The organism is Citricoccus zhacaiensis, assembly GCF_014645315.1.
Lineage (GTDB): Bacteria > Actinomycetota > Actinomycetes > Actinomycetales > Micrococcaceae > Citricoccus > Citricoccus zhacaiensis.
Map to the genome: position 1 here is coordinate 72,716 of NZ_BMLQ01000009.1, position 50,205 is coordinate 122,920.

Sequence of the window (50,205 nt, forward strand, 5' to 3'; positions counted from 1 at the left end):
GTGGCGGCGGTCGGTGACGGGGTGGTCAGCCGCCGATGAGGCCCTGGTCCTGGAGCCACTCCTCGGCCACGTCCCGGGGATTCTCGCCGTCGGTGTCAACCTTGCCGTTGAGTTCCATCATGGTCTCGTTGGTGAGCTTCTCCGAGATCGGGGCCATGATCTCAGCGATCGCCGGGTACTCGTCGAGGGTCTCCTGGCGCAGGGTCATGGCGCCCTGGTACTCGACGAAGAACTCCTGGTCGTCCTCCAACACCACCATGTCGTTCGACGCGATCCGGGCGTCGGTGGAGAAGACCTCACCGAACTCGCAGGTGTCTCCGACCTGGGTGTAGATCAGGTTCAGTTCGAGCTCCACGACCTCGGAAAACTCGAAGCCGTAGGCCTCCTCCAGTCCGGGCAGGCCGTCATCGCGGTTGATGAACTCGCTGGCCGCACAGACGCGGGCCTGGTCCGGGTTCGCATTGATGAACTCCGCCGCATCGGACTGCGTGACCAGGGAGTTCTCGTCGGCGAAGTCCTGCTTGACGGCGATGCGGTAGGTGTTCTCGAACGGGGCTGGGTCCAACCAGGCGATACCGTTCTCCGCGTCCGCCTCCGAGACGGCCGCGAACAGGTCCTCGGGCACGTCTTCGGTGGTGTTGCCGAGGATGTTGACCCAGCCGGTGCCGGTGTAGTCCCAGTAGAAGTCGATCTCGTCCGTCTCCAACGCCTCGCGGACGGTGGCGCTGCCCGAGATCCCGGTCTGGTCCTCGATGCTGGCCCCCGCGTCCTCCAGGGCGAGCGCGGTGATCTGGGACAGGACGACGGACTCGGTGAACTCCTTGGAGCCCGCGGTCAGCTCGGCCCCGTCCAGCGTGCCGGCGTTGGCGCTGTCCCCGCCGCCGTCGCCGCCGCCACAGCCGGTCAGCAGGAGCGCGGCCACCGCCGTCAGGCCGATGCCGCCGAGCGTGGTCTTGCGGCTCGTTGAGTTTCTCATGTCAGTTCCTCATTTCAGTGCGATCAGGGTGCGATCAGGATGCGGTCAGGGTGCGTTCGTTCAGGACCTAGTGGACCGGAGTCCCTTGGGCTGCAACAGGTTCTCTGCCAGCCCGGCGAGGTAATCGATGAGCAGGGCCAGCACCGAGGTCAACACGGCACCGACCACCTGCACCAGCACGCGGTTGGTGGACAGTCCGGCCATGATGACGTCGCCCAGTCCACCGCCGTTGATGTAGGTCGCCAGCGTTGCCGTGCCCACGTTGATCACCAGCGCGGTGCGGACGCCCGCCAGGATCACGGGTACGGCCAAGGGCAGCTCCAGGCGACGCAGGACCTGGAACCGGGACAGGCCCATGCCCCGCCCTGCCTCGAGCACGTTCTCGTCCACCTGTTCCAGTCCGACCATGGTGTTCAGCAGCACCGGGATGATCGCGTAGAGCACCAGGCCGACGATCGCGGCCTGGAACCCGAGGAACAGGAACATCACGGCCAGCAGCACGAGGACGGAGATCGTCGGCACCGCCTGGCCCAGGGTCAGGAGGGTGATGATGAACGGACGGACCCGGCGGGTGAACGGCCGCGTCAGCAGGATGCCCAGGGGGACGGCGATCAGGAGCGTGATCACGGTGGACACCGCGGTGAGGGCCACGTGCTCCCCCACGGCCGTGGACAGGGCGGCTGCGTTCAGGGAGCGTGCCTCGATCGAATCGAGCTCCCGGCCGTTCACGTAGAGGTACAGGGAGATCAGGACGACGGCCAGGATGAGGGGCATCGTCAGGTAGCCCACCCATCCGCGGCGGCCGGCGGCGGGCGGGGTCTGGGTGACGACGTCGGCGTCCCGGACCCCGACGGGAGTGACCGTGCTCATGGCGCCGTCCTCCCGTCCGCGAACTCGGTGCGGGCCTCGGCGACGGCGGAATGGCGCATGGATCGGATGGCCTCGTTGATCTGCTCGATGTCCACCACGCCCAGGTGCCGTCCGTCCTGGTCCACCACGACGGTGACGGCGTAGCGGGCGGCGATGAGCTCATTGAGCGCGTCACTCAGGGTGGCCCGTGACTCCACCACGGCCTGCGGGACGGTGCCGATCCGGTCCAGGGACTGCCCCGCGCCCCGGCGGAGGTCCTCAGCACCGACCCAGCGGGCCGGGCGTCCCTCCGTGTCCAGGACGAGGACCGCACTGTGGTCCGATTCGCGCAGCACCCGGTGTGCCTGTTCCAAGGAGTCGGCTGCGGACACCGTGGGCCAGGACGCGAGCTCGATGTCCCGGACCCGGGACAGGCTCAGCCGCTTCAGGGAGGCGCCCCCACCGATGAAGTCACGGACGAAGTCGTTGGCCGGGGCGGTGAGGATCTTCTCCGGGGTGTCGTACTGGGCGATCGAGGAGCCTTCCTGCAGGATCGCGATCCGGTCCCCCATCTTGATGGCCTCATCGATGTCATGGGTGACGAACACGATCGTCTTGCGCACCTCGGACTGGAGGCGGAGGAACTCGTTCTGGAGGCGTTCGCGGGTGATGGGGTCGATCGCCCCGAAGGGCTCGTCCATGAGCATGACCTGCGGGTCGCCGCCGAGGGCACGGGCGACCCCGACGCGCTGCTGCTGCCCGCCGGAGAGCTGCTTCGGGTAGCGGCCGCGGTACTCGTCCGGGTCCATGTTGACCATGCTCAGCAGCTCGTCCACGCGGGACCGGGTGCGGGCGGCATCCCAGCCCAGCAGCTTCGGCACGGTGGCCACGTTCTCGCCGATGGTGAGGTGCGGGAACAGGCCGGTCTGCTGGATGACGTAGCCGATCCTCCGGCGCAACTGGTCCGCATTCGTGGTGGTGACGTCCTCGCCGCCGAGGATGATCCGGCCGGAGGTCGGTTCGATGATCCGGTTGATCATCTTCATGGTGGTGGTCTTGCCGCAGCCCGAGGGTCCCACGAGGACCACGATCTCGCCGGCGTGGATGTCCAGGGTGAGTCCGTCCACGGCATTGCGCTGCGTCCCGGGGAAGCGCTTGGTCAGGTTCTCGAGGCGGATCATCACCTCTGGTTCCGGTGCGGTCTGCGGTGTCTGGGTCATCGGATACCTCGCGAAGTCGTGAGTCGCTGGACGGTGTAGAAGATCAGGTCGAACAGGACGGCCAGCACGATCACGCCGAGGGTGCCGGCCAGCACCATGTTCACGGCCACCGGGGTCCCCACCCGGGCCAGCCCGGTGAAGATCATCTCTCCGTAGCCCGGTCCGTTGACCACCGCGCCGATGGCAGCGATGCCCAGCAGCACGAGGGTGGTGACCCGGACACCGGTGATGACCACGGGCCAGGCCAGCGGCAATTCGATCCGCAGCAGGCGCTGCCGGCGGTTCAGTCCCATGCCCTGGGCGGATTCGATGACGGCCGGGTCCACTTCCCGCAGCCCGGTGATCGTGTTGCGCACCACCGGCAGCAGTCCGTACAGCACCAGGGCGAACAGCACGGGCGGCCAGCCGAGTCCGAGCGGCCCCAGCAGCAGGATGAACAGGGCAAAGGACGGGATGGTCAGGAACGTCCCGGTGATCGCGAGCACGAACTCCCGCGGACGCTCCGTCCGATAGGTGGCGATGCCCAGGGCCACGCCGATGACGGTGGCGATGAGGACCGCTGCACCGACGATCGCGGCGTGGGCCAAGCCCATCTCGAGCAGGTCGTCTGCCCGGTTCCCCAGGAACTCGAGGAATTCCACGGCCGCCCCCTTTCGAGACGAATGATGCCTGATGACGACTATAGTTCAGCGACTTTCCGGGGAACGTCGCAGCAGTCCTCAGTAGGTCAGGCGGACGGCGGCCTCGCGCAGGTAACGGTCCACGAGCGAGTAGGCGTCCCGGGTCAGGGCGCGCCACAGTTGCAGCGCCAGCGCCGGATCATCCTGTTCCAGCACCTCGATCGCCTCCGGGGTGAGGACCATGATCTCGACCTCGCCGACGGCCTTCTCGGTGGTCTCCTGCCGGTCCGCGGTCCCAAGGGCCAGCTCGCCGAACGTCATCCCGGCCCCCAGCGTGTTCAACCGCACCCGCTCACCCAGGGGATTGGTGGCGATGGTGTTGATCTGTCCGGAGACGATGAAGTGCACGCCGCCGAAGCGCTGCCCGACCCGGCGGATGACGTCCCCGTCCTCGTGGAACCGGTGCTCCATCAGGGCGGCCAGCCGTTCACGGTCCGCCTCCTCCAGGAGGTCCAGGGCCGGCGACTCGGTCACCGGGACCCGCTCCGTGACCGAGATCGGCGCGCCATAGCGTTCCAGCAGGGCGTCCTCGCAGTGTTCGACCGCCTCACCGAGGCCCTGGAAGACCGGCACCGGGGCCGCGTGACCGTCGGGGCCGGCGTCGGTGTGCACGATCAGGGCGGGGGCCTCCTCGCCGGTGACGAGGACCAGTTCCCGTCCGGCCGCGGCCAGCTGGCGTTGGAGGCCGGTGATCATCTGGCGGGCGAGCCGGCCGGCGTCGTACACCTGCCGCAGGTCCAGGACCACGAACACGACGGCGTCCTCCAGTTCGCTGACCGCGCGGACCAGCGATTCGGTGCCGGCGAAGAAAAGGTCGCCCGTCACCTCGATGATGCGGGCGCGGTCTCCGTAGCGCTCCAGCACCTCGGCCTCCTCCTCCGTGCGCCGCACGCGGGAGGGGAACCGGGAGATCTCCATGGTGTCCTTGACCGCGGACCGCCCGCTGCGGGCGGCGCGCACGAAGTGCATCTCCATGTCCTTCGACACCCGCCGGCAGGTTTCCAGCCCCCGGACGCTGTTGCCGTGCCCGTCCAGCGGGGGCGAGAAGACGGCCAGGCCGGCCTGTCCGGGCAACACGGCCAGCGTCCCGCCGCCCACCCCGGACTTGGCGGGCATGCCGACGCTGCTGACCCAGGCGCCGGCGTCGTCGTACATGCCGGAGGTCATCATGACGGACAGGACCCGCTCCACCACGTCGATCTCGAAGACCTGCTCACCGCTGACCGGCTGCGTGCCGCCGTTGGCCAAGGTGGCCGCCATCATGGCCAGGTCACGGCAGGTGACCTGGACCGAGCACTGGCGCAGGTAGTTCTCCAAAGCGCGGCTGGGATCGTTCTCGATGACCTCGACGGAGCTGAGCAGGTAGGCCAGCGCATGGTTGCGGTCACTGTGCCGGATCTCCACGTCGAAGACCGAACGGCTGCTGGACAGGTCCCGCCCGGCGAAGCGGGAATAGGTGTCCACGATCCGGCGCACGGCGGACTTGCCGCCGCCGCCACGGATCATCGACGCGACCGCCAACGCCCCGGCGTTCACCATGGCGTTCGGCGGCCGGCCCGTCACCGGGGCCAGGGAGATCTGGTTGAACGGATCCCCGGAGGGTTCCACGTCCACCTTCTCGTCCACGGCGTCGAAGCCGTAGTCCGCCAGGGCGAGTCCGTAGCTGAACGGCTTGGAGATCGACTGGATCGAGAACTCCTGGTCGGCGACCCCGACCGAGTAGACGCGACCGTCCACGGTGGCCAGGCAGATGCCGAAGTCCTCCGGGTTCGGCTCCCGCCCCAGGGGGTGCACCCGGTACGGCTCTCCCCCACGCAGGCGCTGGACGTCAGCGAGTAGCGACTCGAGGTACTCCTGGATGGGCGATTCCATGCCCCAACCGTAATAGCCCGGGTCAGGCGTCGATGACGACGACCGTCAGGACGGGCGCCCGACGGTAGGCGCGATCGAGGTGACGGGCCACGGTGTCGCCGATCAGCTGCTCGAGCTGGTCGAGGTCGTCGATCTCGGACACGGACGGCTTCGACAGCGCGATCGAGACCTTCTTGGCCGCACCGTCGAAGATCACCTTGTCCTGGATGAAGCCCTTGGTGACGAACTCGAGCGGCTCGGCGAGCTGGTTGGTGTCCGCGTCCACGAGGGCCACGACCGTCACGGCGCCGCCTTCCTGCAGCGACGTGCGCTCCTTCAGGGTCTCCTCGGTGACCTTGCCGACCGTGTGGCCGTCCACGTAGACCAGGCCGGCCTCGACCTGACCGGACACGGCCGCCTTGCCGTTGACCAGGTCCACGGTGGTGCCGTCCTTGACGACCAGCACTCGCTCCGGGGCGATGCCGGTCTTGACCGCGAGCTCCGCGTTGGCGTGCAGGTGCTTGGACTCACCGTGGACGGGCATCACGTGCGTGGGCTGCACGATGTTGTAGCAGTAGACGAGCTCGCCGGCGGAGGCGTGTCCGGAGACGTGCACCTTGGCGTTGCCCTTGTGCACCACCTGCACCCCGAGGTCCGTGAACTTGTTGATGATGCCGTAGATGGCGTTCTCGTTGCCGGGGATCAGCGAGCTGGCCATCAGCACCGTGTCATCCGCGCCGAGCTTGATCTGGTGCGTGCCGTTGGCCATCCGGGACAGGGCGGCCATCGGCTCGCCCTGGGAGCCGGTGCAGATCAGCGTGATCTTGTTGTCCGGCATGGACTGCAGCTTCTTGAAGTCCACCACCAGTCCGCGCGGGATGTTCAGGTAGTCCAGCTCGCGGGCGATCCCCATGTTCTTGACCATGGAGCGGCCCACGAACGCGACCTTGCGGCCATGGGCGTGCGCGGAGTCCAGGACCTGCTGGATCCGGTGCACGTGGCTGGCGAAGCTGGAGACGATGATCCGCTTCGGTGCGGTGGCGAACACCTGATCGATGGCCGGTGTCAGGTCGCGCTCGGAGATCGTGAATCCGGGCACCTCGGCGTTGGTGGAGTCGGTGAGGAACAGGTCCACGCCCTCCTCGCCCAGGCGCGCGAAGTGACGCAGGTCCGTGATCCGGCCGTCCAGCGGGAACTGGTCCATCTTGAAGTCGCCCGTGTGCAGGACCAGACCGGCGGGGGTGCGGATGGCCACGGCCAGTGCGTCTGGGATGGAGTGGTTGACGGCCACGAACTCGAGTTCGAAGGGGCCGGACTGGTGGATGTCCTCGGCCTCCACGTGCACCGTCACCGGGGTGATCTTGTGCTCGGTGAGCTTGGCGGTGATGAACGCCAGGGTCAGCTGGGAGCCGATCAGGGGGATGTTCGGGCGTTCCTTGAGCAGGTAGGGGACGCCGCCGATGTGGTCCTCGTGGCCGTGCGTCAGGACGATGCCGACAATGTCATCCCAGCGACCCTGCAGGGAGGTGAAGTCCGGCAGGATGACGTCGATGCCGGGCTGGTGCTCCTCGGGGAACAGCACACCGCAGTCGACGATCAACAGCTTGCCGTTGTACTCGAAGACGGTCATGTTGCGCCCGACCTCGCCGAGGCCTCCCAGCGGCGTGACCCGCAGCCCCCCGGAAGGAACGCCGGACGGGGACTTGGACTTGCGGGGCGAACGGGCCAAAGGATCACGCTTTCATCGGGATTGTTTCAAGACAGGGGGACCATGCCGACTGCACGGATCCGGCATGGACGCGGACCGCTACAGGGAGATCAACTCCCCATGCTACCCCTCACGGTGGAGCTCCGCCGCCCCGGTGCAGGGGGCCACTGCTGCGATTCAACGAAAAAGCCCTTGTTCCGAAGAACAAGGGCTTTTCATCTGGTGGAGGTAAGGGGATTCGAACCCCTGACCTTCTCCATGCCATGGAGACGCGCTACCAACTGCGCCATACCCCCAGATGCGTTGTTTCCGGCCTTCCCGTTTCCGTTCCGTCCGAAGCAACTCCATAAATATACACAGCACTTCGCACGCTCCGCAAATCGAACGGATCCCCTGTGGCCGTGGGCACAGAGACCGCCGTCCGCGCGCCGGCCTTCACCCGTAGATCGCGCGATCATCACGCATTGTAGGCCTCGATCCGCCACTTCCCGGCGCGCTGCGGGGAGCCCTCGAGCACGATCGCCGCACCGTTGCGCAGCCGCTCCAACCGGCCCATCCCGGCCGCGCCCATGCCGGTCAGGAGCGTGGCCGCGGCCCGGAGGCAGTTGCCGTGGGCTGTGACCAGCATGGTCTCCGGCGTGCCGAGGGTGGACTCCGCCTCGTCCACCATGCGGGTGATGGCGGTGACCACCCGGGTGCCCGACTGGCGCGGGGTCTCCCCGCCCAGAGGGCCGTGGTCAAGATGGGAGCTGCGCCACGTGGCCCAGTCGTCCGGCCACTGGGTCCGGATCTCGGTGAAGCTCAGACCCTCCCAGGTGCCGCCGCCGGTCTCCTTGAATTCCTCGTGCAGCACCAGGTCCAGACCACGGCCGTCCACCACGGATTCCGCGGTGGCGCGGGCCCGGACCAGGGGCGAGGACGCAGCCAGGTCGAAAGGGTGGCCGGCCAGCCGGACTGCGGCCTCCGCGGCCTGGGACCGGCCGACGTCGTCCAGGGGGATATCCGTGTGTCCCTGGTAGCGCTCCTCGGCGTTCCACGCCGTGCGGCCATGCCGCAACAAGACCAATCGCATCCCGTCTCTCCCGGCTCAGAATCGGTCAGTACTGTTCAGTCTTGTTCAACCCAGTGGAGAGAGATCAATCCTGATCGCGGCTAGGGGTCCAGTCCCGCGGGCCCTCGTCCGGGTCCACCGCGGAGCCGCCCTCATCGGCGGCCACGCCGTCGGCCAAGCCGAGGTCCACCAGTGGGGCGTCCTTCCAGAGGCGGTCCAGTGCGTAGAACACGCGCTCCTCCTCGTGCTGGACGTGGACCACGAAGTGCCCGTAGTCCAGCAGGACCCAGCGGCCACCGGCCTTGCCCTCGCGGCGGATGACGTCCAGCGTGAGCTGTTGGGTCAGCACGTCCTCGATCTCATCCACCACCGAGACGACCTGCCGTTCGGAGCCGGCGGAGGCGATCAGGAAGGCGTCCGTGAGGCCCATCTGCTGCGCCACGTCCACGGCCACGATGTCCGTGGCCTGCTTGTCTGCAGCGGCCTGTCCGGCCAGTTTGAGTGCGGTCAGGGTGGTCTCGGGAATGGTCATAGGCACCTCGGTGTGGGTCGGTCAGCGAACGGGTCGGATGAGTGAAAGGCGTCGAAGGCGGTGAAGGGGAATGACGACGGTGGAGAGGACTGATGCGGCGGTGGAGGGACGGGCGTCAGAAGACGATGGCGAAGATCAGGGCGACCACGAGAATCAGGACCACGAGCCCGGCCACGATCATCAGGGTCCGCTCACGTAAGGACCATTCGGAGGCCTGGATGGAGTCGAGTCCGTGCGCGGACTGTGCGTCCACGGGCTCGTGCCGGTCAGTGAGAGAAACTGCCGCCCGCTTCGGTACGGCAGGGCCGGCCGGCGGCTTCGCGACGGTCGGTGACCGCTTCACCGCGGTCGAAGCGCCCTGTGGAGCCGCCGAGGGGACCTGGCTGATGAGGCCGGTGTTGAGCTGACGGGCCTTCTCGGCCAGCAACTCCTGTTCGCGGAGCAGGGCGGGGTCGACCGTGGAGGGGTCCGCCCCGCTCGCGGCCTCGATCCGGGCTGCCAGCGCGGCACCCTCCGCGGCGAGTGACTCCCGGGTGAACGGCCGTCCAGCAGAGGTGCTCGGCGCAGCGGACGTGGCCGTGCCGCCGTCGGCGATCTCCGCGGACTCCGCCACAGCACCGGAGGGAGCCCCTGCCGGTGCCTCCGCCCGGCGGGCCCGGGTGGCCTCGCGGCGAGTGGTCAGGCTGACAGGCTCCGGATTGCCGTGTTCGGCGGCACCCTCGGAGTCCAGTGGGGCAGGACCATTCGCCGCGGCCGTGACGTCCGGCATGGCAGCTCCCGGAATGGCAGTGACCTGCTGGCGGCGCCATTCGCGCAGCTGGCGCCGCGAGAGCGGCTGCCCGTCCGGGCCCACGGGAACGCCGTCACGGTCCAGCGTCACCTCCTCGGGCAACCGGTCAACGGGGGAGGCAGCCACTGACGCGCTGGACTGCTTCCCCGGCCCCCTGGCCCCACGATCCGCTGAACCGGTGGCCCGGCGGGCCTTCAGCGCGGGCCGGTCCGCGGGAGCGGTGTCACCGCCGGTCGAGGGCGCCACCTCGTCCGGAGACTTGATGGCGTAGGTACCGCTCCCGGACTCGCCGGTGGCGTAGATGACCCGGGGCAGCTGGCCGGTGAGCGGGCCGACGTCGGCAGGGCTGATGGAGGTGGCCGGCAACTCCAGGATCGTCGCCTTGGAGAGATCGCCGGCCGGAGCGCCCGCCTCGCTGTCCGCACGGCGATGCTGGCGCAGTGATCGGCGCGTCGGCAGCGGGGGCTCGGTCCCCGGCGCACCGCGCTTGATCTCGGGCCTGCCCAGACGGGGGTTCACACCCTGCGGCTTCTGGTCCTGCTGACTACTCATACGGTGGTTCCCGGCGTCGATGCTGTTGAGGCAGCCGGGTCCCCGGACTGCCATGGTGTGTCCGGGAGCATTTCGGGCGGACGACTCCCCCCGGTGAATGGCTCCTGGCCCTCACCGCTGCCGCCGCCCAGCCCCCCTCCGGGAATGTGGGCGGACGGAAGGTACAGGTTGTGCTTGGCGATGTACTGGACCACGCCGTCCGGCACCAGGTACCAGACCGGCTTGCCGCCCTGGACCCGCTCTCGGCAGTCCGTGGAGGAGATCGCCATGGCGGGGATCTCCATGAGCTTGACGCCGGTCTCCGGTCCCAGCTCCACCAGATCGTGTCCCGGACGGGTCACGCCCACGAACTGGGCCATGTCCCAGAGCTTCTCGACGTCCTTCCAGGTCATGATCTGCTCGAGGGCGTCGGCACCGGTGATGAAGAACAGCTCGGCCTCGGGCCGGAGCGTCTTGAGGTCGCGCAGGGTGTCCGCCGTGTACGTGGGGCCCGGCCGGTCGATGTCCACGCGGGACACCGTGAAGCGCGGGTTCGAGGCCGTCGCCACCACGGTCATGAGGTACCGGTGCTCGGCGGGTGACACCCTTCCCGCGTCCTTCTGCCAGGGTTGGCCGGTGGGCACGAAGACGACCTCATCCAGGCCCAGCTCGGAGGCCACCTCGGAGGCGGCGACGAGGTGACCGTGGTGGATGGGGTCGAAGGTGCCGCCCATGATGCCCAGGCGGAAGCGACGGTGGGTCACAGTGAGATGCGGTTCAGCGGTGGATCAGTGGCCGGAACGCTGGCCGCCGTGGCCAGCCGTTCCGTGGACGTTGACGTCAGTGGCCGGCGCGGGGTGGCGCTGCGAGACGGAACGCAGGGACATCGTGGCCACCAGCATCAGCATCAGGATGGCGAAGGTTCCCACGCCGAAGACCCAGTCCGGGGCGATGAGCTCGTTGACCACGTGGGCCTCTTCAGCGGCAACGGTCACGGCCGCGGTGATGTTCTGCATCTGGTGGTTCTCCCTTAAGACTGCTAAGACGGCCGGCGCCCCGGCCTCGTGTCACGGTGATGTCTGCGGTCCATCCTAGTACGTTCCCCGCAGGGCTCCCGCCCCCGGTCAGGATCGGACCTGGCCCTGGCCGCGCAGCACCCACTTGGTGGTGGTGAGTTCCTCGAGGCCCATGGGGCCGCGTGCGTGCATCTTCTGCGTGGAGATCCCCACCTCGGCGCCGAGCCCCAGCTGGCCGCCGTCCGTGAAGCGGGTGGAGGCGTTGACGATGACCGCGGCGGAGTCGATCTCGGCGACGAACCGGTCCGCGTTGGCCAGGTCGTTGGTCACGATCGCCTCGGTGTGTCCGGTGGACCAGCGGCGGATGTGGTCCATGGCCTCGTCGAGCGAACCCACGGTCTTCACGGCCAGCTCGAGGGCCAGGTACTCGGTGCCCCAGTCCTCGTCCGTGGCCGGCGTGGCCGTGGCATCGGCACCGGTGGGCAACCACGCGCGGGCGCCCTCGTCCACGTGCAGGAGCACCCCGGCCCGATGCAGGGCGCGCAGCACCTCGCGGCCGGCCTCCTCAGCCCCCGCGTGGATCAGCAGGGTCTCGGCGGTGTTGCACACGGACACCCGCTGGGTCTTGGCGTTCAGCGCGATGCCCACGGCCATCTTCACCGGAGCCGACTCATCGATGTAGAGATGCACGTTGCCCTCGCCGGTCTCGATGACAGGCACCTTGGCGTTGCGGACCACGGACTGGATCAGCTCCCGCCCGCCGCGCGGCACCAGGACATCCACGGAGCCGCGCTCGGACATCAGGGCTGTGGCGCCGTCCCGGCCGAACTCGTCGATCCCCTGGACGATGTCGGCATCGAAGCCGTGGGCCAGCGCCTGCTCCCGGAGGATCTGGACGAGCACCGTGTTGGTCTCCCTGGCGGCGGAGCCACCACGCAGGATCACGGCGTTGCCGGACTTCAGGGCCAGTCCGGCGATGTCCACGGTGACGTTGGGGCGGGCCTCGTAGATGGCTCCCACCACGCCCAGGGGGACGCGCAGCTGGGTCATGTGCAGGCCGTTGGGCAGGTCCCGTCCGCGCACCACGTTGCCGACCGGGTCCGGCAACGCCACGAGCTCCTCCAGGGCGGCGGCGAGGGCCTCGATCCGCGGCCCGTCCAGGCTGAGCCGATCGAGCATGGCCTCCGATGTGCCCTTCTCGCGGCCGTTCTCCACGTCCCTGCGGTTGGCCGCCAGGATGGCGGAGACATTCTGACGCAGCGCGTCCGCCATGCCCTGCAGCGTGTCGTCCTTCCGGGCCCGACGCGCGGTGGCCAGTTCCGGACGCGCCCTGCGGGCCCGCTCGGCCACCGCGAGGATCGCCTCACGGACCTCCTGCGGCACCGTGGACCCGGCCGGTTCCCCGGTGGGTCCGGGTCCGGTCGCTGAGTCGGTGACGGGGGCGTTGTTCTGGGCAGTCGTGGACATGCCCCCAGCCTAGCGCCGGGGCCGTGCCCTCGACGGCAGTCGGACACAATCGTCGGTGTGCACCACGGGCCGCTGGTACTCCGGCCCGAACTCCTCGCGCAACTGCACGGTGTGCCGGCCGAGCATGGCCGGAAGCTCCGTCGAGGAGTAGTTGACGAAGCCACGGGCCACCACGGTGCCGAGGGCGTCCGCCAACTCGACCGGGTCACCGGCCTCGAAGGCCCCTTCCACCCCGGTGATCCCGGCCGGCAGCAGGGACCGGCGGTTCTTCACGACCGCGGCGACCGCGCCATCGTCGAGCACCACGCGGCCCTGCACCTCGGCGAGCAGGCCGAGCCAGATGCCGCGCGCTGACTGCCGCTTCCCGGAGGCCTGGAACCAGGTGCCCACGTCCTCACCGGCCAACGCGGCCTCGGCGTTCTGCGCCGAGGTGACGATCGCGTGGATCCCCGAACCGGTGGCGATCCCGGCGGCGTCCACCTTGGTGACCATGCCCCCGGTCCCGACGCCGGCCGGCCCGGTCCGCCCGATCAGCACCGTGTCCAGATCCGCCTTCGAGACCACGTGGGCGATGCGTTCCGAGCCCGGACGTGACGGCGGTGCGGTGTACAGCGCGTCGACGTCCGTCAGCAGCAACAGCGCATCCGCGCGCAGCAGATTGGCCACCAGTGCCGAGAGCCGGTCGTTGTCCCCGAACCGGATCTCCGCGGTGGTGACGGTGTCGTTCTCGTTCACGATCGGGACCACCGATAACGCCAGCAGCCGGTTCAGCGCCCGGTGCGCGTTGGTGTACTGGGTGCGGCGGATCAGGTCCTCCGCGGTCAGCAGCACCTGCGCCACCTCGGTGCCGTGCCGTGCGAACGAGGACGTGTACTCGGCGAGCAGCTTGCCCTGCCCGACGGCGGCCGCGGCCTGCTGCGTGGCCAGGTCACGCGGGCGCTTGCCCAGCCCCAGGGGGTGGATGCCGGCGGCGATGGTGCCCGAGGACACCAGGATGACCTCCGTGCCGCGGGCGCGGACGGCGGCGATCGTGTCCACGAGTGAATCGATGGCCTTCCGGTTCACGCCCGTGGGGGTGGTGAGGGACGACGAACCGATCTTGATGACCAGGCGACGGGCCCGGTGCAGGGTGTCCCGACCCGTCACCGGATTGGGGACCTGCTCAGCCATGGGAGTCCTCAGAGCCGGAACCCGTAGTCTGATCGCCATCATCGGCCGTGCCGGTCTCATCGTCGCGGATGCCCGCCAGGCGGTTGATCTCCTGGTCCACCGCCCACACACCGGTACGGCGTTCACCCTCGAGGTCGGCCTGGGTCGCAGCGCGGGCGGCCTTGCGCTCCTCGTACTCGCGGCGCTTGTCCTCACGGGTGGGGCGGTGACGATCCTCCATGCGGATGTCCGCACCGCGGGGGCCGCCCAGCAGTTCGGCGCCGGCCGCCATGGTCGGCTCCCAGTCGAAGACCACGCCGTTATCATCCGAGCCGATGACCACGGCATCCCCGGGCTTGGCGCCCTGCTTGAACAGCTCGTCCTCCACGCCGAGGCGGTTGAGGCGGTCGGCCAGGTAGCCCACGGCCTCGTCCACGGTGAAGTCGGTCTGGGCCACCCACCGTTCGGGCTTGACGCCACGGACCCGGAACAGGGGCTCGAGGTTGCGCTCCTCACGGCGGATCTCGAACTCTCCGCTGCGGCCCTTGCGCGAGCGGACGGAACGCGGGCGGATGACCTCGGGTTCGGCCACCTCCTCGGGCTCAGGCAGCCGTTCACGGGCCTGGCGGACCAGGTCGGCCATGGCGAACTTCAACGGGTCCAGTCCCTTGTGGGAGACGGCGGAGACCTCGAAGACCCGCAGTCCACGCGCCTCCAGCGTGGCGCGGACCATGTCCGCCATGTCCTGGCCGTCCGGAAGGTCAGTCTTGTTCAGGGCGATCAGCCGGGGGCGCTCGTTCAGCGGGATGACGCCCTGGCCGCCCTGGGCGAAGGTCGGCTCCACGGCGTAGGCGGCGAGTTCGGCCTCGATGGCTTCGAAATCGGAGAGCGGATCGCGGTCCGACTCCAGGGAGCCGCAGTCCAGCACATGCACCAGGGCCGCGCAGCGCTCCACGTGGCGCAGGAACTCCAGTCCCAAGCCCTTGCCCTCCGAGGCACCCGGGATCAGGCCCGGGACGTCGGCCACGGTGTACCGGGTGTCCCCGGCCTGGACCACGCCCAGGTTCGGCACCAGGGTGGTGAACGGGTAGTCGGCGATCTTGGGGCGGGCTGCGGAGATGGACGCGATGAGGGAGGACTTGCCGGCCGAGGGGAAGCCCACCAGGGCCACGTCCGCCACGGACTTCAGTTCAAGGACGATGTCCCGCTCGTCCCCGGGGATGCCGAGCAGGGCGAAGCCGGGGGCCTTGCGCTTGGCCGAGGCCAGCGCCGCGTTGCCGAGGCCGCCCATGCCACCCTCCGCGGCCACGAAGCTGGCGCCGTGGCCCACGAGGTCGGCGAGGATGTTGCCCTCGGCGTCCTTGACCACGGTGCCGTCCGGCACGCTCAGCGTCAGGGACTCGCCGGTGGCGCCATTGCGGAAGTCGCCCATCCCGGGACCGCCGTTGCCACCATGGCGGTGCGGTGCGTGGTGGTAGGAGAGCAACGTGGTCGTCTGGGAGTCCACGACCAGGGTGACGTCACCGCCGTCCCCGCCATTGCCGCCGTCGGGACCGCCCAGAGGCTTGAACTTCTCCCGCTTCACGGAGGCCACGCCGTGGCCTCCATGCCCGCCGGAAACGTGCAGGACCACCCGGTCCACGAAAGCCGCCATGGCCGCCTCTCCTGAAGAACGTCTCGGTACCACCCGTGTGGTGGTGACCAGTCTTGCGCAGATCGCTGCACTCCGTCGATGGAGCACAGGGCGCGTTAACCACTGCGGCGGAGGCGGGCCGCAGTGGCCCACCCCCGCCGGAGCGTTGAACTACTGGAGGATCACTCCCCCGGTGCCGTCAGCTGAATGATCACTCAGCAGCGGCAGTAACGATGTTCACGACCTTGCGGCCACGACGGTTGCCGAACTCGACGGCACCAGCGGACAGGGCGAACAGGGTGTCGTCCTTGCCGATGCCGACGTTGGAGCCCGGGTGGAACTTGGTGCCGCGCTGGCGGACCAGGATCTCGCCGGCGTTGACGGCCTGGCCGCCGAAACGCTTGACGCCCAGGAACTGTGCGTTCGAATCGCGGCCGTTCTTGGAGGAACTACCGGCCTTCTTATGTGCCATGGTGCAATCCTTCGGTGTTTATCTCGGGGACCTGGAAGTCCGGATCAGGCGATCGAGGTGACCTTGACGGTGGTCAGCTCGGAACGGTGACCCTGGCGCTTCTTGTAGCCGGTCTTGTTCTTGTACTTCTGGATGACAATCTTCTTGCCACGGGAATGGTCAACGACCTCGGCAGTAACCTTCACCTTGGCCAGGTCATCGGTACCGGTGGTCACCTTGTCCCCGTCCACCAGCATGACGGCGGACAGCTCCAGGGAGCTTCCGGCCTCAGCGGCAACGCGGTCAAGGGTAACGAGGTCTCCTACGGAGACCTTTTCCTGGCGTCCGCCAGCGCGGACAATCGCGTACACCACTTGGGACTCACTTCTCTCGACATTGACGAATCTGTTCGACTGCAACCCGGCCTGCCCAAACCAGCGGTGTCCGGCCGGCAAAGGCGGACGGTCCCGGACAGCGGGGGCAACGGCTCACGGCGTACCGGCGGGCTTTCCAACACCCAATTCACCGGGCAGACAGAAAACGACGGCGGCGCAGCACCGAGTATCTATCCTACCCGCCGGTGCCCCCTCGGGCCAAATGACACGCTCACTCGGGGCGGGCGATGTCTTCCGCCTTGACCCCGACGCCGAGCATCATCGGTGCGGCCGAGGGCGCAGCCTCCTTCTGCTGGGCCTCCGTCCCCGCGCCGCTCCCGGCCGGTGCAGCGGTGGCGCTGAAGCGATGACCAGCGCCGGAGTTCCCTCCGGCCGCCGAGACCTCCACCGTCCGGATGTCACCGGCCCCCTCGGAGGAGGCCGCCCGACGACGGCGCTGAGGCCGCGCTGCCGGTTCCGCCTGAGCGGCCTGACCTGCCTGTCCCGCCTCGGCGGTATCGCCGGAGGCGCGCTGGTCGCGGGGGGTCTTCTGGTCGAGGGCGCTCTCCAGTGACGCCAAGTCGGCCTCGGGGGCCGCCGTGGCCTTCGACCGCCGGGAGCGGCGCTTGGCCTGCGGCACCTCGACGGCCTCACCCGCGAGGGTCAGGGTCGAGGGGGCCGGATCCGGCTGATCCTGTCCGGACTGCTGACCGGGCGCCGGCTCAGAAGCCTTCTGATCGGGTGCCGGCCGGGAGGCCTTGGCGGGGGCGGAGGACCCGTCCTTCTCCTCATGCGCGCTGGCCGCGGCGGCCGCCATGTTGGCGAAGGCCGCCCGGGCCGCCTCGGCACGGGCCTTGCGCTCGGCCTCCTCCTCGGGGGTGAGCTGCTGCTCGACCGGCGGCTCCTGCTGCTCATGACGCTCACGCTCGGCCTGGCGTTCCCGGCTGCGGCGGCGGCGCTCACTGCGGGAGGACTTCCGGCCGCCGTCGCTGGAGTCATCCTGCCCGGACCCGCCAGACCCGCCGGAACCACCGGATCCACCCGATCCGCCGTGGCTGTGGGACGCGCTGTGGGCCCGCGGCTCGCCGTGCGCATTGTGGGCGCGGCGGTGCTCCACCGGCATGTCATGGACGATGATGCCGCGGCCGTTGCAGTGCTCACAGGTCTCCGAGAAGATCTCGACGAGTCCGGTGCCCATGCGCTTGCGGGTCATCTGGACCAGGCCGAGCGAGGTGACCTCGGCGACCTGGTGCTTGGTGCGGTCGCGGCCGAGGCATTCGACCATGCGGCGTAGCACGAGATCACGGTTGGACTCGAGCACCATGTCGATGAAGTCGATGACGATGATGCCGCCGATGTCCCTCAGGCGCAGCTGCCGGACGATCTCCTCGGCCGCCTCGAGGTTGTTCTTGGTGACGGTCTCCTCGAGGTTGCCGCCGGACCCGGTGAACTTGCCGGTGTTGACGTCCACCACGGTCATGGCCTCGGTGCGGTCGATGACGAGTGAGCCGCCGGAGGGCAGGAAGACCTTGCGGTCCAGCGCCTTCTGCAGCTGCTCGTCGATGCGATTGGACGCGAACAGGTCCTCGCCGCCGTGCTCCTCGGGCTTCCACTGCTCCAGCCGGGGCAGCAGGTCCGGCGCCACGTAGGTCACGTAGGCCTCGATGTTGTCCCAGACGTCCTCGCCCTGCACGATCATGCCGGAGAAGTCCTCGTTGAAGACGTCCCGGACCACCTTGATGGTCAGGTCCGGCTCCGAGTAGAGCAGTTCCGGGGCCAGGGTCTTCGTGGAGGTCGACTTCTCCTCGATGCCCTCCCACTGGGCGCGCAGGCGGTTGATGTCATGCATCAGCTCCTGCTCCGAGGTGCCCTCGGCCGCCGTGCGGACGATCACGCCGGCGTTCTCCGGGAGGTGGTCCTTCAGGATCTTCTTCAGGCGGGAGCGCTCGACGTCCGGCAGCTTGCGGGAGATGCCCGTCATGGAACCACCCGGCACATAGACGAGGTAACGGCCCGGCAGGGAGATCTGGCTGGTGAGCCGGGCGCCCTTGTGACCGACCGGGTCCTTGGTGACCTGGACGAGGACGGAGTCGCCGGACTTCAGGGCGTTCTCGATCTTGCGGGACTTGCCTTCGAGGTTGGCGGCATCCCAGTTGACCTCGCCGGCATAGAGCACCGCGTTGCGGCCGCGCCCGATGTCCACGAAGGCGGCCTCCATGGACGGCAGCACGTTCTGGACCTTGCCCACGTAGACGTTGCCGATCATCGAGTCCTGGGTGGTGTTGGACACGAAGTGCTCGGCCAGGACCCCGTCCTCCATGACGGCGATCTGGATGCGGTGCTCACGCTGGCGGACCAGCATCTTGCGGTCCACCGACTCGCGGCGGGCCAGGAACTCGGCCTCGGTGATCACATGGCGGCGCTGACGGCCACCGGAGCGTGAATCGCGGCGGCGCTGGCGCTTGGCCTCCAGACGGGTGGAGCCCTTGAGGGACGTGACGGCCTCCGGACCGGTGGAGGCGGCCTGGCGGGGCGCGCGAACGCGGGTCACGGTGTTCTCCGGGTCATCCCCGGCGCCACCCTCCAGCTCCATGTCCACGTCACCGCGGCGGCGCTTGCGGCGGCGGCGCGAACCGTTGCCGTCGCCCTCGGCGTCCGAGCCGTCCACGGGGGACTGGTTCTCACGCCCGTCTCCGCCGCGCGCACCGGAGCTGCGCTGGGACTGGTCGTCGCCGTCGTCGTCTTCCGAGGTGGTGCGGCCCTGGTCCGAGGCGCTGCCCGAGCGGCCCCGGCTGCGGCGGCGACGGCGGGAGCTGCGGGAACCGGACTGGCCACCCTCGTCGTCCCGCTCGTCCCGGTCATCGCGGGACATGCCGGAGTCGTCAGCCGTGGACTCGAGCTCGTCATAGCCGCCGCTGGCGTCCTCGTCCTGACGGCGGTTGCGGTTCTGACGCGGGCCGCGACCGTCGGTCTCACTGCGTTCGCTGCGGTCATCCCGGGACCTGCGCGGGGCCGGGGGGAGAGTGGACAGGTCCGGAGCCTGGAAGATCAGGGCCAACGGGTCATCCGGAATGGCGAAGGGATCATCGACGGCCGGCTTCTCCTCGGCCGGTTCCGTGGCCGCGGTGCCGCCGGCGGTGGCCGCAGCCGAGGGTCCAGCCGGGTCCTCGGCGGCCGGGGAATCCTCAGCTGAGGACGATTCCGGGGCGACGGTTGCCCCGGTGTCCTCCGTACTCGCTGAGGGCGGATCCAGCGTCCGATCCGCCGTGGTCTGCGCGTCCTGTTCGGACGTTGCTGCTGCGTCGTTGTCGTGGTGTTCGTTGGCTGCCATGGACAGCACCTCCTGCACCGCGGTCACGCCACACTCGTGCCCGTGGAGCGGCTCGGTCCGTTCCCGGTGGCGTTTCCCCCGATCCGTCAAGCGGTACTCGGGGTGCCGCCGTCGACGGACTCCAAAAAGTCTGAGGTGAACCGTAGGTTCGGTCTCCGCTGGATGCGGCGTCCTCTCCCGGAACCATCGGCGGCCATCCGGGTCTCACGCGTCTTGTCGCGTGCCAACGGCGGCTGTCGCAAGGCCGGGGACGCGTGGTCCGCGTCTCTGAAGGCCTGGCAGTTTCCTTACACTGCCTCAGTCCTCTACCGCCGGCCCGGTGGCCGTCCAATGGACCCTGCCCATGGTGTGGCCATCGGCGGGTCGAGGACCATTCTCTCACACGGGGAGCCTGATCGGCGGGATGAAGCCGATGGGACTCCGCGACCCGACGCCACCCGACGCCACGGCAATGCTCCGCACCAAGACTCGTTCACGGCAGCACCCCACGTTCTACGATGGAGCGGTGAACTCCCCCGCAGACGCCTCCCCCCGCACCGCGAGCGACGCCGGCAACGACGTCACCACCCCCGGCGGTGGGCTCGACGACCGCCTCAGCTGGTACGCGCGGCCCCTCGGTACGGCCTGGATGTTGCTGGTCACCGCCCTGCTGGGCCTGTACGGCACCCTCATGCTGGTCATGGAACGGGTGATGCTGTGGAACGATCCGAACCACATCACCAGTTGCGATCTCAATCCCTGGGTGTCCTGCGGCGAGGTCATGAAGACGTGGCAGTCCCAGCTGTTCAACTTCCCCAACCAGTTCATCGGCATGGTGGCGTTCCCGATCGTCATCACCATCGCCATGGGCCTGTTCGCCCGGGCGCGGTTCGCCCGCTGGTTCTGGATCGGCATGAACCTCGGAGTCCTGGCCGGCTTCGTCTTCATCGTCTGGCTGTGGAGTCAGGCCGTCTACGAGATCAACATCCTCTGCCTGTACTGCATGGTCGTCTGGGCCGGCATGATCCCCCTGTTCGTCCTGCTGACGTCCCGGAACATCCAGCACGGCGTGATCCCCGCCCCGGCCGGCCTACGGAAGTTCGCCGCCGAGTGGTCCTGGCCGATCATCGTCCTGCTCTACGTGGGCGTGCTGGCCTCCATCCTGCTGCGCTTCTCCAACGCCTTCTTCTGAGCCACCGCCCAGGCGGTCTGCTCCTCCAGCGAACCGCCCCAGCGAACTGGCTCAGCGAGCAGTGCGAGGCTCAGGCGAGCAGCGTGACCAGGTCGGTGCGCATGGCGGCCGGGTCCTGGTCCGGGCTCGGCTCGGTCACGTAGATCTCCCAGAACGGCAGCGCCGGCTGATGCCCGGCCTCGGCCACGGCCTGCATGAAGGCGCCCCAGGCGTCCCCCAGGCCGTCATACGCGCCGAGGTGGGACACGATCGCGATCCGCCCTCCCGGCAGCTCGGAGGACGCCAACGTGATTCCTGATCCAGCGGTGACCGGCTCCTCCAGAGGTCGGTCCACCGGCAGACCCACCTCCATGTCCACCGTGTCCGAGGGCATCCGGGTGTGCAGCGAGAAGGCGGGGCCGACCGGCTGGAGGCCCTGGGCGCCGAGTGCGGGAAAGAGCGCGGAGAAGGTGGAATCGAACACCTCCGCCATGGAGGCCATCGGCGAATCGGTGACGGATTGCACCACCGTGGTGACCGGCGGCACCTCGAGGACCGTGACCTCGGTGTAGGGGGCGGCCAGGTAGTACGGGCTGGAGGCGTTCTGCGTCATGATGACTCCTCGGGTCGGGGGGTGCCCCTCTGTTCTCTGTCAAGCGGTGCCAGGATTCCATGATCACCCTAGGACCCTGAGCTCCGCGGCCCCACTCCATACCTGCGGTCTGCCTCGGCAGTCCCGCCGTGGGAACGAAACGCTTCAGCGGGGCTCTGCCGGAGCGGTCGGACAGGTCAGGCGAACCAGATGCCGAGCTCGCGGGTGGCCGACTCGGTGGAGTCGGAGCCATGGACCAGGTTCTTCTGCACGGACTCGCCCCAGTCACGGCCGAGGTCACCACGGATGGTTCCGGGGGCCGCGGTGGTGGGCTCCGTGGCGCCGGCCAGCGAGCGGAAGCCCTCGATGACCCGGTTGCCCCGCAGGCGCACGGCCACGACGGGGCCGGAACCCATGAACTCGACGAGCGGCTCGAAGAAGGGCTTGCCCTCGTGCTCGGCGTAATGCTGCACGAGCATCTCGCGGCTCGGCTCAAGCATCCTCAGGTCCGCGATGGTGTAGCCCTTGGCCTCGACGCGGGCCAGGATCTGGCCGGTCAGGTTGCGGGCGACTCCGTCCGGCTTGATGAGGACGAGGGTCTCTTCAACAGTGGTGGTCACAGATGCTCCTTGGATCTCCAGGGGTCCGGTGGTCCCGGGATGGATGGTTTCTAGGCCGCCGACGCGGACTCCGGGTCCAACCCTACTGGGATGTGGGGCCGTGCTCTTCATGCCACTTCGCCTCGGCCTCGGCGCGTGAGGTGTTCTCACGGTCGATCTGCGCGCCCTTGACCACGGCGTACCACCAGGCCAGGCCGAAGCCCACGCCCACGATGGCCATGGTGTATTCGATGAAGGCGGACGCCACCAGGAGGATCTGGATGGTCCAGCCGATCCAGATACCGAGCGGCTTCCGGACCAGCGCGCACGTCAGGATTGCCACCACCGCCAGGCCCAGGGACAGGCCCAGCGCCCAGGGCGCCATCGGCTCCCCCCGGTTGACGCCGTAGACAGCCATGCCGAAGAAGGCCAGTACGAAGGCCTCCATGACCAGGACGGTGGAGGTGAAGGTCGCCCGGATGGAGCGGACCTTCTTGACCTGCCCCGGCTTCCACTCCCGCTGGGACTTGGTCTCCCGTGCCGGTCGCCAGGACTCGTGCCCGGTCGTCGTCTCGGCCGAGTTGTCCGAACTCATGCGTTGTTCCCTCCGTCTGCCCTGGATCCCCGGGAACCTTGCGCCCGTGGGGCCCCGCCATCGACATCGACATCATGATCGGATTCGTCGAAGATGTCGTCGAAGTCCTCCTCGTCCTCGTCGAGGCCGTCACCCAGCTCCAGGCCGAAGTCGTTGAACACGTCCACGGCGGTGGGCACGGCCACCGCCTCCGGGGTTCCGGACCCCGGCGCACCCGCCGAGGGTGCACCGAGGAGCTCACGGGCCTCGGCCACCAGGGTGATGGATCCGGTGATCAGCACGCCGCCCCCCAGGCCGGCCTCCCCGGCAGTGGTGGCCTCGGCACGTCCCACCGCCCATTCGATGGCGTCCGGAACGGACTCCGTGGCGAAGAGATCCTCCTCCGGCCAGCCGGCGTCCAGTGCCGTCTGGGCCAGCTCGCCGGCCGGGATGGCACGCGGGGAATCGGACTGGGTCAGGCAGAGGTCCTCCACCAGGTCGCCGAACTCCCGGTACAGCTCCGTGAGCATGGACAGGGCGTCCTTCTCCTGGAGGATACCGACCACCAGCACGAGCTTCTCGAGCCCGAACGCCTCCTGCAGTGCCCCGGCGGTGGCCTTGATGCCGGCCGGGTTGTGGGCCGCATCCACCACGATCGTCGGGGCGTTGCGCACCACCTCAAGCCGTCCGGGGGCGGTGACCTCGGCGATGCCCTGCTGCAGCAGGTCGAACTCCAGCGGCTTCTCGCCCCCGAAGAACGCCTCCAATGCGGCCACGGCCAGGGCCAGGTTCTCGGCCTGGTGTCCGCCGTGCAGCGGCAGCGTGAGTTCGGGGTAGCGGCCCGCGATGCCCTGGACGGACACCTGTTGTCCGCCCACGGCCACGGACCGGGACTCCACACCGAAGTCGACGCCGCCGAACCGGAATCCGGCGTCCACCGCACGGGCCACGTCGAGCAGCACCTGCGCGGCGTCCGGTTCCTGGGCGGCCGAGACGAGGAAGCCGCCCGGCTTGATGATCCCGGCCTTCTCCGCGGCGATCTCGGCCACGGTGTCCCCGAGCAGGTCGCTGTGGTCCAGGGAGATCGGGCTCACCACAGACACCGCCGCGTCGGCCACATTGGTGGCGTCCGTGATCCCGCCGAGGCCGACCTCGAGGACCACCACGTCCACCGGCTCATCCGCGAAGATGGCGAAGCCGAGCACGGTCACGGCCTCGAAGTAGGTCAGCCGGTTCTCCCCGGCCGCCTCCAACTCGGCGTCGACCACCTGGACCACCGGCAGGATCTCGTTCCAGATCCGCACGAAGGTGCTGCCATCCACCGGAGCCCCGTCGATGCTGATGCGCTCGGTCACCGAGCTCAGGTGCGGCGAGGTGTACCGGCCGGTGCGCAGGCCGTAGGCCCGCAGCACCGACTCGATCATCCGCGCCGTGGAGGTCTTGCCGTTCGTCCCCGTCAGGTGGATGACCGGCGCCGCCCGCTGCGGTTCGCCGAGCAATTCCATCGCCCGGAACATCGGTTCCATGCGCGGTTCCATCTTGTTCTCCGGGGCCCGCGCGAGCAGGTCACGGTAGACGGCCTCGACCGTCTCGGGCGCCGGGGATGTCTCAGACGGTCCGTCCGGCAACTGATGGTCCTCGTTCTGATTGCTCTTCTTGCTCTGGTTCTTGTTCTTGCTCTGGTTCTTGCGGTCCTTCATGCTCACGCGTCACTTCCGGTCGAGACGGAGGCGGCGGCCTTGGCCACGGCCACCTGCACGGTCTTGGTCGCATCGTCGGCGGGGTCCTGGCGCGGATCCGCGGCCCCGGAGTCCTCCAGCACCAGCTCCACCGTCAGGGTCTCCCCGGAGACGAGGTCACGGTGCACATCCACGGCCTGCACGACGGCGGCCGGTCCCGTGATCACGGTCCGCACCCGGTCCGAGACCTCCAGTCCGGCGTCCTTGCGGGCGGCCTGGACGGCCCGGATCACGTCGCGCGCCGTGCCCTCGGCGGCCATGTCCGCCGGAACCGAGGTGTCCAGCACCAGGAAGCCGCCGGGCACCACGGTGACCGCGCGCGATGCAGCCGCGGCGCCGGCGTCGGCCGCTCCGACGGTGGTCTCGAGGGAGTACTCTCCCTCGATGAGCGCGATGCCGCCCGAGACGACGGTCCCGTCCTCGGCCACGGACCAGTCACCGGACTTGGCACCCTTGATGGCGACCTGGACCTGCTTGCCCAGGCGCGGGCCGGCAGCACGGGCGTTGACGGCCAGGGACTGGCTGATGCCGAAATCGGTGGCGGACACCTCGGCGGCGTCCTGCAGGTCCACGGACTTCAGGTTCAGCTCGTCCATGATGATGTCCGTGTAGGCGCCGGCCAGGCCGCCGGCATCCGGCACCACCACGGTCAGGGACTGCAACGGCAGCCGCACGCGGCGCTTGGCTCCCTTGCGCAACGAGGAGCCGGCCGAGGCGATGCGGCGGACGGTCTCCATGCGTTCGACCAGGGCCTGCGCCTCCGCCTCCGAGGCGAAGCCGGCGAAGAACGGCGCGGCATCCGGGTAGTCGGTCAGGTGCACCGACCGGCCGCCGGTCAGTCCGCGCCAGATCTCCTCGGCCACCAGCGGCATCAACGGCGCCGCGGCCCGGCAGAAGGCCTCCAGGGACGTGTACAGCACGTCCAGCGCCTGGGTGTCCTCGTCGAAGAAGCGCTGGCGGGAGCGGCGGACGTACCAGTTGGTCATGGTGTCCATGTAGACGCGCAGGGCGTCGGTGGCGTCGGAGACCTCGTAGGAGTCGAGGCCGGCCTTGACCTCGCGGAGCATGCGCCCGGTGGCGGCCAGGATGTACTGGTCCAGCGGGTCCGTGGACTCATAGCGGAACGCGGCACGGTAGCCGTCCGGGCGCTCGGTGCCGTCCGCGGCCCGGCCGCGTGCCGAGTTCGCGTAGAGGCTGAAGAAGTGCCACACGTTCCAGGCCGGCAACAGGACCTGGCGGGTCGCCTCCCGGATGCCCTCCTCGGTGACCACCAGGTTCCCGCCGCGCAGGATGGGCGAGGCCATCAGGAACCAGCGCATGGCGTCGGAGCCGTCCCGGTCCAGGACCTCGGAGACGTCCGGGTAGTTCTTCAGGGATTTGGACATCTTCTGCCCGTCCGAGCCCAGGACGATCCCGTGGCTGATGACGTTGGAGAACGCCGGGCGGTCGAACAGGGCGGTGGCCAGCACGTGCATGGTGTAGAACCAGCCGCGGGTCTGACCGATGTACTCCACGATGAAGTCGGCCGGATTGTGGGTCTCGAACCACTCCTTCGAGTCGAAGGGGTAGTGCACCTGGGCGTACGGCATGGAGCCCGAGTCGAACCAGACGTCCAGCACGTCCTCCACGCGGCGCATCACGGCCCCGGCGGCGGCGGCCTCCGGGTCGGGGTGCGGCCGGGTCAGCTCGTCGATCCAGGGACGGTGCAGGTCCACCTCGCCCTGATCGTTGCGCGGCAACCGCCCGAAGGCCGCCTCGATCTCGGCCAGCGAGCCGTAGACCTCCTGGAGCGGATACTCCGGATGGTCCGACTCCCACACCGGGATGGGCGAGCCCCAGTAGCGGTTGCGGGAGATGGACCAGTCCCGGGCGTTCTCGAGCCACTTGCCGAACTGCCCGTGCTTGACGTTGGACGGGATCCAGTTGATGTCCTCGTTCAGCTCGACCATGCGGTCCTTGAACGCGGTGACGGAGACGTACCAGCTGGTGATGGCGCGGTAGATCAGCGGCGTCCGGCAGCGCCAGCAGTGCGGGTAGGAGTGCTCGTAGGAAGCCTCCCTGAACAGCTTCCCGGCCGCCTTCAGCGCCCGGATGATGGTCCGGTTGGCCTCGAAGGCCTGCACGCCGGCGATGTCCTGGAGCACGCCGCCGCCCCGGTTCACGTCCCCGAACAGGGGCAGGAAGCGCGCGCCCTCGTCCACGGAGAGGATCACCGGGATGCCGTGGGCCTCACAGATCCGCTGGTCGTCCTCACCGTAGGCGGGGGCCTGGTGGACCACTCCGGTGCCGTCCTCGGTGGTGACGTAGTCGTCCACGAGGATCTGCCACGCGTGCTCGGTGCCATAGGTCTCCACATCCGTGAAGTACGTGAACAGCGGCTCGTAGGCCAGACCGCCCAGCCGGGAGCCCAGGTAGGTGCGCTGGACCGCCTCGGTGGCGGCGCCGGCGTCGGGATAGCCCAGCTCCTTGGCGTGCGCCCCCAGCAGTTCCTGCGCCAGGAGATACGAGGATCCGGCGATGTCCTCCGCCGCCTCCGGTCCGGCGGGGACCACAGCGTAGGTGATCTCCGGCCCGACGACGAGTGCCTGGTTGGTCGGCAGGGTCCAGGGGGTGGTGGTCCAGGCGAGCACGCGCACCCCGGTGAGCTGAGCCGCCAGCTCGGCGTCAGCGCCGCCGTCGGGCGTGGTCGCCGGGTCCGCGGCCAGGCCGGTGATCGGGAAGGCCACGGTGACCGAGGGATCCTGGCGGGACTTGTAGACGTCCTCGTCCATGCGCAGTTCGTGGTTGGACAGCGGGGTCTCGTCCTGCCAGCAGTAGGGCAGGACCCTGAAGCCGCGGTAGGTGAGGTCCTTGGAGTGCAGGTCCTTGAACGCCCAGAGCACGGACTCCATGAACTCGGGGTTCAGGGTCTTGTAGTCGTGCTCGAAGTCGACCCAGCGGGCCTGCCGGTTGACGTAGTCCTTCCACTGGTCCGTGTACTTGAGCACGGAGGCGCGGCAGGCGTCGTTGAACTTGTCGATCCCCATGGCTTCGATCTGGGCCTTGTCCGTCATGCCCAGCTGCTTCATGGCCTCGAGTTCGGCGGGCAGCCCGTGGGTGTCCCAGCCGAAGCGGCGCTCCACCCGGCGGCCCTGCTGCGTCTGGTAGCGGGCCACGAGGTCCTTGACGTAGCCGGTCAGCAGGTGGCCGTAGTGGGGCAGGCCGTTCGCGAAGGGCGGGCCGTCATAGAAGACGAACTCGTTGCCGGAGCCGTCCTCGTGGGTGGCCGGCCGTGCGTCGATGGAGGCCTGGAAGGTGCCGTCCTCGTCCCAGTACTTCAGGACGCGCTCCTCGATCTCCGGGAAACGCGGGGAGGAGGGTGTGCCGGACTGGGCGTTCGGATCCGAGCTGGCGAGGGGGTACACGGGCGTTGCCATCCTTGCAGGGGTCGACTGTGGTGCTGTCTGGTCTTCCTGCAAGGACGCCTGGCGTTGTCCTCGAGCTCCGGCGCGGAGATCAAGGACGACGGCGGCGCGGTACCACCCTGCTTGCCGTCCCGCTCCCCGGTGGTCCCGTGAGGCGAGATCGGCCGCTCATGACTGCTGTGACGGGCTTACCCGTCCGGGTCTACTGGGGCTGGCGCGTGCCGTGCCTGTTCTTCCGGAAGCTCGCCGGTGATGGCCGGGTCAGTGCTGTTGGTGCTGCTGGCGTTGATTCTACGCTCTTTTCTCGCTCATCTCGCCTGCGGCGCCTTTCCCGTCCTGCCCGCTCTTTCTCGGAGAATCGTCGAAGTAGTCGATCAGCGCGGTCCCCATCCCGGCGAGGACGGCGTAGGTGGCCCGCGGCCGCTTCGCACCCAGCCGGGCGATCAGATTCTCGGACCACTCGTCCGTGACCGAGGTCAGCCACATGGAACCGGCCATGAGCCCGCCGAAGAGGGCCCCCGTGACCACGGGGGCGCCGAGGCGCCGAGCCCGGGACACCTCCGCGCGGGGTTCGCCCTGCACCGCGGCCTCACGCTCGAACTGGTCCCGTTTCAGGATCAGACCACCGGTCACCACCGCGGCAGCGATGCCGCCGGACCACAGGGCCAGGGGCTTGCGCGGGATCTTCCACAGGGGGAAGGCGGAGACGATCCCGGTGGCGGCACCCAGGCCGAGAGCCTTCCGGAGTCGTGGGATGTCCACACCGTGGTGGCCAGTGTCCGTGGTGCTCACCGCGCCGCTGTCCCTGCTGGCGTCCAGGCCCGCGGCGGTCGGCTGGTCTCGGTGCTGTCCTGCCATGCTGGAGTTCCTCACTTGGTCCTACGTCGTTCTGATGATCTTGAAGTTGGCCGCCTGCGCCACGGGCCGCAGCACGATCTGGTCCAGGTTGACGTGGTGGGGCACCGAGACGGCATAGGTGCAGACATCCGCGACGTCCTCGGCGGTGAGGGGCTTCTCCACCCCCGCGTAGACACGGTCCGCCGCCTCCTGGTCTCCGCCGAGGCGGTTCAGCGTGAACTCCTCCGTGTGCACCAATCCTGGCAGCACCTCGACCACCCGGATGTTGTGGTCCACCTCCTCGAGGCGCAGCGCGCCGACGAGTCCGTGCTGGGCCATCTTCGCTGCGTTGTACCCGCCGCCGCCCTCATAGCTGGCGAGCGCCGCCGTCGAGGTCAGGACCAGCACGGTGCCGTGACCGGTGGCGCGGAGCAGGGGCAGGAACGCCTGGGTGGTGTTCAGGGTGCCCTGCACGTTGACGCGGTACATCCAGTCCCAGTCCCCCGCCCGGCCATCCGCCACCCGGTCGGTACCCTGCGCGCCGCCGGCGATGCACAGCACGGTGTCCACTCCCCCGCCGTCCTCGACGACCTGGCGTGCCCTGGCCATCTGCTCGGCGTCCGTGACGTCGGCGGGCACCGGGATGATGGTGCCGGTGCCCGCGGGCACCGCCTCGGCGAGGGACTCGAGCCTCTCGGCGCGGCGGGCCACGGCGTAGACGGTCCAGCCCTCAGCCGCGAGTTGAGCGGCGGTGGCCCGGCCGATGCCGGAGGAGGCCCCGGTCACGACGGCGGCGCGGTTCGGTCGGGTGTTCTTCTCACCTGTCATGGCACCACTCTATTCACGCTCAGAGTTCGGCGAGTTGTTTGCCGGGATTGAGAATGCCACCGGGGTCCACCGCGTCCTTGATCGACCGGTGCAGCCGCCGGCTCCCCTCGTCCAGTTCCCGGGGCAGCCAGGCACGCTTCAGCGATCCCACCCCGTGCTCGCCGGTGATGGTGCCGCCCAGCTGCAGGCCGATGTCCATGATCTCCTCGAACGCCTCATGGGCCTGACGGGTGGAATCCGGGTCCTGCGCGTCGAAGAACACGGACGGGTGGACGTTGCCATCACCGGCATGGGCGACCACGGCGATCATCAGGCCGGTCCGTTCACGGATGGTCTCCAGACGGTCGTAGAACTCGGGCAAGGCCATCCGTGGCAGGCAGACATCGTCCAGCAGCTGTCCGCCGCCGTGGGTCTGCGCATGGCGTTCGAAGGCCGGCTGGGCCATCCGCCGAGTGGCCACCAGGGCGTCGCTGTCCTCTGGATCCGTGCTGAACGCGACGTCCAGGGCGCCGTGGTGTTCGGCCGTCGCGGCGAAGGCAGCCACCTCCTGCTCGGCGGCCTCCCGGTGCCCGTCCCCGTTGGACTGCATCAGCAGCAGGGCTCCGGCCTCCGCATCGAGTCCGAAGTCACCGAACTCGTTGAGGAGCGTGATGGCATGGCGGTCCAGGGACTCCAGCATCGAGGGGCGGGCGCCCGTGGCCATGAAAGCGGCCACGGCGGAGGCGGCCGCGCGTTCCGTGGGGAAGGCCGCCACGGCCGTCAACGGGGGCGGCAGCAGCGGCACCAGCCGCAACGTGACCTCCACGACGACGCCCAGGGTCCCCTCCGAGCCGACGAACAGGCCGACGAGGTCCAGTCCGGCCACTCCCTTGGCCGTCCGGTGCCCCAGCCGCGTCAGCGTGCCATCAGCCAGCACCACCTTGAGTTCCCGGACGTAGTCCCGTGTCACCCCGTACTTCACGCAGCACAGACCGCCGGCGTTCGTGGCCACGTTCCCGCCGATGGAGCAGATCGCCACCGAGCCGGGATCCGGCGGGTACGCCAGACCGTGGGGCACGAGGGCCTCCTTGAGGGTCTGGTTGATGACCCCGGGTTCCACGGTCACCGTCTGCTCGCCGGTGTTGATCTCCAGGATCGAGTCCATCCGCTCGACGGAGAGCAGGATGCACCCGTCCACGGCGTTCGCACCACTGGAGATGCCGGTACGGGTGCCCTGGGGCACCACCGGGATACCGAGCCGGGACGCGAACCGCAGCGTCGCCTGGACGTCCTGGACGGAACGGGCCCGCACCAGGGCCAGTGCATCGCCCACCGCGCCGAAGGGTGCCTGGTCCGCGGCATGGCCCGCCACGACGCCCGGGTCGATGCTGACGGCGCCCGGGGTGAGCTCAGGTCCCAACTCGTTGACCAGGCGCCGCGCCAGCTCCACCCGGTCAGTGCGCTCGGCCCCGGCCGGTGCGGAGCTGGTCATGCTGTGACCGAGGTTGGTGCTGTTGCCGGTGCCGGTGCTGGTGCTGGTGCCGGTGCTGGAGGGGTTCATGATGATGGGTCCTTCTCGTGGGACTGACGGCGTTGATGGCGTGGCTGGTCTGTGCCGCTGCTCTTGTCCTGAAGGAACCGGCACAGCACCACCGCATGGTTGATCTCGGGGTCCTTGGCCGCATACAGGAGCACAAGGTCCTTCGCGCCGTCCTTGCGGGAGTCCGCCCAGCGTTCCAGGAGCGCGTCGACGGCCGGTGCGCCGCCGTCGTCGGGCTCTCCATGGTCTCCAGGGCGTCCCGTGGCCTCCAGCTCGGCCTCGTAGCGCCGGGTGAAGTCCGCGAAGCGGTCAGGATCGTGGTGGAAGTCCTTGCGGGCTTGGTTGGAGGGGGCCACGGACTTGCACCATTCGTCCAGTTCGAGGTCTGCCTTGGCGATCCCCCGCGGCCAGATCCGGTCGACCAGGACCCGGTAGCCGCCGTCCGGGGCCTCGTAGACGCGGCGGATGCGGATCTGCGGCGGGGTGCTGCCGTGCTGACTGCCGGAATTGGTGCCGGCCCTGCTGCGTGAGGTGGACATGGCCCCACGGTAGGCGGGGATCCCTCGACCCGCCATCACGCCGTCCCGCGTGACCGGTTCGGAGAGCCGGAAGGCCCGTGGGACAATCGGGACCATGGCTGAACAGATCCCGGGCACAGACACGCCCGCTTCCACCACCGCGTCCACCAGTCCTGCCGTGACCGTTCCGGACCGCCCCGCCCTGGAGGGGCTGGAGGACAAGCTCTCCGACCGGTGGAGGGCCGAGGGCACCTATGCCTTCGAGGCCGACACCACGCGGGAGCAGGTCTACTCGATCGACACCCCGCCGCCGACCGCCTCCGGATCGCTGCACGTGGGGCACATGTTCTCCTACACGCAGACCGACGTGCTGGCCCGCTACCAGCGCATGAACGGCAAGAACGTCTTCTACCCCATGGGCTGGGATGACAACGGCCTGCCCACGGAACGCCGCGTGCAGAACTACTACGGCGTCCGCTGTGATCCGACCAAGCCCTACATCCCGGGGTACCAGCCGCCGGAGAAGCCCGCGAAGAACCAGCGGGACTGGGACGTGGTCTCCCGCCGCAACTTCATCGAGCTGTGCGAGGAACTGGCCGTCGAGGACGAGAAGGTCTTCGAGAATCTGTTCACGCGGCTCGGCCTGTCCGTGGACTGGTCCCTGACCTACCGGACGATCGACGACACCTCCCGCGCCGTGTCCCAGCGCGGCTTCCTGCGCAACCTGGCCTCCGGGGACGCCTACATGGCCGAGGCCCCCACGCTGTGGGACGTCACCTTCCGCACCGCCGTGGCCCAGGCCGAACTTGAGGACCGCGAGGTGCCCGGCGCCTATCACCGCATCCCGTTCTTCACCGCGGCCGGTGAGAAGGTCTTCATCGAGACCACCCGTCCCGAGCTGCTGCCGGCCTGCTCGGCCCTCGTGGCCCACCCCGACGACGAGCGGTACCAGCCGCTGTTCGGCCAGACCGTGACCTCTCCGCTGTTCGGGGTCCAGGTCGAGGTCAGAGCCCACGGGCTCGCCAAGCCGGACAAGGGCTCCGGCATCGCCATGGTCTGCACCTTCGGCGACCTCACCGACGTCACGTGGTGGCGCGAACTGAACCTGCCGACCCGCACCGTGGTGGGCCGCGACGGCCGCTTCCACGCCGAGACCCCCGAATGGATCACCAACGAGTCGGGCCGCGCCGAGTACGAGAAGCTGGCCGGCAAGACCGTGTTCTCCGCCAAGGAGACCGTGGTGACCGCGTTGACCGAGGCCGAGCTGGTGGACGGCGAGCCGAAGAAGATCACCCACCCGGTGAACTTCTATGAGAAGGGCGACAAGCCGCTCGAGGTGATCTCCTCCCGCCAGTGGTACATCCGCAACGGCGGACGGGACGCCGAACGCCGCGAGAAGCTTCTCGCCCGGGGCCGCCAGTTGTCCTGGCATCCCGAGTTCATGCGCTCCCGCTATGAGAACTGGGTGGAGGGTCTCAATGGCGACTGGCTGGTGTCCCGCCAACGGTTCTTCGGTGTGCCGATCCCGGTCTGGTACCCGCTCGACGCCTCCGGCGAACCGGACTACGAGCATCCGATCGTGCCCGCCGAGGACCAGCTGCCGGTGGATCCGGTGGCCGAGGCCGCTCCCGGCTACGACGAGACCCAGCGGGACGTGCCCGGTGGCTTCACCGGTGACCCGGACGTGCTGGACACCTGGGCCACCTCCTCGCTGACCCCGCAGATCGTCGGGCGCTGGAGCCGGGACGAGGAATTCTTCGGCAAGGTCTTCCCATTCGACCTGCGGCCCCAGGGCCACGACATCATCCGCACGTGGCTGTTCTCCACCGTGGTCCGGGCCGAGGCCCTGAACGACTCGGTGCCGTGGAACCACACCGCCCTGTCCGGTTGGATCCTGGATCCGGACCGGAAGAAGATGTCCAAGTCCAAGGGCAACGTGGTGGTCCCCACCGATGTGCTGGACGAGTACGGTTCCGACGCGGTCCGGTACTGGGCGGCCTCCGCCAAGCTCGGCGCGGACACCGCCTATGAGGTGGCGCAGATGAAGATCGGCCGACGGTTGGCGATCAAGCTCCTCAACGCCTCGAAGTTCGCCCTGAACCTCGGTGCCTCGGTGGACAACGTGGTGCGCTCTGCCGACGATGCCGCGGTCATCACCAACCCGCTGGACAAGGCCCTGATGGTCCGCCTGTACGACACCGTCCAGCAGTCCTCGCGGGCCTTCGAGACGTACGACTACGCCCGGGCGCTGAACCTGACGGAATCCTTCTTCTGGCAGTTCACGGACGACTACGTGGAGCTCATCAAGGACCGCGCCTACGGCGGCCACGGCGAGGCCGAGCAGGCCTCCGTGCTGGCGACCCTGGCGACCACGCTCGACGCCCTGCTGCGCTTGCTGGCACCTTTCCAGCCCTTTGCCACGGACGAGGTCTGGGGCTGGTGGCGGACCGGCTCCGTACACCGTGCCCCGTGGCCGGGCCGGGCCGAGGAGATCGCCGGCATCGAGGCCGCCTCCGCCGGCGCCACCGCCGACGTGCTGGCCGCGGTCGCCCTCGCCCTCGGTGGCATCCGGAGGGCCAAGTCCGAGGCGAAGGTGAAGCAGCGCACCGAGGTGCTCGCCGCCGTCGTCACCGCCCCGGAGAACCGCCTCGGTTCTCTGCGCGGCGGGCTCGCCGATCTCAAGGCCGCGGGCAACGTCCGCGAACTCACGCTGCTGGCCGGGAATCCGGACGGGGAAGCCGACATCGAGGTCTCCCAGGTGGAACTGGCTGCACCCGAGGAGGTCCCGGCCTCCTAGCGGCCGGTCACGGACAGCAGAGCCGCCGTGGGGACTCGTCCACCCACATGCTGGGCCTGAGCGCCGACGCCAGCGGTCGACCGGCGGTACGCTGGGCGGCATGACACCACCGATCGTGATGGCCACGGCGCTGGCGGGCATGGGCGTCCTGCACTTCGCGCGGCCTCGCGCCTTCGACGGACTCATCCCTCGCGCCCTACCCGGCTCAGCCCGTCCCTGGACCTACGGTTCGGGCGTGGCGGAACTGGCCGTCGCCGGACTCCTCGCCGTGCCGGCGACCCGACGCGCGGGCGGCCGGGGCGCGCAGGTGCTCTTCCTCGCCGTGTGGCCCGGGAACTTCTACCACGCGTGGCGTGCCCGGAAGGCGACACCCGGGATCCGGGCTGTCACGCTGGCACGGCTGCCCTTGCAGATCCCGATGATCCGGGCCGCGGGACGCATCGCCAGCGGGCGCTGAACCCGCCCGCTGCGCACCCCAGCCAGCCTCCGGTCAGTTGAACCGGACGAGGGTCAGTCGAACTCGGGGCTGGTGGTGCGGGACCGCTTGATCTCGTAGAAGTAGGGGAACCCGGCGAGGGTCACGGAGGCATCGAAGAGCCTGCCGGCCTCCTCGCCGCGCGGGATGCGGGTCATCACCGGCCCGAAGAAGGCGGTGCCGTTGAAGGAGACCACCGGCGTGCCGACGTCGTCCCCGACCTTCTCGATGCCTTCCGCGTGGGAGGCCCGCAGCGTCTCGTCCAGCACATCCGTGCGGGCCGCCGCGAGGATTTCCTCGGTCTCCAGACCCAGCTCCTCCAGGGCCCCGCGAACGGCGACCTCGAAGTCCTTCTGGCCCTCGTTGTGGATGCGGGTGCCCACGGCCGTGTAGAAGGCGCCGATGGCCTCGTTGCCGTGACGCTCCTGGACTTGGGTCGCGGCTCGAGCGGGTAGCCATGCCCGGTCAAGCATGGAGCGGTAGCCCTCGTCCAGGTCCTGGTGCTCATTGAGGACGGACAGGGACATGATGCGCCAGTTCACCGTGATGGGGCGGACCTTCTCGACCTCGAGCATCCAGCGGGAGGTGATCCAGGCGAACGGGCAGACGGAGTCGAACCAGAAGTCGACGGTCTGGGTTTCGGTGGCGATCGACTCGTTCGTGGACTCAACGGTCTGGGTCATGATGGATGCCTCCTGAGCTTCCGCCAGGTGGGGCCGGCGGCACGGTGGTATAGGGGGTGTGCGGACTGCCCCGGACATGACGGGGCCTATGGGTGACAACCGGTCATCCGCCGGGGATATTCCGTCAGGCCGACTTGGTGCGCCGCTTGCGCTGCACCTCTCTGGAGATCAACGTGGGTTCCGTCCCGTCCCGGACCACGTCCCCGGTGATGACCACGGTGGCGATGTCATCCCGGGAAGGCAGGTCGAACATGACCGGCTTGAGGACCTCCTCCAGGATGGAGCGCAGCCCACGGGCGCCAGTCCCCCGCTCCTCGGCCTGCTCGACCACCGCATCCAGGGCCTCATCCTCGAACTGCAGCTCGACGCCGTCCATGAGGAACATCTTCTGGTACTGCTTCACCAGGGCGTTCCGGGGCTTGGTCAGGATGTTGACGAGCTGTTCGTGGTCCAGGTTGTCCACCGTGGTGATGACGGGCAGCCGGCCGATGAACTCGGGGATCAGGCCGAACTTCAGCAGGTCCTCGGGACGGACGTCCGAGTAGGACACGTCCCGCTTGCCGATGGTGTTGATCGGCGCGCCGAATCCGATGCCCTTGGAACCCGCACGCGAGGAGATGATCTCGTCCAGTCCGGCGAAGGCACCGGCCACGATGAAGAGCACGTTCGACGTGTCGATCTGGAGGAATTCCTGGTGCGGGTGCTTGCGACCACCCTGCGGCGGGACAGCGGCGGTGGTTCCCTCCAGGATCTTCAGCAGGGCCTGCTGGACCCCCTCGCCCGAGACATCCCGGGTGATGGAGGGATTCTCGGACTTACGGGAGATCTTGTCGATCTCGTCGATGTAGATGATGCCCTGCTCGGCCTTCTTGACGTCGTAGTCAGCGGCCTGGATGAGCTTGAGCAGGATGTTCTCGACGTCCTCGCCCACATAGCCCGCCTCTGTCAACGAGGTGGCATCCGCCACGGCGAACGGCACGTTGAGCTTCTTGGCCAGGGTCTGGGCGAGGTAGGTCTTGCCGGATCCGGTGGGGCCCACGAGGAGGATGTTGGACTTGCCGACCTCCACGTCCGCCAGTTCGTCGGTTTCCTCGGCCGAGCGGTCGGCGAACGAGTCACTCTTGGCCTGCGTGGACTGCTGCCCGGAGCGGATGCGCTTGTAGTGGTTGTACACGGCGACGGCGAGGGACCGCTTGGCATCGGGTTGGCCGATCACGTACTCCTCGAGGAAGTCATAGATCTCCCGGGGCTTGGGCAGTTCGACCTCGGCGGTCTCCGCGACCTCGGAGAGCTCCTCCTCGATGATCTCGTTGCACAACTCGATGCACTCATCGCAGATGTAGACGCCGGGTCCGGCGATCAGTTTCCGGACCTGCTTCTGGCTCTTTCCACAGAATGAGCACTTGAGCAGGTCGGCGCTTTCACCGATGCGAGCCATGCGGGAATCTCCTCGATTGGGTCGGGCCTCCAGACGTAGCTGCCCGGGGTACTGCCATTACAGCTTAGGGGGTGGACACGTTAGGACGGTGGATTGCAACGGCGGCCCACACCAGACGTGACAGAACACGTCCAGGTGCGGGCCGCCGTCGGGCGATACCTGGTCCCCGGCGATCCCTGCCACCGCTCACACGGTCGCAGGTCCGCCCGCCGGACCGGATCAGTTGGAGAGCTGCGGACGGGTGATCTTCCGGGATTCGAGGACCTCGTCCACCAGGCCGTAGTCCTTGGCGCCCTGGGCCGAGAGGAACTTGTCCCGGTCGATGTCCTGGCGGATCTGCTCGGCCGACTTGTTGGTGTGCATGGCGAGCGTCTCCTCCATCCAGGTGCGGATGCGCAGCAGTTCCTCGGCGTGGATCTGCAGGTCCGTGGCGGTGCCACGGTCTCCACCCATGGACGGCTGGTGGATCAGCACGCGGGCGTTCGGCAGGGCCAGGCGCTTGCCCGGTGCTCCGGCCGCCAGCAGCACGGCCGCGGCCGAGGCCGCCTGTCCGAGGCACACGGTCTGGATCTCGGGACGGACGAACTGCATGGTGTCGTAGATCGCGGTCATCGCGGTGAACGATCCACCCGGGGAGTTGATGTACAGGGTGATGTCCCGCTCCGAGTCCATCGACTCCAGCACGAGCAGCTGGGCCATGATGTCATCAGCGGAGACGTCGTCCACCTGCGATCCGAGGAACACGATGCGGTCCTCGAACAGCTTGGCGTAGGGATCGTTGCGCTTGAAGCCGTAGGGCGTGCGCTCCTCGAACTGGGGCAGGACGTAACGGTTGCTCGGCGCCGACTGACCGGCACCGGAGGGCATTCCGGTCGGTGTTCCCGTGGTGAAGTGGTTCATGTCTGATTTCTCCTGGGCGAAGGGTCTGTGGGGTGGGGAGGACTGTCCTGGGGCGGCCGGAGCCGGATCAGGAGTTGTCCACGCCACCGCCGCCGGACACGGTTCCGGCACGTTCGGCGATGTGGTCGAAGAACCCGTACTCCAGGCCCTCCGCTGCGGTGAACCACTTGTCCCGCTCGTTGTCCTTGAGGATGGTCTCCACGGTCTGGCCGGTCTGCTCCGCGGTGAGCTCGGCCATGACCTGCTTCATGTGCAGGATCAGCTGCGCCTGGATGCGGATGTCCGACTCGGTGCCGCCGATGCCACCGGAGGGCTGGTGCATCAGGATGCGTGCATGCGGAGTGGCATAGCGCTTGCCCGGGGTGCCCGAGGACAGCAGGAACTGGCCCATGGAGGCGGCCATGCCGGTGGCGACGGTGACCGTGTCGTTCGGGATGTACTTCATCGTGTCGTAGATCGCCATGCCCGCGGTGATGGAGCCGCCCGGGGAGTTGATGTACAGGTAGATGTCCTTCTCCGGGTCCTCGGCGGAGAGCAGGAGCATCTGGGAGCAGATCGCGTTGGCGTTCTCGTCCATCACCTCGGAGCCCAGCCAGATGATGCGTTCCTTGAGCAGACGGTTGTAGATGTAGTCCTCGCGGGCCGCCGGATCAACCGACGCCATACGGGGAGCAGTGGACGATGCGGACATGGCGCCCTGCCTTCCTTCAGATGGACTTCACATGCGCTGACGGCACCTGGTGGTACACGTCCGGCCTTGGTCTTGGATCGAGACTACTGTCCAACGGCGCCGCCCGCGCCCTCCTGACCCGGCTGTTCGCTGTTGGCGTGGATGGACGACGACGGCAGCGGCCTCCCTGGTCCGGTCGCCAAAACGCCCGGGCCGACCACGCATGGTGCATGGTCGGCCCGGGCGTTCGACTCCCGCTGCGGCCCATCCGGTGGGGATCAGTCCCGGCGGGCGGCCGGCGGTTCGGCGATCACTCGGCCGTGTCTGCGTCCTTGGCCTCGGCGGCCTTCTTGGCGGCAGCGGTCTTGGCTGCGGCGGTCTTGGCCGGGGCCTTCTTCGCCGGAGCCTTCTTGGCTGGGGCCTTCTCCTCGCCCTCGGCCTCGGCCTTCTTGGCGGCAGCGGTCTTGGCCGGAGCCTTGGTGGCGGCCGTCTTCGCAGCGGTCTTGGCCGGAGCCTTCTTGGCCGGGGCCTTCTTCGCCGGAACCTTCTCGGCGTCCGCCGCTCCCTCTGCCTCGGCCTTCTTGGCGGCGGCGGTCTTGGCCGGAGCCTTCTTCGCCGGGGCCTTCTTGGCGGGGGTCTTCTCTGCCTCGGCCGGGGAATCGGCTGACGGGGCGGAATCCGCAGAGTCCGCAGAGTCAGCGGAGTCGGCAGACTCGGCAGAGTCTGCGGAGTCGGCCGAGGCAGCGCCGTCTTCGCCACCCGGGGTGACGAAGGCGGTCAGGTCCACGGTGTTGCCGGCGGTGTCGGTGACCACGGCGTACTCAAGGACCTTGGCGAGGGCCTTGCGGCGGCGGACCTCACCCATGATCATCGGCACCTGGCCGGCCTGGTCCAGCATCTGGGCGAATTGGTTCGGGTCCATGCCGTACTGCTGGGAGGTGGAGATGATGTACTCGATCAGCTCGCCCTGGTCCACGCCGACCTCTTCGGCGTCCGCGACCTTGTCGAGGATGATCTCGTTGCGGAAGGCCTCGCGGGCGTTCGACTCGACCTCGGCGCGGTGCTCCGGGGTGTCGTGCTCGTCGCCTTCGGAGTGACCCTGCTGGGAGAAGTGCTGTTCGATCTGCTCGTTGACCACGGAGTCCGGGACCGGCACCTCGACGAGCTTCACGAGCTCCTCGAGGACCTTGTCACGGGCCTCGATGCCCTGGCCGGTGACGGCGCCCTCGGCGGCCTTCTCCTTCAGGTCGGCCTTGAGCTCGTCGATGGTGTCGAATTCGGAGGCCAGCTGGGCGAAGTCGTCGTCGGCCTCGGGCAGCTCGCGCTCCTTGACGCCGCCGAGGACGACCTTGACGGTGGCCTTCTCACCGGAGTGGTCGCCACCGGCCAAGACGGTCTCGAAGACCGCGTCTTCACCGGCGGACAGGCCTTCGAGGGCCTCGTCCATGCCGTCGAGCATGGTGCCGGCACCGACCTGGTAGGACAGATCCTCGGCGTGGTCGACCTGCTCGTCCCCGACCGTGGCGGTCAGGGTGATGGTGACGAAGTCATCCTTGGCGGCGGGGCGCTCCACGGCCTTGAGGGTGCCGAAGCGGGAACGCAGCTCGTCGAGGGCCTTCTGCTCGTCCTCCTCGGACGCGGCGGCCGGCTCGACGGTGACCTTGAGTCCCTTGTAGTCGGGCAGCTCGACCTGGGGACGGATGTCCACCTCGACGCTGAACTTCAGCGGGCCCTCGGCCTCACCGTCAACACCGGGCATGGAGGTGACCTCGACCTCGGGGCGGGCCATCGGGGTGGTCTCGGTCTGGGCCAGGGCTTCCTGGTAGTAGTCGTTCAGGCCCTCGTTGACGGCCGTCTCCACCACGTAGCCACGGCCGACCCGCTGGTCGATGAGGCGCGCAGGAACCTTGCCCTTGCGGAAGCCGGGGACCTGGATCTGGTTCGCCACCGTCTTGTAGGCCTGGTCCAGGCGCGGCTTGAGGTCCTCGAAGGGGACCTCGACGTCCAGCTTGACCCGGGTCGGGCTGAGGTTTTCTGCGGTGCTCTTGACCACGTGGGACTCCTGTGTGGATTGATCGTCTCGTCTATATGGCGCGGATGGGCCCGGCCGTCGGGCATCCGGTGAATCAGGCCGCCCCGGCAAGCGGGGCGACCATGACGTCGGGGTGACAGGATTTGAACCTGCGGCCTCACGCTCCCAAAGCGCGCGCTCTACCAAGCTGAGCTACACCCCGCAGACGGCCCTGGCCATTTCTGGCCAGAGACCAGTGTACGCATGACGGCCCCATACTCCGCATTTCTGCGACATTCAAGCCCCGGCTGAACCTCTGCGCCGCGCCGACGTGAGTCTGTTTTGCTGCTCACACGGACTGCTTGATAGGATCAACTTCGCTGCGTTCGACTGATGACCCCTGCGGGTCATCCATCCCGGCCGGCACCGTGGGGATGTAGCTCAATGGTAGAGCCCCAGTCTTCCAAACTGGCTACGCGGGTTCGATTCCCGTCATCCCCTCCACCGCAACACGAAGGCCCCGGATCCGTCCGGGGCCTTCGTGTTTAAGGCTCGAACGTCATTGGTTAAGCCTTGACTTATATAAGTCTCGCTGCAAGCATGGATTCATGCACGCTCTCGATGTCCTGGGTGACCCCGTCCGGCGCCGCATCCTCGAGATGCTGGCCGGGGGCGAACTCAGCGCCGGAGAGGTCGGCACCCAGGTGCAGGCCGAATTCGGGATCAGCCAGCCGGCGGTCTCGCAGCAGTTGAAGGTCCTTCGTGATCACGGGTTCGCCACTGTGCGGCCCGAGGGCACGCGCCGACTCTATGCAGTGGACCCCCAAGGGCCCCGGGAGGCCAGCGACTGGCTGAGCCCGTTCGAGCAGTTCTGGCGGCCGAGGCTGGATGCCCTGGGGACTGAACTGGCCCGAGGCAAGCGCCAGCGGAGGCAGGCGGCGGAGCGTGCAGCAGCGGAGACCACCGCGGACGTCACCGAACACCATCATCCATCCCATCAGGAGTCATGACATGGTCGATATCCAGAATCAACTCTCCGCTGTCACACGCGGACTCTCCCTCGAGGACCGGGACGGCGAACCCTCACACGTCCAAACGCTTGAGCAGACCTACCCGGCAGGGCTCGAGGACGTCTGGGAGGCGGTCACCACGGCCGATCGCATTGCCCGCTGGTTCCTGCCGGTCAGCGGCGACCTCGGCCTCGGCGGCCAGTACCAGCTCGAGGGCAATGCCGGCGGCACCGTGCTCGAATGCGACCCACCCGCGGACGGCACGGCACGCTACCGGATCACCTGGGAGTTCGGAGGGGGCGTCTCGTGGGTGACCGTGCGGCTGGCCGCCGAGGGTGACTCGACGCGATTCGTCCTCGAACACGTCTCCCGCGCTGCAGACCTCCCGGAGGGGATGTGGGACACCTACGGCCCCGGTGCCACCGGGGTGGGCTGGGACGGCGGCCTGTTGGGCCTGGGATTGCACCTCGGGGCCGTCGAAGGCTCCCTCTCGCCCCAGGAGGCCGAGGCCTGGGCCGTCACCGAGGAGGGCAAGCGTTTCTATCGCGGCGCTGCTGACGGCTGGGCTACCGCCCACATGGCCGCCGGCGCGGATCCCACGGTGGCCGCCCGTGCCGCTGACGCCACCTACGGCTTCTATACCGGGTCGGACGCCTGATCCGGTGCCCCGGGGCTGCCAGTCCCGGGGCCGCCCAACCCGGCCCCGCCTCACCGATAGTCCTCCACGGCCAGGTCCGCGGACGGCGTCGTGTCCATCGCGGCGATGAACCCCCAGGCGTCCGGCCGGGAGCCGTCCACGTCAGTCACGCCGTAGTGCCGGGCCAGCTCGAAGGAACTGACGGACCGGGTGTTCCACTGATCCCGCTGCGGATCGGCCGCCAGCTCCACGATGCCGCGGGCGAGCAGGGCGGGGGTCTCCGAGATCACGAACTCGTAAGGCGGGACCACGTCGGTCTTCCCGCGGTTGGCTGCCGCCGCCTCGCGCCAGGTCTGCTCGGTGACGCCGAAGGCATCCAGCATCATCTCCGAGCGCAACCATCCGGCTGAGACGGAGACCGCCGTACCCCCGTGTGCTTTCAGCTCGTGTCCCTCGGCGAAGGCCAGCCGGTCGACAGCGGTCTTCGCGAGGTCCAGGAACACGGTCTCCCGGAAGTGGCCCTGGTTGTAGTCCCGGGTCCCGTCGGTCGTCTCCACCACCAGGGCCCCGGGGTGGCGGATCAGCAGGCCCAAGGCGGCGTGGCTGGTCAGCAGATGGGTGCGGAAGCCGGCGTCGAAAAGCCGCATACCGTCGTCGAGGTCGTACTCCCACAGCGGGATGCCGAACTCCACGTAGGCCTCTCCTCCGATGTCGTTGATAAGGATGTCCAGCCGGCCCTGCTCCCGGTCGATCCGCGTCACGAGTTCACGGACGGCGCTCACGTCGAGATGGTCCACGACCACGGCATGGGCCGTCCCGCCCTCAGCCCGGATCAGGCCGGCGGTCTCCTCGACCGTTTCCGGCCGCCCATAGTCCGAGGGTCGGCCAGCCGTGGACCGGCCCGTGCAGTAGACGACCGCCCCGGCCCGGCCCAGTTCCAGGGCGATGGCCCGGCCGGCACCACGGGTGGCCCCCGCCACCAGGGCGATCCTCCCTTGCAGGACCCGGGGGCGTTGCCCTGCCGACTCCGTTGCTCCCGTTCGTTCGGTTGGTTCTGCCGGACGTGTTCCGTCCGTTGGTTCGGCTGGTTTCATCGCCATGGCTGTCTGCACTCCGTTTCTCGCGTTCGATCAGTGCCTGCGCTTCCATGCTTCCGCCTATTCATGACATCCCATGTCGTCAATCGGTTAGATTGCCTCATGCGCACCACCCGGCTGTTGGCGATCATGATGGACCTGTCACGCCGTCAACAGACATCCGTCCGGCAGCTCGCCGACCACCACGGGGTCTCCACGCGCACCATCCAACGGGACCTGACGGCGCTGCACCAGCTTGGCGTCCCAGTGTGGACCCGCACGGGCCCCGCCGGCGGGGTCGGGTTGGTGGAGGGGTGGTCCTCACCCGTCACCGGGATGACGGCGTCCGAGCTTCAGGCGCTGCTGATCGGCGAGGCCGGATCCCGCGATCTTGGTCTGCACCCGCACTTCGAGACCGCCCGGCTGAAGATGCTGGGCACCAGGACGGCCCGGGATCCGGGCATCGGCTCCGTCAACGAGCGCTTCCTCATCGACCATGAGCGGTGGTTCGCCGAGCCGGAGCGGCCCGCGTTCCTGCCGCTGGTCTCCCAGGCGGTGTGGTCCGGTCGGCGACTGATCATCGACCACAGCCGGGGGTTCCGCTTGGTCGACCCGCTCGGCCTCGTCCTCAAGACGGACGTCTGGTACCTCGTGGCGGCACATCGTCGCCGGCCGCGGACCTATCGCCTGTCCCGCATTGTCTCCGCCGAGATCCAGGCAGAGGCGGCGTGGCGGCCGGAGGGCTTCTCCCTCGCGACCTACTGGGAGGCCAGTCGAACCTCCTTCGAGGCCTCCGTCCAGAGCCTTCCGGTCCGCCTGTCCGTCCCGCTGGCGTCCCTCGAAGCCCTGCGGGCGGCCGTCCCGGGGCCGGGCATCGACGCGGCGCTGGATTCCGTGCGCCAAGAGGAGGGCGACCGGCTGGAGCTGGACCTGCTCATGGAGCACCAGGACATCGCCGTGGCACAGCTCCTGCAGGTTCCGGGCATCGAGGTGCAGGAGCCTGCGGCCGTGCGGGAGGCGTTGTACCGCCGCGGCGCAGAGCTGGTCGCCCGGAACCGCTCCCCCGATCCCGGCGATAGTCCCGACAGTCCCGACGATAGTCCCGACGATCCTGAGAATTCCCGCTGATCATCACCGGGAATTCTCTCGATCACCGGGAATCGCCGCCCTCCACCCGTCAGTCGCCCCGTCGTTCACCCCGCGACCTGACAGCCCGGGCACCAGAAGAGCTTGCGCGCCTGCATCTCGGCCAGCCGGACCGTGGACCCGCAGACCCGGCAGTCCATCCCGTCCCGCTGGTACACGTAGTACGCGTTGTCCGGCCACACCGGAGCCGCGTGGCCGCGCTCATCCTTCGAGCTGCGGTGCTCGGGGCGCGTGGTGATGATCTTGCCGTCCCGGACGCCGTCGTTCATCAACGCCACGAGATCCTGCCAGAGGGCACTGCCTGCCTCCCGCCCCAGCGCCCGCCCCGGCAGGTACGGGTCGATCCCCTGCCGGAACAGGGACTCGGCACGGTAGATGTTGCCCACCCCGGCCAACACGTTCTGGTCCATGAGCAGCTGACCGAGCGCCACCCCGCGGCCGGACACCCGCCGCAGGAACTCCTCCGGCCCGGTGCCGGGCACCAGCGGGTCCGGTCCCAGGCGGGCGACGACGGCGGCCGCCTCGGGCGGCGTGATCACCTCGCACGCGCTCGGGCCGCGCAGATCCGCCCACCCGTGGGCGGAGACCAATCGGACGCGGACCTGGCCCACCGGTGCCGGTGGGCCGGCGTACGCGGGTGCGGCGCCGGCGTCGTGCGCTGGGGTGTGCGGTGCCGTGTCCGCTGCCGTGTCTGCAGGTGCCGCCGGAGCGTCAAAGGTGTCCGTCTCCCCCATCCTGCGTGGCGCGCCGATGCTGGAGGCCCCGCGGAACGTCTCATCGCCGCCGAAGCTCCAGGCACCGTAGAGGCCGAGGTGGACGCGGAGGACGAGAGCGGTGCCGGAGTCCTGTTCGAAATCCAGGAACAGGTGTTTGCCGTGGGCCCGCGCCGCCGTCAGCGTGGCCCCGTCGATCAGGCGGGCGCCGGCGGCGAAGCGGCCCTGCGGGGAGCTCACCCGCAGGCGCTCACCGGCGAAGACGTCGGAGAACTGCCGGGCGAGACGGTGGATCGAATGGCCCTCGGGCATGGGTCAGGCCGCCGTCAGCTGACGATCTCGCGGGTCTGCTCGTAGTGCGCGATCTTGCCGATGCGGCGCACGTGGCGCTCGTCGCCGGAGAAGGGCTCCGCCAGGAAGGCCTCGATGATGGCCGTGGCCTCCGCCAGGGAGTGCTGCCGGCCGCCGACGGCGATGACGTTGGCGTCGTTGTGCTCACGGGCGAGCCGGGCGGTGTCCAGGTTCCAGGCCAGGGCGGCGCGGATGCCGCGGACCTTGTTGGCGGCGATCTGCTCGCCGTTGCCGGAACCGCCCAGGACGATCCCGAGCGCCTCCACCCCGGACTGCTGGTCCACCACCACGGCGGCGGCCGCGTTGATGCAGAACGCCGGGTAGTCATCCTGCGGGTCATAGGACTGGGGTCCGTGGTCGACCATCTCGTATCCGGCGGCCGTGAGGTGCTCGATGAGGTGGGCGCTCAGCTCGAGGCCGGCGTGGTCGGTGGCGATGTGCACGCGCATGGGTCTGCTCCTGCTGTCGGCATCTGGCGGATTCTCGTCCGGCCGTGGCGATGCGGTGGGATACGGTCGGGACCAGCGACCAGCCTACCGGGGCGGTTCCCCTACCCGCAGGGGTGTGTCCGGTGGCACAATATTCCCTGGACCGGTTATCCAGCATTCGCTTCACACCGGGGTGCCTGCTGGTCCTGTCCGCCCGATGGCATCCGCACCGCCGTCGTCACTGTCCGTTCCCGATCGACCGGAGGCCCCGTGCCCACTCTGAACATCACCCGCACCGAGGCCGCGGAGCGTGCCGCAGCCCTGAGAGTCGACTCCTACGAGATCGACCTGGACCTCACGCTCGACGGCGAGCACTTCCGCTCGGCGACCACCGTCACCTTCTCCGCGGCGGAGGCGGCGGTGGGCACCAGCACGTTCATCGACTTCGTCTCCACCCAGGCGCCGACCGTCACCCTCAACGGAGAGGTCCTGCCGGCGGAGGCCTTCGACGGCACCCGCATCGCCATCGGACCGTTGGCGGCCGAGAACGTGCTGATGGTGGACGGGCTGGCCGACTACATGAACACCGGTGAGGGCCTGCACCGGTTCGTGGATCCGGTGGACGGGGAGACGTACCTGTACTCGCAGTTCGAGGTCCCGGACTCCCGCCGCATGTTCTCGGTCTTCGAGCAGCCGGACCTGAAGGCCACGTTCGCCTTCACCATCACCGCCCCCGATCACTGGGCCGTGGTCTCCAACTCCCCCACTCCGCAGCCGGCCCCCGCCGAGGGCGCGCGGGACGGGGTTTCCACGTGGACCTTCGAGCCCACCCCGCGGATCTCCTCCTACATCACCGCACTGATCGCCGGTCCCTACCGGTCCACCCATTCGGAGCTGACCAGCTCGGACGGCCGGACGATCCCGCTGGGCGCCTACTGCCGCGCCTCGCTGTTCGAGTACCTGGATGCCGAGAACATCTTCGAACTGACCCGCCAGGGCTTCGAGTTCTATGAGGCCCAGTTCGGCACCCCGTACCCGTTCGCCAAGTACGACCAGCTCTTCGTGCCGGAATTCAACGCCGGTGCCATGGAGAACGCCGGCGCCGTGACCTTCCTGGAGAACTATGTCTTCCGCTCCACCGTCACCGAGGCCATGGTGGAACGCCGCGCCATCACGATCCTGCACGAGCTGGCCCACATGTGGTTCGGCGACCTGGTGACCATGAAGTGGTGGAACGACCTCTGGCTCAACGAGTCCTTCGCCGAGTTCATGTCCACGCTCTCCGCCGCGGAGAACACCCGCTACACCGGGGCCTGGACCACGTTCTCCGCGATGGAGAAGAACTGGGCCTACAAGCAGGACCAGCTGAGCACCACGCACCCGATCAAGGCCGAGATCCGGGACCTGGACGATGTCCTGGTCAACTTCGACGGCATCACGTACGCCAAGGGTGCCTCCGTGCTGCGCCAGCTCGTGGCCTGGGTGGGCCAGGAGAACTTCATGGCCGGCGTCCGCGCGTACTTCGGCAAGCACGCCTGGTCCAACACCGAGCTGCCGGACCTGATGCGCGAGCTCGAGGCCTCCTCCGGCCGCGACCTGGCCGAATGGACCCGGCTGTGGCTGGAGACCTCGGGGGTGAACACCCTGTCCGTGGAGGTCGAGACCGCCGGGGCGTCCGGCTCCGGCACCACTGACGGCGGAATTCCCGACGCCGGCGCCATCACCTCCCTGCGCCTGCGCCAGTCAGCACCGGGAGACCACCAGCCAGGGGACGCCGTACTGCGTCCGCACCGCATGGCCGTGGGCTTCTACTCCGCCGACGACTCCGGACGGCTGGTGCGCGCCCACCGGTTCGAACTCGATGTGGCCGGCGAGGTCACCGAGATCATGGAAGCAGCAGGCCAGCGGCGCCCGGACCTGATCCTGCCGAACGACGACGACCTGGCCTACGCCAAGATCCGCCTGGACGACGCCTCCTGGGCCTTCGTGTCCACCCACCTGAAGGACGTGGCGGAGTCCCTGCCGCGCACCCTGCTGTGGGGTGCCGCCTGGGACACCGTCCGTGACGCCGAGGCCACGGCCGGCTGGTTCACGGACCTGGTGCTGACCAATATCGGCCACGAACGCGATTCCTCCGTGGTGCAGACCCTGCTGCGCCAGCTGGCCACCACGCTGTCCCAGTACGCCGCGCCCGAGCACGCTGTGCAGTTGCGTGTTTCCGCTGCTGACCGTCTGCTGGACCTGGCCCGGAATGCCGAGGCGGGCTCGGACAACCAGCTTCAGTTCATCAAGGCGTTCGCGGCGGCGGCCCGCTCGGAGCGGCAGCTGCACACGCTGGCCGCCCTGCAGGCCGGCACCGAGTCACTGGACGGGCTGGACCTGAACACGGACCTGAAGTGGGAGATGCTCACCGGGCTCGTGGCCGGGGGCCGCGCCGGTGAGGCGGAGATCGCTGCCGCGGAGGCCGCCGATGCCACCGCCACCGGTGCCCTGGCGGCATCCCAGGCTCGCGCCGCGGTGCCCACCACCGAGGCCAAGCGCACGGCGTGGGACCAGGTGGTGAGCGGGGAACTGTCCAACATGACCCAGCGCAACGTGCTGCTCGGCTTCAACCGCGTGCACGATCCGGCCCTGTTGGCCCCGTTCGCCGCCGAGTTCTTCGCGGGTGTGGAGGAGCTGTGGGCCTCGCGTTCGCACGAGATGGCGGAGTCCGCGGCGATCGGGCTGTTCCCGGGTGCCCAGGTCTCCCAGGAGACCATTGACGCCGCGAACGCCCTGGTGGAGCGCTCGCGGGGCACGCAGGCCGCCCTGTCCCGCACGGTGGCCGAGTCCCGCGACGAGATGGTCCGCGCCCTGGCCGCACGCCAGGCGGACGCCGCTGGCTGACCCCACCCCTGACAACTGGAGGTCGAAAGCGCCCCACGCTACCGGCGTGTCGCCAGCGTGTCGGGTGCACTTTCGGCCTCCAGTTGCTCTGCGGGGTCGGGGAGGATCCGCTGCTCCCCGGCGTAGATGACGAAGCGGTCACCGCGGACGAAGCCGGCCAGCGTCATCCCGGCCTCACGGGCCAGGTCCACCGCCAACGACGACGGCGCGGAGACGGAGGCGAGCATCGGCACCCCGGCCATCATGGCCTTCTGGGTGAGCTCGAAGCTGGCCCGGCCGGAGACCATCAGGGCATGCCCGGACAGGGGCAGCATTCCTTCCAGCAGGGCCCAGCCGAGGACCTTGTCCACGGCGTTGTGGCGGCCCACGTCCTCACGCACCGCCACCAGTTCGCCCGTCGCGGTGTTGAACAGGCCGGCGGCGTGCAGCCCCCCGGTGCGGTCGAAGACCTTCTGCCGCTCGCGCAGCACCTCGGGCATCCGCAGGATGAAGGACTCGGTGACCTGCATCGGGTCGCCGTCCACGGGGAACCGGGACTGGGTGCGGACGTTCTCGATGCTGGTCCGCCCGCACAGGCCGCAGGCGCTGGACATGAGCACCTGGCGTTCCATCTCCGGCGCCGGGGCCTGGACTCCGGGCCGCAGGACGACGTCCACGGTGTTGTCGGTCTCCTCCGCTCCCGGGCCGAAGTCGCGGCCGCAGTACCGGACGGAATGCACCTCGTCGGCGGCCCCGATCAGCCCCTCGCTGAGCAGGAAGCCGACGGCCAGGGAGAAATCCTCCGTGGGCGTGCGCATCGTCACCGCCAGCCGCCGGCCGTTCACCCGGATCTCCAGGGGCTCCTCGGCCGCCAGCACGTCCGCCCGGGCGTCACGCTCCCCGGCTTTGACCCTGACCACGCGGACCCGCGATTCACTTCGTGCCATGCCTCCATCTTCGCCCCCGGCCCGCTTTCAGTCGACTTCGGGACTCTTCTATGTCTGTCAAGCCGCGGTCGGGACTGTGGCTGAGGTGTTGAGGGTCCGGTAGACGCGGCGGGCTAGGTAGCGTTTGATGCAGCGGCGGATTTCCTTGTCGGTGCGTTGCTCGTTCCGTCGTTTCTCCACGTATTCACGGGTTTCGGGGTCATGGGTCATCCTGGTGACCGCAACCATGTGCAGGGCGCTGTTCAAGGACCTGTCTCCGCCTCGGTTCAGTCGGTGCCTGACGGTATTGCTTGACGAGGCCGGGATGGGATTCACTCCGGCCAGGGATGCGAATGCTGCCTCGTTGCGGACTCGGTCTTGGTGGGACCATGCGGTGAGGCACTTCGCCGCGCTGATCGCTTTGAAGCCCTTCTCCTTCAGCAGGGGCGCGGCGTCGCTGGCCTTGATGAGTTCATCCAGCTGCTTCTCGTTGGCCGTCAGCTGTGCCTCGAGGTCCAGGATGTGTGTGGCCAGCCGGATGGCCTCAGCACGGGCGATCGAGAGGGACAGCTCTTCCTGGCGGGCCCGCCACCGGGAGGCTGTGGTGATCTGGGTGCCGGTGAGCTTTCTGCGGGCATCGAGGCCCAGCTCGTTGGTCCGCGCCAGGGCGGTGAGCGCGTTGATCGATCGGGTGCGGTCCTTGCTCATCG

43 protein-coding genes and 3 tRNA genes are annotated in these 50,205 nt (G+C 68.8%); 8 read left to right on the forward strand and 38 right to left on the reverse strand.

Annotated elements, in window-relative coordinates:
* Positions 1–25: 25 nt before the first annotated feature.
* The 18 genes from IEX49_RS14140 to IEX49_RS14225 all read right to left on the reverse strand — a co-directional run bounded on the left by IEX49_RS14140 (position 26) and on the right by IEX49_RS14225 (position 19,609).
* Positions 26–976, reverse strand: a complete 951-nt coding sequence (locus IEX49_RS14140; RefSeq protein ID WP_188806804.1) for a glycine betaine ABC transporter substrate-binding protein — start codon at positions 974–976, stop codon at positions 26–28.
* Between the two features lie 60 nt (positions 977–1,036).
* Positions 1,037–1,846 (reverse strand): ABC transporter permease, encoded by an 810-nt coding sequence (locus tag IEX49_RS14145; RefSeq protein WP_188806805.1) that lies wholly within the window; start codon positions 1,844–1,846, stop codon positions 1,037–1,039.
* Entirely contained in the window at positions 1,843–3,045 is a 1,203-nt protein-coding gene (locus IEX49_RS14150) for an ABC transporter ATP-binding protein (RefSeq protein WP_188806806.1), read from the reverse strand. Before IEX49_RS14150 ends, IEX49_RS14145 begins: the two co-directional genes overlap by 4 nt.
* Entirely contained in the window at positions 3,042–3,686 is a 645-nt protein-coding gene (locus IEX49_RS14155) for an ABC transporter permease (protein ID WP_188806807.1), read from the reverse strand. The genes IEX49_RS14150 and IEX49_RS14155 overlap by 4 nt, the downstream gene beginning before the upstream one ends.
* A 78-nt stretch (positions 3,687–3,764) precedes the next feature.
* On the reverse strand, positions 3,765–5,597 hold the full coding sequence (gene glsA, locus IEX49_RS14160) for a glutaminase A (protein ID WP_188806808.1): 1,833 nt from the start codon (positions 5,595–5,597) through the stop codon (positions 3,765–3,767).
* Positions 5,598–5,619: 22 nt separating this feature from the next.
* Positions 5,620–7,305: a ribonuclease J gene (locus tag IEX49_RS14165; protein WP_268237726.1), complete on the reverse strand. Its 1,686-nt coding sequence runs from the start codon at positions 7,303–7,305 to the stop codon at positions 5,620–5,622.
* A 199-nt stretch (positions 7,306–7,504) separates the two neighbouring features.
* Positions 7,505–7,580, reverse strand: a tRNA-Ala gene (locus IEX49_RS14170).
* A gap of 161 nt (positions 7,581–7,741) precedes the next feature.
* On the reverse strand, positions 7,742–8,356 hold the full coding sequence (locus IEX49_RS14175; protein ID WP_188806809.1) for a histidine phosphatase family protein: 615 nt from the start codon (positions 8,354–8,356) through the stop codon (positions 7,742–7,744).
* Between the two features lie 64 nt (positions 8,357–8,420).
* A complete protein-coding gene (rsfS, locus tag IEX49_RS14180) occupies positions 8,421–8,867 on the reverse strand; it encodes a ribosome silencing factor (protein ID WP_115931099.1) in 447 nt (148 codons plus the stop codon).
* A gap of 115 nt (positions 8,868–8,982) precedes the next feature.
* Positions 8,983–10,209 carry a hypothetical protein gene (locus IEX49_RS14185; RefSeq protein ID WP_188806810.1) on the reverse strand — a complete coding sequence of 409 codons (1,227 nt, stop codon included), beginning with the start codon at positions 10,207–10,209 and terminating at the stop codon, positions 8,983–8,985.
* Positions 10,206–10,922, reverse strand: coding sequence for a nicotinate-nucleotide adenylyltransferase (gene nadD / locus IEX49_RS14190; RefSeq protein WP_229672740.1), 717 nt, complete (start codon positions 10,920–10,922; stop codon positions 10,206–10,208). Before nadD ends, IEX49_RS14185 begins: the two co-directional genes overlap by 4 nt.
* Positions 10,923–10,976: 54 nt before the next feature.
* On the reverse strand, positions 10,977–11,204 hold the full coding sequence (locus tag IEX49_RS14195) for a hypothetical protein (protein WP_188806811.1): 228 nt from the start codon (positions 11,202–11,204) through the stop codon (positions 10,977–10,979).
* A 108-nt stretch (positions 11,205–11,312) separates the two neighbouring features.
* Positions 11,313–12,671: a glutamate-5-semialdehyde dehydrogenase gene (locus IEX49_RS14200; protein ID WP_188806812.1), complete on the reverse strand. Its 1,359-nt coding sequence runs from the start codon at positions 12,669–12,671 to the stop codon at positions 11,313–11,315.
* A gap of 9 nt (positions 12,672–12,680) precedes the next feature.
* Positions 12,681–13,841, reverse strand: a complete 1,161-nt coding sequence (proB, locus tag IEX49_RS14205) for a glutamate 5-kinase (RefSeq protein ID WP_188806813.1) — start codon at positions 13,839–13,841, stop codon at positions 12,681–12,683.
* Entirely contained in the window at positions 13,834–15,474 is a 1,641-nt protein-coding gene (gene obgE / locus IEX49_RS14210) for a GTPase ObgE (RefSeq protein WP_188806814.1), read from the reverse strand. The genes proB and obgE overlap by 8 nt, the downstream gene beginning before the upstream one ends.
* A 190-nt stretch (positions 15,475–15,664) precedes the next feature.
* On the reverse strand, positions 15,665–15,925 hold the full coding sequence (gene rpmA, locus IEX49_RS14215) for a 50S ribosomal protein L27 (protein WP_159550666.1): 261 nt from the start codon (positions 15,923–15,925) through the stop codon (positions 15,665–15,667).
* A 44-nt stretch (positions 15,926–15,969) separates the two neighbouring features.
* Positions 15,970–16,278, reverse strand: a complete 309-nt coding sequence (gene rplU, locus IEX49_RS14220) for a 50S ribosomal protein L21 (protein ID WP_159550664.1) — start codon at positions 16,276–16,278, stop codon at positions 15,970–15,972.
* A 232-nt stretch (positions 16,279–16,510) separates the two neighbouring features.
* Positions 16,511–19,609, reverse strand: coding sequence for an Rne/Rng family ribonuclease (locus tag IEX49_RS14225; protein ID WP_188806848.1), 3,099 nt, complete (start codon positions 19,607–19,609; stop codon positions 16,511–16,513).
* 505 nt (positions 19,610–20,114) lie between these two features.
* On the opposite strand from IEX49_RS14225, the gene IEX49_RS14230 reads away from it, so the two are divergent.
* Positions 20,115–20,780: a vitamin K epoxide reductase family protein gene (locus tag IEX49_RS14230; protein WP_229672732.1), complete on the forward strand. Its 666-nt coding sequence runs from the start codon at positions 20,115–20,117 to the stop codon at positions 20,778–20,780.
* A gap of 70 nt (positions 20,781–20,850) precedes the next feature.
* On the opposite strand, the gene IEX49_RS14235 is transcribed toward IEX49_RS14230, so the two are convergent.
* The 9 genes from IEX49_RS14235 to IEX49_RS14275 form a co-directional block, all read right to left on the reverse strand.
* Complete coding sequence (locus IEX49_RS14235) at positions 20,851–21,372, reverse strand: GyrI-like domain-containing protein (RefSeq protein ID WP_188806815.1); 522 nt, start codon at positions 21,370–21,372, stop codon at positions 20,851–20,853.
* A gap of 176 nt (positions 21,373–21,548) precedes the next feature.
* A complete protein-coding gene (ndk, locus tag IEX49_RS14240) occupies positions 21,549–21,971 on the reverse strand; it encodes a nucleoside-diphosphate kinase (protein WP_229672733.1) in 423 nt (140 codons plus the stop codon).
* Positions 21,972–22,053: 82 nt separating this feature from the next.
* Entirely contained in the window at positions 22,054–22,545 is a 492-nt protein-coding gene (locus IEX49_RS14245) for a DUF4233 domain-containing protein (RefSeq protein WP_188806817.1), read from the reverse strand.
* Entirely contained in the window at positions 22,542–24,152 is a 1,611-nt protein-coding gene (locus IEX49_RS14250) for a bifunctional folylpolyglutamate synthase/dihydrofolate synthase (RefSeq protein WP_229672741.1), read from the reverse strand. Before IEX49_RS14250 ends, IEX49_RS14245 begins: the two co-directional genes overlap by 4 nt.
* A 74-nt stretch (positions 24,153–24,226) precedes the next feature.
* Positions 24,227–27,679: an isoleucine--tRNA ligase gene (ileS, locus tag IEX49_RS14255; RefSeq protein WP_188806818.1), complete on the reverse strand. Its 3,453-nt coding sequence runs from the start codon at positions 27,677–27,679 to the stop codon at positions 24,227–24,229.
* A 279-nt stretch (positions 27,680–27,958) separates the two neighbouring features.
* Complete coding sequence (locus tag IEX49_RS14260; protein ID WP_188806819.1) at positions 27,959–28,525, reverse strand: hypothetical protein; 567 nt, start codon at positions 28,523–28,525, stop codon at positions 27,959–27,961.
* Between the two features lie 21 nt (positions 28,526–28,546).
* Positions 28,547–29,332, reverse strand: a complete 786-nt coding sequence (locus tag IEX49_RS14265) for an SDR family oxidoreductase (protein ID WP_188806820.1) — start codon at positions 29,330–29,332, stop codon at positions 28,547–28,549.
* Between the two features lie 19 nt (positions 29,333–29,351).
* Entirely contained in the window at positions 29,352–30,872 is a 1,521-nt protein-coding gene (locus IEX49_RS14270; RefSeq protein WP_229672734.1) for an FAD-binding oxidoreductase, read from the reverse strand.
* Positions 30,869–31,390: a DUF488 domain-containing protein gene (locus tag IEX49_RS14275; RefSeq protein WP_188806821.1), complete on the reverse strand. Its 522-nt coding sequence runs from the start codon at positions 31,388–31,390 to the stop codon at positions 30,869–30,871. Before IEX49_RS14275 ends, IEX49_RS14270 begins: the two co-directional genes overlap by 4 nt.
* Before the next feature lie 94 nt (positions 31,391–31,484).
* Here IEX49_RS14275 and valS point away from each other — a divergent pair, with 94 nt between their 5' ends.
* Together valS and IEX49_RS14285 are read left to right on the forward strand one after the other, a co-directional pair.
* Entirely contained in the window at positions 31,485–34,166 is a 2,682-nt protein-coding gene (valS, locus tag IEX49_RS14280; protein ID WP_188806822.1) for a valine--tRNA ligase, read from the forward strand.
* A 100-nt stretch (positions 34,167–34,266) separates the two neighbouring features.
* Entirely contained in the window at positions 34,267–34,623 is a 357-nt protein-coding gene (locus IEX49_RS14285) for a DoxX family protein (RefSeq protein ID WP_229672735.1), read from the forward strand.
* Between the two features lie 53 nt (positions 34,624–34,676).
* Here IEX49_RS14285 and IEX49_RS14290 read toward each other — a convergent pair whose 3' ends face one another.
* The 6 genes from IEX49_RS14290 to IEX49_RS14315 all read right to left on the reverse strand — a co-directional run bounded on the left by IEX49_RS14290 (position 34,677) and on the right by IEX49_RS14315 (position 40,566).
* The gene (locus tag IEX49_RS14290; RefSeq protein ID WP_188806823.1) at positions 34,677–35,324 is read right to left on the reverse strand and encodes a mycothiol-dependent nitroreductase Rv2466c family protein; all 648 of its coding nucleotides are present in this window, start codon (positions 35,322–35,324) and stop codon (positions 34,677–34,679) included.
* A 124-nt stretch (positions 35,325–35,448) separates the two neighbouring features.
* Positions 35,449–36,762, reverse strand: coding sequence for an ATP-dependent Clp protease ATP-binding subunit ClpX (gene clpX, locus IEX49_RS14295; RefSeq protein WP_188806824.1), 1,314 nt, complete (start codon positions 36,760–36,762; stop codon positions 35,449–35,451).
* A 219-nt stretch (positions 36,763–36,981) separates the two neighbouring features.
* The gene (locus IEX49_RS14300) at positions 36,982–37,662 is read right to left on the reverse strand and encodes an ATP-dependent Clp protease proteolytic subunit (RefSeq protein ID WP_308421954.1); all 681 of its coding nucleotides are present in this window, start codon (positions 37,660–37,662) and stop codon (positions 36,982–36,984) included.
* Positions 37,663–37,729: 67 nt separating this feature from the next.
* The gene (locus tag IEX49_RS14305; RefSeq protein ID WP_188806854.1) at positions 37,730–38,326 is read right to left on the reverse strand and encodes an ATP-dependent Clp protease proteolytic subunit; all 597 of its coding nucleotides are present in this window, start codon (positions 38,324–38,326) and stop codon (positions 37,730–37,732) included.
* A gap of 316 nt (positions 38,327–38,642) precedes the next feature.
* Positions 38,643–40,385 carry a trigger factor gene (gene tig, locus IEX49_RS14310; protein ID WP_188806825.1) on the reverse strand — a complete coding sequence of 581 codons (1,743 nt, stop codon included), beginning with the start codon at positions 40,383–40,385 and terminating at the stop codon, positions 38,643–38,645.
* A 107-nt stretch (positions 40,386–40,492) separates the two neighbouring features.
* Positions 40,493–40,566: transfer RNA gene (locus IEX49_RS14315), tRNA-Pro, on the reverse strand.
* Positions 40,567–40,773: 207 nt separating this feature from the next.
* Here IEX49_RS14315 and IEX49_RS14320 point away from each other — a divergent pair.
* From IEX49_RS14320 to IEX49_RS14330, 3 genes are all read left to right on the forward strand, one after another.
* A tRNA-Gly gene (locus IEX49_RS14320) sits at positions 40,774–40,847 on the forward strand.
* Positions 40,848–40,951: 104 nt separating this feature from the next.
* On the forward strand, positions 40,952–41,353 hold the full coding sequence (locus tag IEX49_RS14325) for an ArsR/SmtB family transcription factor (protein ID WP_188806826.1): 402 nt from the start codon (positions 40,952–40,954) through the stop codon (positions 41,351–41,353).
* 1 nt (position 41,354) lies between these two features.
* Positions 41,355–42,011 carry an SRPBCC family protein gene (locus IEX49_RS14330; RefSeq protein ID WP_188806827.1) on the forward strand — a complete coding sequence of 219 codons (657 nt, stop codon included), beginning with the start codon at positions 41,355–41,357 and terminating at the stop codon, positions 42,009–42,011.
* 50 nt (positions 42,012–42,061) lie between these two features.
* On the opposite strand, the gene IEX49_RS14335 is transcribed toward IEX49_RS14330, so the two are convergent.
* A complete protein-coding gene (locus tag IEX49_RS14335; RefSeq protein WP_188806828.1) occupies positions 42,062–43,090 on the reverse strand; it encodes an SDR family oxidoreductase in 1,029 nt (342 codons plus the stop codon).
* 99 nt (positions 43,091–43,189) lie between these two features.
* Between IEX49_RS14335 and IEX49_RS14340 the strand changes: the two genes are divergently transcribed.
* Positions 43,190–44,194, forward strand: a complete 1,005-nt coding sequence (locus IEX49_RS14340) for a helix-turn-helix transcriptional regulator (RefSeq protein ID WP_188806829.1) — start codon at positions 43,190–43,192, stop codon at positions 44,192–44,194.
* A 65-nt stretch (positions 44,195–44,259) separates the two neighbouring features.
* Here IEX49_RS14340 and IEX49_RS14345 read toward each other — a convergent pair whose 3' ends face one another.
* Both IEX49_RS14345 and IEX49_RS14350 read right to left on the reverse strand, forming a co-directional pair.
* Positions 44,260–45,237, reverse strand: a complete 978-nt coding sequence (locus IEX49_RS14345) for an Fpg/Nei family DNA glycosylase (RefSeq protein ID WP_188806830.1) — start codon at positions 45,235–45,237, stop codon at positions 44,260–44,262.
* 14 nt (positions 45,238–45,251) lie between these two features.
* A complete protein-coding gene (locus tag IEX49_RS14350; RefSeq protein ID WP_188806831.1) occupies positions 45,252–45,725 on the reverse strand; it encodes a ribose-5-phosphate isomerase in 474 nt (157 codons plus the stop codon).
* A 249-nt stretch (positions 45,726–45,974) separates the two neighbouring features.
* On the opposite strand from IEX49_RS14350, the gene pepN reads away from it, so the two are divergent.
* A complete protein-coding gene (gene pepN, locus IEX49_RS14355; protein ID WP_188806832.1) occupies positions 45,975–48,590 on the forward strand; it encodes an aminopeptidase N in 2,616 nt (871 codons plus the stop codon).
* A 38-nt stretch (positions 48,591–48,628) separates the two neighbouring features.
* Here pepN and fdhD read toward each other — a convergent pair whose 3' ends face one another.
* Entirely contained in the window at positions 48,629–49,516 is an 888-nt protein-coding gene (fdhD, locus tag IEX49_RS14360) for a formate dehydrogenase accessory sulfurtransferase FdhD (protein ID WP_188806833.1), read from the reverse strand.
* A gap of 57 nt (positions 49,517–49,573) precedes the next feature.
* Positions 49,574–50,205 (reverse strand): transposase (locus IEX49_RS14365; protein ID WP_188806834.1); only part of this gene is annotated, 632 nt, incomplete at its 5' end.

Bases quoted from the DNA above. Each gene is read 5' to 3' on its own strand.
- IEX49_RS14140 (WP_188806804.1), bottom strand. From the start codon at position 976: ATGAGAAACTCAACGAGCCGCAAGACCACGCTCGGCGGCATCGGCCTG.
- IEX49_RS14145 (WP_188806805.1), bottom strand. From the start codon at position 1,846: ATGAGCACGGTCACTCCCGTCGGGGTCCGGGACGCCGACGTCGTCACC.
- IEX49_RS14150 (WP_188806806.1), bottom strand. From the start codon at position 3,045: ATGACCCAGACACCGCAGACCGCACCGGAACCAGAGGTGATGATCCGC.
- glsA (WP_188806808.1), bottom strand. From the start codon at position 5,597: ATGGAATCGCCCATCCAGGAGTACCTCGAGTCGCTACTCGCTGACGTC.
- IEX49_RS14175 (WP_188806809.1), bottom strand. From the start codon at position 8,356: ATGCGATTGGTCTTGTTGCGGCATGGCCGCACGGCGTGGAACGCCGAG.
- rsfS (WP_115931099.1), bottom strand. From the start codon at position 8,867: ATGACCATTCCCGAGACCACCCTGACCGCACTCAAACTGGCCGGACAG.
- IEX49_RS14185 (WP_188806810.1), bottom strand. From the start codon at position 10,209: ATGAGTAGTCAGCAGGACCAGAAGCCGCAGGGTGTGAACCCCCGTCTG.
- nadD (WP_229672740.1), bottom strand. From the start codon at position 10,922: ATGGGCGGCACCTTCGACCCCATCCACCACGGTCACCTCGTCGCCGCC.
- IEX49_RS14195 (WP_188806811.1), bottom strand. From the start codon at position 11,204: ATGCAGAACATCACCGCGGCCGTGACCGTTGCCGCTGAAGAGGCCCAC.
- IEX49_RS14200 (WP_188806812.1), bottom strand. From the start codon at position 12,671: ATGTCCACGACTGCCCAGAACAACGCCCCCGTCACCGACTCAGCGACC.
- proB (WP_188806813.1), bottom strand. From the start codon at position 13,841: ATGGCTGAGCAGGTCCCCAATCCGGTGACGGGTCGGGACACCCTGCAC.
- obgE (WP_188806814.1), bottom strand. From the start codon at position 15,474: ATGGCGGCTTTCGTGGACCGGGTGGTCCTGCACGTTTCCGGCGGGCAT.
- rpmA (WP_159550666.1), bottom strand. From the start codon at position 15,925: ATGGCACATAAGAAGGCCGGTAGTTCCTCCAAGAACGGCCGCGATTCG.
- IEX49_RS14225 (WP_188806848.1), bottom strand. From the start codon at position 19,609: ATGGCAGCCAACGAACACCACGACAACGACGCAGCAGCAACGTCCGAA.
- IEX49_RS14235 (WP_188806815.1), bottom strand. From the start codon at position 21,372: ATGACGCAGAACGCCTCCAGCCCGTACTACCTGGCCGCCCCCTACACC.
- IEX49_RS14245 (WP_188806817.1), bottom strand. From the start codon at position 22,545: ATGAGTTCGGACAACTCGGCCGAGACGACGACCGGGCACGAGTCCTGG.
- ileS (WP_188806818.1), bottom strand. From the start codon at position 27,679: ATGGCAACGCCCGTGTACCCCCTCGCCAGCTCGGATCCGAACGCCCAG.
- IEX49_RS14260 (WP_188806819.1), bottom strand. From the start codon at position 28,525: ATGGCAGGACAGCACCGAGACCAGCCGACCGCCGCGGGCCTGGACGCC.
- IEX49_RS14265 (WP_188806820.1), bottom strand. From the start codon at position 29,332: ATGACAGGTGAGAAGAACACCCGACCGAACCGCGCCGCCGTCGTGACC.
- IEX49_RS14270 (WP_229672734.1), bottom strand. From the start codon at position 30,872: ATGAACCCCTCCAGCACCGGCACCAGCACCAGCACCGGCACCGGCAAC.
- IEX49_RS14275 (WP_188806821.1), bottom strand. From the start codon at position 31,390: ATGTCCACCTCACGCAGCAGGGCCGGCACCAATTCCGGCAGTCAGCAC.
- valS (WP_188806822.1), top strand. From the start codon at position 31,485: ATGGCTGAACAGATCCCGGGCACAGACACGCCCGCTTCCACCACCGCG.
- IEX49_RS14285 (WP_229672735.1), top strand. From the start codon at position 34,267: ATGACACCACCGATCGTGATGGCCACGGCGCTGGCGGGCATGGGCGTC.
- IEX49_RS14290 (WP_188806823.1), bottom strand. From the start codon at position 35,324: ATGACCCAGACCGTTGAGTCCACGAACGAGTCGATCGCCACCGAAACC.
- clpX (WP_188806824.1), bottom strand. From the start codon at position 36,762: ATGGCTCGCATCGGTGAAAGCGCCGACCTGCTCAAGTGCTCATTCTGT.
- IEX49_RS14300 (WP_308421954.1), bottom strand. From the start codon at position 37,662: ATGAACCACTTCACCACGGGAACACCGACCGGAATGCCCTCCGGTGCC.
- IEX49_RS14305 (WP_188806854.1), bottom strand. From the start codon at position 38,326: ATGGCGTCGGTTGATCCGGCGGCCCGCGAGGACTACATCTACAACCGT.
- IEX49_RS14325 (WP_188806826.1), top strand. From the start codon at position 40,952: ATGCACGCTCTCGATGTCCTGGGTGACCCCGTCCGGCGCCGCATCCTC.
- IEX49_RS14330 (WP_188806827.1), top strand. From the start codon at position 41,355: ATGGTCGATATCCAGAATCAACTCTCCGCTGTCACACGCGGACTCTCC.
- IEX49_RS14335 (WP_188806828.1), bottom strand. From the start codon at position 43,090: ATGGCGATGAAACCAGCCGAACCAACGGACGGAACACGTCCGGCAGAA.
- IEX49_RS14340 (WP_188806829.1), top strand. From the start codon at position 43,190: ATGCGCACCACCCGGCTGTTGGCGATCATGATGGACCTGTCACGCCGT.
- IEX49_RS14345 (WP_188806830.1), bottom strand. From the start codon at position 45,237: ATGCCCGAGGGCCATTCGATCCACCGTCTCGCCCGGCAGTTCTCCGAC.
- IEX49_RS14350 (WP_188806831.1), bottom strand. From the start codon at position 45,725: ATGCGCGTGCACATCGCCACCGACCACGCCGGCCTCGAGCTGAGCGCC.
- fdhD (WP_188806833.1), bottom strand. From the start codon at position 49,516: ATGGCACGAAGTGAATCGCGGGTCCGCGTGGTCAGGGTCAAAGCCGGG.